The 57,671-nt window shown below is 37.7% G+C and carries 44 protein-coding genes, 4 tRNA genes, 1 pseudogene and 1 riboswitch (2 of these 50 only partly in view); of the genes and pseudogenes, 14 read left to right on the top strand and 35 right to left on the bottom strand.

All coding sequences use genetic code 11. The annotated features are described in order from the left end of the window. A protein-coding gene (locus ALLST_RS0107050; protein ID WP_019893434.1) for a hypothetical protein crosses the window boundary here: on the top strand, nucleotides 1-426 show its 3' end. 885 nt of this gene lie to the left of the window's left edge; the window shows 426 of its 1,311 coding nt (coding positions 886-1,311); its start codon lies off the left edge, out of view; the stop codon is at nucleotides 424-426. A gap of 115 nt (nucleotides 427-541) precedes the next feature. Here ALLST_RS0107050 and ALLST_RS0107055 read toward each other — a convergent pair whose 3' ends face one another. Beyond that, on the bottom strand, nucleotides 542-1,531 hold the full coding sequence (locus ALLST_RS0107055; RefSeq protein ID WP_019893435.1) for a hypothetical protein: 990 nt from the start codon (nucleotides 1,529-1,531) through the stop codon (nucleotides 542-544). Nucleotides 1,532-2,080: 549 nt separating this feature from the next. Here ALLST_RS0107055 and ALLST_RS0107060 point away from each other — a divergent pair. Then, nucleotides 2,081-2,737 carry a chromate transporter gene (locus ALLST_RS0107060; RefSeq protein ID WP_019893436.1) on the top strand — a complete coding sequence of 219 codons (657 nt, stop codon included), beginning with the start codon at nucleotides 2,081-2,083 and terminating at the stop codon, nucleotides 2,735-2,737. Continuing rightward, entirely contained in the window at nucleotides 2,734-3,294 is a 561-nt protein-coding gene (locus ALLST_RS0107065) for a chromate transporter (RefSeq protein WP_019893437.1), read from the top strand. Before ALLST_RS0107060 ends, ALLST_RS0107065 begins: the two co-directional genes overlap by 4 nt. Before the next feature lie 154 nt (nucleotides 3,295-3,448). Here the strand turns inward: ALLST_RS0107065 and ALLST_RS10430 are convergent, their stop codons facing one another. Together ALLST_RS10430 and ALLST_RS10435 are read right to left on the bottom strand one after the other, a co-directional pair. Beyond that, on the bottom strand, nucleotides 3,449-4,282 hold the full coding sequence (locus ALLST_RS10430; RefSeq protein ID WP_019893438.1) for a class C sortase: 834 nt from the start codon (nucleotides 4,280-4,282) through the stop codon (nucleotides 3,449-3,451). Next, nucleotides 4,275-5,021, bottom strand: a pseudogene (locus ALLST_RS10435) (class C sortase); the annotation flags it as partial. The pseudogene ALLST_RS10435 and the gene ALLST_RS10430, both read right to left, overlap by 8 nt. Before the next feature lie 93 nt (nucleotides 5,022-5,114). Here ALLST_RS10435 and tnpB point away from each other — a divergent pair. Together tnpB and tnpC are read left to right on the top strand one after the other, a co-directional pair. Beyond that, on the top strand, nucleotides 5,115-5,495 hold the full coding sequence (tnpB, locus tag ALLST_RS10440) for an IS66 family insertion sequence element accessory protein TnpB (RefSeq protein WP_019891920.1): 381 nt from the start codon (nucleotides 5,115-5,117) through the stop codon (nucleotides 5,493-5,495). 132 nt (nucleotides 5,496-5,627) lie between these two features. Continuing rightward, on the top strand, nucleotides 5,628-7,409 hold the full coding sequence (gene tnpC, locus ALLST_RS0107085) for an IS66 family transposase (RefSeq protein WP_019891921.1): 1,782 nt from the start codon (nucleotides 5,628-5,630) through the stop codon (nucleotides 7,407-7,409). Between the two features lie 199 nt (nucleotides 7,410-7,608). On the opposite strand, the gene ALLST_RS0107095 is transcribed toward tnpC, so the two are convergent. The 6 genes from ALLST_RS0107095 to ALLST_RS0107125 all read right to left on the bottom strand — a co-directional run bounded on the left by ALLST_RS0107095 (nucleotide 7,609) and on the right by ALLST_RS0107125 (nucleotide 16,459). Further along, entirely contained in the window at nucleotides 7,609-9,222 is a 1,614-nt protein-coding gene (locus ALLST_RS0107095) for an isopeptide-forming domain-containing fimbrial protein (RefSeq protein ID WP_019893441.1), read from the bottom strand. A gap of 78 nt (nucleotides 9,223-9,300) precedes the next feature. Further along, nucleotides 9,301-14,220, bottom strand: coding sequence for a SpaA isopeptide-forming pilin-related protein (locus tag ALLST_RS0107100; RefSeq protein ID WP_019893442.1), 4,920 nt, complete (start codon nucleotides 14,218-14,220; stop codon nucleotides 9,301-9,303). A 659-nt stretch (nucleotides 14,221-14,879) separates the two neighbouring features. Continuing rightward, complete coding sequence (locus ALLST_RS0107110; protein ID WP_019893444.1) at nucleotides 14,880-16,049, bottom strand: FprA family A-type flavoprotein; 1,170 nt, start codon at nucleotides 16,047-16,049, stop codon at nucleotides 14,880-14,882. Nucleotides 16,050-16,213: 164 nt separating this feature from the next. After that, nucleotides 16,214-16,287, bottom strand: a tRNA-Gly gene (locus ALLST_RS0107115). Nucleotides 16,288-16,290: 3 nt separating this feature from the next. Beyond that, nucleotides 16,291-16,374, bottom strand: a tRNA-Tyr gene (locus tag ALLST_RS0107120). A 9-nt stretch (nucleotides 16,375-16,383) separates the two neighbouring features. Next, a tRNA-Val gene (locus tag ALLST_RS0107125) sits at nucleotides 16,384-16,459 on the bottom strand. 405 nt (nucleotides 16,460-16,864) lie between these two features. Between ALLST_RS0107125 and ALLST_RS0107130 the strand changes: the two genes are divergently transcribed. Both ALLST_RS0107130 and ALLST_RS0107135 read left to right on the top strand, forming a co-directional pair. Next, nucleotides 16,865-18,211: a peptidoglycan bridge formation glycyltransferase FemA/FemB family protein gene (locus tag ALLST_RS0107130; protein ID WP_019893445.1), complete on the top strand. Its 1,347-nt coding sequence runs from the start codon at nucleotides 16,865-16,867 to the stop codon at nucleotides 18,209-18,211. A 122-nt stretch (nucleotides 18,212-18,333) separates the two neighbouring features. Beyond that, nucleotides 18,334-19,827 (top strand): tetratricopeptide repeat protein, encoded by a 1,494-nt coding sequence (locus ALLST_RS0107135; protein ID WP_019893446.1) that lies wholly within the window; start codon nucleotides 18,334-18,336, stop codon nucleotides 19,825-19,827. Nucleotides 19,828-20,312: 485 nt separating this feature from the next. On the opposite strand, the gene ALLST_RS0107140 is transcribed toward ALLST_RS0107135, so the two are convergent. Next, nucleotides 20,313-21,611, bottom strand: coding sequence for an L-cysteine desulfidase family protein (locus tag ALLST_RS0107140; protein WP_019893447.1), 1,299 nt, complete (start codon nucleotides 21,609-21,611; stop codon nucleotides 20,313-20,315). Nucleotides 21,612-22,041: 430 nt separating this feature from the next. Between ALLST_RS0107140 and ALLST_RS0107145 the strand changes: the two genes are divergently transcribed. Further along, the gene (locus ALLST_RS0107145; protein ID WP_019893448.1) at nucleotides 22,042-22,410 is read left to right on the top strand and encodes a pyridoxamine 5'-phosphate oxidase family protein; all 369 of its coding nucleotides are present in this window, start codon (nucleotides 22,042-22,044) and stop codon (nucleotides 22,408-22,410) included. A gap of 204 nt (nucleotides 22,411-22,614) precedes the next feature. On the opposite strand, the gene ALLST_RS0107150 is transcribed toward ALLST_RS0107145, so the two are convergent. From ALLST_RS0107150 to ALLST_RS0107165, 4 genes are all read right to left on the bottom strand, one after another. Next, complete coding sequence (locus tag ALLST_RS0107150; RefSeq protein ID WP_019893449.1) at nucleotides 22,615-23,373, bottom strand: type II toxin-antitoxin system RelB family anti-toxin; 759 nt, start codon at nucleotides 23,371-23,373, stop codon at nucleotides 22,615-22,617. 206 nt (nucleotides 23,374-23,579) lie between these two features. Continuing rightward, a complete protein-coding gene (locus ALLST_RS0107155; protein WP_019893450.1) occupies nucleotides 23,580-23,819 on the bottom strand; it encodes a hypothetical protein in 240 nt (79 codons plus the stop codon). A gap of 284 nt (nucleotides 23,820-24,103) precedes the next feature. Next, nucleotides 24,104-26,053: a lysine--tRNA ligase gene (lysS, locus tag ALLST_RS0107160; protein WP_019893451.1), complete on the bottom strand. Its 1,950-nt coding sequence runs from the start codon at nucleotides 26,051-26,053 to the stop codon at nucleotides 24,104-24,106. A 172-nt stretch (nucleotides 26,054-26,225) separates the two neighbouring features. Next, nucleotides 26,226-26,828 carry an L-threonylcarbamoyladenylate synthase gene (locus tag ALLST_RS0107165; protein WP_019893452.1) on the bottom strand — a complete coding sequence of 201 codons (603 nt, stop codon included), beginning with the start codon at nucleotides 26,826-26,828 and terminating at the stop codon, nucleotides 26,226-26,228. Between the two features lie 172 nt (nucleotides 26,829-27,000). Here ALLST_RS0107165 and mnmE point away from each other — a divergent pair, with 172 nt between their 5' ends. Beyond that, entirely contained in the window at nucleotides 27,001-28,347 is a 1,347-nt protein-coding gene (gene mnmE / locus ALLST_RS0107170; RefSeq protein WP_019893453.1) for a tRNA uridine-5-carboxymethylaminomethyl(34) synthesis GTPase MnmE, read from the top strand. A gap of 170 nt (nucleotides 28,348-28,517) precedes the next feature. Here mnmE and ALLST_RS11350 read toward each other — a convergent pair whose 3' ends face one another. Together ALLST_RS11350 and ALLST_RS0107185 are read right to left on the bottom strand one after the other, a co-directional pair. Continuing rightward, the gene (locus ALLST_RS11350; protein ID WP_083922027.1) at nucleotides 28,518-30,050 is read right to left on the bottom strand and encodes a transglutaminase domain-containing protein; all 1,533 of its coding nucleotides are present in this window, start codon (nucleotides 30,048-30,050) and stop codon (nucleotides 28,518-28,520) included. A 277-nt stretch (nucleotides 30,051-30,327) separates the two neighbouring features. After that, nucleotides 30,328-32,412 carry a sodium-translocating pyrophosphatase gene (locus tag ALLST_RS0107185; RefSeq protein ID WP_019893456.1) on the bottom strand — a complete coding sequence of 695 codons (2,085 nt, stop codon included), beginning with the start codon at nucleotides 32,410-32,412 and terminating at the stop codon, nucleotides 30,328-30,330. 335 nt (nucleotides 32,413-32,747) lie between these two features. On the opposite strand from ALLST_RS0107185, the gene ALLST_RS0107195 reads away from it, so the two are divergent. Further along, nucleotides 32,748-32,823 (top strand) — tRNA-Glu (locus ALLST_RS0107195). A gap of 119 nt (nucleotides 32,824-32,942) precedes the next feature. Here the strand turns inward: ALLST_RS0107195 and ALLST_RS10450 are convergent. Continuing rightward, nucleotides 32,943-33,725, bottom strand: coding sequence for a tyrosine-protein phosphatase (locus tag ALLST_RS10450; RefSeq protein WP_019893458.1), 783 nt, complete (start codon nucleotides 33,723-33,725; stop codon nucleotides 32,943-32,945). Between the two features lie 5 nt (nucleotides 33,726-33,730). Beyond that, nucleotides 33,731-34,501, bottom strand: coding sequence for a cytidylate kinase-like family protein (locus ALLST_RS0107205; RefSeq protein WP_019893459.1), 771 nt, complete (start codon nucleotides 34,499-34,501; stop codon nucleotides 33,731-33,733). A 259-nt stretch (nucleotides 34,502-34,760) separates the two neighbouring features. On the opposite strand from ALLST_RS0107205, the gene ALLST_RS0107210 reads away from it, so the two are divergent. Further along, entirely contained in the window at nucleotides 34,761-36,077 is a 1,317-nt protein-coding gene (locus tag ALLST_RS0107210; RefSeq protein ID WP_019893460.1) for a class II D-tagatose-bisphosphate aldolase, non-catalytic subunit, read from the top strand. Nucleotides 36,078-36,227: 150 nt separating this feature from the next. Further along, nucleotides 36,228-37,139, top strand: a complete 912-nt coding sequence (locus ALLST_RS10455) for a phosphatase PAP2 family protein (RefSeq protein WP_019893461.1) — start codon at nucleotides 36,228-36,230, stop codon at nucleotides 37,137-37,139. A 109-nt stretch (nucleotides 37,140-37,248) separates the two neighbouring features. Here the strand turns inward: ALLST_RS10455 and ALLST_RS0107220 are convergent, their stop codons facing one another. Both ALLST_RS0107220 and eno read right to left on the bottom strand, forming a co-directional pair. After that, entirely contained in the window at nucleotides 37,249-37,941 is a 693-nt protein-coding gene (locus tag ALLST_RS0107220) for a hypothetical protein (protein ID WP_019893462.1), read from the bottom strand. Between the two features lie 390 nt (nucleotides 37,942-38,331). Then, nucleotides 38,332-39,675, bottom strand: a complete 1,344-nt coding sequence (gene eno / locus ALLST_RS0107225; protein ID WP_019893463.1) for a phosphopyruvate hydratase — start codon at nucleotides 39,673-39,675, stop codon at nucleotides 38,332-38,334. A 480-nt stretch (nucleotides 39,676-40,155) separates the two neighbouring features. On the opposite strand from eno, the gene ALLST_RS0107230 reads away from it, so the two are divergent. Beyond that, nucleotides 40,156-40,908 carry a GntR family transcriptional regulator gene (locus ALLST_RS0107230; RefSeq protein ID WP_019893464.1) on the top strand — a complete coding sequence of 251 codons (753 nt, stop codon included), beginning with the start codon at nucleotides 40,156-40,158 and terminating at the stop codon, nucleotides 40,906-40,908. A gap of 65 nt (nucleotides 40,909-40,973) precedes the next feature. Here ALLST_RS0107230 and ALLST_RS0107235 read toward each other — a convergent pair whose 3' ends face one another. From ALLST_RS0107235 to ALLST_RS0107275, 8 genes are all read right to left on the bottom strand, one after another. Further along, a complete protein-coding gene (locus tag ALLST_RS0107235) occupies nucleotides 40,974-41,798 on the bottom strand; it encodes a PTS system mannose/fructose/sorbose family transporter subunit IID (RefSeq protein WP_019893465.1) in 825 nt (274 codons plus the stop codon). A 4-nt stretch (nucleotides 41,799-41,802) separates the two neighbouring features. Next, on the bottom strand, nucleotides 41,803-42,552 hold the full coding sequence (locus tag ALLST_RS0107240; RefSeq protein WP_245553767.1) for a PTS mannose/fructose/sorbose/N-acetylgalactosamine transporter subunit IIC: 750 nt from the start codon (nucleotides 42,550-42,552) through the stop codon (nucleotides 41,803-41,805). Between the two features lie 30 nt (nucleotides 42,553-42,582). After that, nucleotides 42,583-43,047, bottom strand: a complete 465-nt coding sequence (locus ALLST_RS0107245; protein ID WP_019893467.1) for a PTS sugar transporter subunit IIB — start codon at nucleotides 43,045-43,047, stop codon at nucleotides 42,583-42,585. Between the two features lie 13 nt (nucleotides 43,048-43,060). Next, the gene (locus ALLST_RS0107250; RefSeq protein ID WP_019893468.1) at nucleotides 43,061-43,468 is read right to left on the bottom strand and encodes a PTS sugar transporter subunit IIA; all 408 of its coding nucleotides are present in this window, start codon (nucleotides 43,466-43,468) and stop codon (nucleotides 43,061-43,063) included. Nucleotides 43,469-43,483: 15 nt separating this feature from the next. Next, entirely contained in the window at nucleotides 43,484-44,146 is a 663-nt protein-coding gene (locus tag ALLST_RS0107255) for an HAD family hydrolase (protein WP_019893469.1), read from the bottom strand. A gap of 15 nt (nucleotides 44,147-44,161) precedes the next feature. Then, nucleotides 44,162-45,139: an SIS domain-containing protein gene (locus tag ALLST_RS0107260; protein ID WP_019893470.1), complete on the bottom strand. Its 978-nt coding sequence runs from the start codon at nucleotides 45,137-45,139 to the stop codon at nucleotides 44,162-44,164. A gap of 1,420 nt (nucleotides 45,140-46,559) precedes the next feature. Beyond that, nucleotides 46,560-48,743, bottom strand: coding sequence for a peptidase U32 family protein (locus ALLST_RS10460; protein WP_169336058.1), 2,184 nt, complete (start codon nucleotides 48,741-48,743; stop codon nucleotides 46,560-46,562). A 110-nt stretch (nucleotides 48,744-48,853) separates the two neighbouring features. Beyond that, nucleotides 48,854-49,246 carry a metal-dependent transcriptional regulator gene (locus ALLST_RS0107275; protein ID WP_019893473.1) on the bottom strand — a complete coding sequence of 131 codons (393 nt, stop codon included), beginning with the start codon at nucleotides 49,244-49,246 and terminating at the stop codon, nucleotides 48,854-48,856. Between the two features lie 285 nt (nucleotides 49,247-49,531). Here ALLST_RS0107275 and ALLST_RS0107280 point away from each other — a divergent pair, with 285 nt between their 5' ends. After that, nucleotides 49,532-50,038: an NUDIX hydrolase gene (locus tag ALLST_RS0107280; RefSeq protein ID WP_019893474.1), complete on the top strand. Its 507-nt coding sequence runs from the start codon at nucleotides 49,532-49,534 to the stop codon at nucleotides 50,036-50,038. A 97-nt stretch (nucleotides 50,039-50,135) separates the two neighbouring features. Here the strand turns inward: ALLST_RS0107280 and metK are convergent, their stop codons facing one another. From metK to metG, 7 genes are all read right to left on the bottom strand, one after another. Next, complete coding sequence (gene metK / locus ALLST_RS0107285; protein WP_019893475.1) at nucleotides 50,136-51,251, bottom strand: methionine adenosyltransferase; 1,116 nt, start codon at nucleotides 51,249-51,251, stop codon at nucleotides 50,136-50,138. Nucleotides 51,252-51,321: 70 nt separating this feature from the next. Next, a riboswitch (SAM riboswitch) is annotated at nucleotides 51,322-51,419 on the bottom strand. A 197-nt stretch (nucleotides 51,420-51,616) separates the two neighbouring features. Continuing rightward, a complete protein-coding gene (locus ALLST_RS0107290) occupies nucleotides 51,617-52,000 on the bottom strand; it encodes an InlB B-repeat-containing protein (RefSeq protein WP_019893476.1) in 384 nt (127 codons plus the stop codon). A 173-nt stretch (nucleotides 52,001-52,173) separates the two neighbouring features. Then, on the bottom strand, nucleotides 52,174-53,253 hold the full coding sequence (locus ALLST_RS0107295) for a galactose/methyl galactoside ABC transporter permease MglC (RefSeq protein ID WP_019893477.1): 1,080 nt from the start codon (nucleotides 53,251-53,253) through the stop codon (nucleotides 52,174-52,176). 13 nt (nucleotides 53,254-53,266) lie between these two features. Beyond that, on the bottom strand, nucleotides 53,267-54,847 hold the full coding sequence (locus ALLST_RS0107300) for a sugar ABC transporter ATP-binding protein (RefSeq protein WP_019893478.1): 1,581 nt from the start codon (nucleotides 54,845-54,847) through the stop codon (nucleotides 53,267-53,269). Between the two features lie 134 nt (nucleotides 54,848-54,981). Then, entirely contained in the window at nucleotides 54,982-56,088 is a 1,107-nt protein-coding gene (locus ALLST_RS0107305; protein WP_019893479.1) for a galactose ABC transporter substrate-binding protein, read from the bottom strand. Between the two features lie 539 nt (nucleotides 56,089-56,627). After that, nucleotides 56,628-56,999, bottom strand: a complete 372-nt coding sequence (locus ALLST_RS0107315; RefSeq protein WP_019893481.1) for a hypothetical protein — start codon at nucleotides 56,997-56,999, stop codon at nucleotides 56,628-56,630. After that, nucleotides 56,999-57,671: the 3' end of a methionine--tRNA ligase gene (gene metG, locus ALLST_RS0107320; protein ID WP_019893482.1), read on the bottom strand. The gene runs 1,292 nt beyond the window's last position; only the last 673 of its 1,965 coding nucleotides appear in the window; its start codon lies off the right edge, out of view — the gene reads right to left on this strand; its stop codon occupies nucleotides 56,999-57,001. The genes ALLST_RS0107315 and metG overlap by 1 nt, the downstream gene beginning before the upstream one ends.

Genomic DNA, 57,671 nt, shown 5'->3' on the forward strand with positions numbered 1-57,671 from the left:
TATGGCATTGGTTGCTTTGCCGCTAATGGCGCCGCCCCAACTGTCATTGCTGATGTCTTCTCATTTTGTTTAGACGACCCAACACTCACACCCTATCGTGTTGCGCAATGGGCAAATGAGGCGGGATATGCATTAAATCCCGTTGTTTCTGCTGACAACAACATCGTTTTAGCTGCTTCTGGACAGTTTGGCGTAAACCTCAATCCGTTATTGAACTATTCAACGCTCATTACTGATCAAATTGCTTATGGTTATCCGGTCATTTTAATAACCGGAACAATTGAAGCGCCTTATTTCTATGCCGTTTATGGTTTAGATGAAGCAGGTAACTGGCTTGCTTATGATCCACTTTCTGCAAGTTCACCAGTTGTTCTCAATCCCGAACAAACTGAACAAACTTTAATTAAAGCTTACGCTTTATGGTAATTTCACTCATTCCAGAAAAACCGGACTATCTTGAATCAATCCGGTTTTTCTTTTTGCTTTTTTTCCAAAAGAAAAAGTCCACTTAGCCTCAATGGCCAAATGGACTTGAATTCATTTATTCGGGTAATTCTTGTTGTGGGGTATCTGTTGTTGGTGGAGTTGGCGTTGAATTGTCGGGATCTGTAACGATTGGTGGGGTTGTTTGTGAGGATGTTCCTGTTGTTAAGAAATATACTTTATTTCCACAATCGTCTTGGCCTTCTAAATAGAAGAAGTAGTTATAAGGGCTTTGGCTATTCCATTGTGTTCCAGCTGTATATAAATCACTGAAAGAATAGTAAACCGATGTTCCGACAGGGGCATTAGAAATTGGACAAGCATTAGGTTGTTGCGCTCCTGGATTTTGATTCACATTGTCATTAATCACAGGTTCATCATTTGTGCTGCTATCTGTTTGTGAATCTGGATCAGATGGCACTTCGTTATCAAATTGATCACTTGCGCTAATCTGTTGGTTTTTCCCAACGACTTTAATCGTGATTTCTAATGAGTTCGTATTTCCAGATGCATCTGTTGCCACAACAGTCACTGGATATTTCCCTTCTGTTGTTAAATCGTAATCGCCATTGATACTAATCGTAACATTATCTTTATCACGAGTACGATAAACATTAGAGAAGTTATAGTCTTCATTGCCCACTGGCACTGTCACAACTGCTGCTGGAGAAATAAATTCTGGCATCGTTGTATCTTTGATGACTAAGCGAACTGGATAAGATTGATCTTTGTATTTTAATGTCACTTCATAAGTTCCTAAGCTTAAAAAGTCTTTTCCTTTAGAAGTAACGGATTGATTCATTTGATTGTATGTATATTGGAAGTCATCTGTTTTTAAATCCGATTCAACTGTAATATCAGCCACATCAATATCGTTCGAATTATCGGCTAAAAATTCTGCTGGATCTAAAATAACAGGATCTCCAAGTTCCACAGTCTTCGTGCTCAATACATTTAATTTTGATGAGTTAGATGAGCCGCATCCAACTAACGTCGCTCCAAATAATACACTGGAAAGCATTACGGCAAGCATTTTGTTTTGTTTCACAAACAAACTCCTTTCGTTTGCTCAAAATTCTTTTTTGATCGAGTGCTTTGCAACTTGTCTATTTAACCCGATATAAATAGACAAACTTGAAAACTTTATTGCCCTCAATTCACGCAAAATCTGAATACAAGCAAGTATTTTACTCTTTTGTCACTCCAAATCCAATTCTATAAAAAGGATCTGTCATGTTCTATCCACTTTTTTGCTTAAAAGCGGATGGTTCATCCAAGAATCGTCAGATTCTTTTTCTTTTTAAAGTGGTTTCCACGTTTTTTCTCGAGCTCATTTCCACTTAGACTACCCAAAAGTTTTATTGAGTTATTAAGATAAATCTATATCCAAAGATTGATTTCATTCTCTCTTACTATTGTAACGATTTATATCCATTTGCCCACGAAAGAAAACGAAATCTTTTCTGAACATTTGTTATATAACAAGATTCAGTCCGATTCAAACTCATTCTAAAAACAATCTTGGATCTAAAAAAGTTTACAATATGTTACGTATTCAAAATTCAATAATGGATAAAAAAGATAAGGAATTGAACAGATGAATATTTATTTAGATTTGTTTGCGACTTTCTTTCGCATCGGTTTATTCACCTTTGGCGGTGGACTTGCGATGCTACCGATGCTAGAAAAAGAAGTCGTCCAAAAAAAGGGTTGGGCGACCTATGATGAACTTGTTGACTACTTTGCGATTGGTCAATGTACGCCTGGAATCATCGCCGTCAACACAGCTACATTTGTTGGCTACACGAAAAAGAAATGGAAAGGGGCTGCCATTGCAACTTTAGGCGTTGTTTCTCCATCGCTTGTCATCATTATTTTCATTGCCTCATTAATGACCTCATTTGCAAGTCTAGAAATTGTCCAACACGCATTAGCCGGCATTCGCATTGGGGTTTGTGTTTTAATCGGTCAAGCCGTTTGGAAAATGATGAAAACCGGCGTCAAAGACGTATATGGTCTTGTCATCTTTTTGGTGATCTTATTGGCTTCTTATTTCAATTGGCTTCCTGTTGTTTTATGTGTTGTTTTCGCCATGATTTGTGCTTTGATCTATTGCCAAATCGTCAAAAAGAAAACAGGCGTTTCTCCGGCATTAAAATTTGCGAATTCCGGTGTTCCACAAAAAAGCAAGCAAGAAGATCATCCTACAGAAAAGCAAGAACAAAAATCGCAAAAAGAAGGTGACGCATCATGATGCTTTGGTTAACATTATTTTTCGAGTTTTTTAAAACGGGTCTATTCTCTATTGGTGGTGGTTTAGCAACCATTCCGTTTCTCTATGAAATGATGGAACACTACCATTGGTTTACCGAAAGCGATTTGTTAAATATGATCGCCATCTCTGAATCCACACCTGGACCCGTTGGCGTCAATATGGCCACTTATGTTGGCTACCATGTCACTGGCAATAATATCTTTGGGGCCGTGTGGGCAACTTTTGCGCTCGTTTTACCGAGTGTGATTGTCATTTGTGCGATTGCGAAAGTGCTCCAAGCGTATCGTAAAAATCCTTATGTCCAAGATATGTTCTACGGTTTGCGCCCTGCTACAGCTGCATTGATTCTCTCTGCTGCAATTGGCGTTTTCATCAGTGTCATCATGCCGGACAAGCAACTAGTCTTCAATGCGCAACTTGGACTAACCCTTGTGATCATGGCTGGTATTTGGCTTTTTACAAAAATCTTTAAAAACATTCATCCCATTGCCATCATTTGCCTCAGTGCAGCGATTGGCATTCTCTTCTCTCTTTAAATTGAAACTCACTCTAAATTCAACAAGTCATTCGCGGTGAAAATAAATATTTATTTTCACTTCGATTCAAATAAAATGCGAGGCCTTCTCCTTTGTTCAAGGTTGCCTCGCTTTTTATTTATGTTGACCTTCATTCAAGGTTATGATTTAAACGTTATGTTCCTTTGTGCGTATATTGGTAGATCCTATTGGCTAGCGCCAAAAAAAGTACGATCAAAAAGAAGATTACGCCTACGTTTTGAAGTGTTTGTTCGATGTCTAATTGGCTTTGACTTGAAACATGTTCTACGCCTTGGTAAGGCACTTCTATTTTTTCATTTCCTTTTCTTTGCGCATAGACGACATAGCGTTGATAACTTTCCGGATAAGGATGACAAGTCATTAAAGTAATCATATCTTGTCCCTCTAAAATCTTGATTGCTTCAATATCATCGGGCTCAATCGCAATCGCTTTGACTACTTCATACTCCAATTGTTGCCAAGGATTATGAATGACAATCACATCCCCTGCTTCCAACAACTCGATATCACGAAACATTGGACTTGCATACGTTTGGCGATGGGCGGCGATGACGCAATTGGTATTTTTACCGCCAATAGGCATACTCGTTTGTCCTAAAACGACAGCGCCTTTATTCATATTGTCCACTGTTGCTCCAATATAAAGAGGCAATTCCATCTTCATTTTTTCAATGGTGATATAGCCAATCATATCTTCATCGGTATTTAATTCACTAAAATCAAAATCGTGATGTTCAAAACTCCAGGCATCCTTGAGTCCACTTTGTTGGTTCAAAGCAATTTGTTCGTTATAGGCCTGCATTTGATCGTAAAGTTCACTATATTGTTTTTCTTCTTCTTTAAATTCAACCACTGTCTTCGTGATTTGATGTGTGCCATAAAGCTGTTTGACATTGGGATAGATCAACAGAAAAAATCCCGAAATTAATAAAGTGAAAAAGATCAATCCTCTCCAACGCTTATTCATGATCGTTCCTCTTTTTGCGCCAAATCCAAACGGCCACGACAAGCAATAATACGATTAAACCAATGCCAATCGAAACCACATATTCTTTTAGCCATTTCGGTAATGAGGATGCTTGTTGTTCTTCCTGAATGGGTTGCTCATATGCAATTCGATGACCACGAACGAGTAGGCGATGCGTATTGACGCCATAAGGTGTGCACGTCAATAGTGTGATCCAATCTTGATTGGGATCTAATTGTAAAAACGATAATTCTTCAGGCAAAATCGTTTCAATCGAATCCACTTGATAACAATGGACTTCATTTAACAAATGGATATTAAACGTATCGCCGATTTCAAGTTCATCTAAGCGTGAAAAAAGTAGTGAACTTGGTAAACCACGATGGGCACTTAATACCGAATGGCGATTCAATCCCCCAATCGGTAAAGATGTAAATTCTAGATGACCGACACCTTTTTTTAAGACTTCTTCACTCGTGCCATGATAAATCGGCAAATGAACATCAATTTTTTCAATTTCAAGATACCCCATGACGCCATCGCCTTGTGGATTCAAAACATAATCGTAATTTTCCGGGATCATATACCCGCTTCCCGCAACAAATGGATCGTGCAAAACTTCTCCTGCTAATTGGTCATTGTAAAGATTCGCTTCATTCCATAGCGAGTCTAGTTGTTCTTGATCAGCCGTAGACAACTTAGCTAGATACGTTTGAATCGTCTCGTTTTGGTGAAGTGTATTGAAATAGTGTAAGCGTCAAATGAATGACGGGTATTAAGATGAATAGCCTTTTGAGATAATTCGATCAGTTATCTCAGGGGGCTTTTTATTATGAATGATTTCGGCTATTTAGATCTTGGAATAGATTTCTCCAAAGTCAAAAACATTATTCTAGTGAATAAACCAGCCGATCTTCGTAAAGGGATTGATGGTTATGCTTCTATCATTCAGGGAATTTATCACCTAGATCCAACGGATGGTTCTTTGTATCTTTTTACTAACCGAACCAAAGATAAAATGAAAGGAATCCTCCATGATGGCAATGGTTACTGGTTGGTCTATAAACGTCTAGCTAGATCTCATTTAAAATGGCCTTTTACTGAAATAAATCAATATCAAACAATCAGCTCATCACAGTTACAAGCTCTACTATCCGGAATGACAATTGTGCCAGACCCTCAATTTTTACCTCAAAAACCAAAATACATTTAACCCAGCAGGCCACTCTGCTGGGTTTTTGACAAGAACTATATACATATGAAAAAACACATATTTAACATACTTAAATTTAATATAATATCTTATTAAGTTTCATATTATGCATAAATAAGATATAATACAGTTATGGTAAGAATAGATCCTGAAATTAAACAAAAAATCCGAACTAACATAGCGACTCAGATTCGTGAACAAACAAAAGACATGGACAAAAACGATGTCGTGAATTTACTTATTGATACAGTCTGCGAATCTCAAGGCAGAAAAGAGCTCAATAATTATCTCCAAAACGCTCTTTTTGCCGCAAAAACTGAAAACATTCAACTCAGACTCTTTGACTTAGATACCTTAGAACCAACTGATTTGGAAAAAGACACAATCGAATTCTTGAACGAAAAACGTGAAGCCTGTGAGATTACTGAAGAACAGTATCGCGAAGTTTTAGCTAAAGTCCAAAATCATCGAAAAAAGTTGGACAACCAATTAAACGATCTGAAAAAGCTAGATGCCGTTAAGAAAAACAAACCAAGAAAAGACTGCAGAAACCACGAACCCGATATCATCGATGTTATTCAACTCGATGAAAACACTCTCTGCCCATTCTGTGGCAGAAAGATGTCCCATTTAGATTATTCGGAAAAAACCGTTATTGAATACCAACCAGCTCAATACCTAATCAGAAAAATCAAACTGGAAAAAAAGGTTTGTCCGGCAGGATGTACAGATGAAAACGGAAAATCGATGATCATCAAAGCTCAACCGAAAGAACCAGATCTCATTGACAAGAGCATTGCCACAACTTCTCTTGTTGCCGGACTCGCTTATGAAAAATTCATGATGGGCACACCGTTATACCGCCTTGAAAAGGACGCCTCTGCTTTGGGAGTAGATCTGTCTAGACAGACAATGAGTAATATTTTACAGACGTGCTATGAACAATATCTAATCCCCATCTGCGAACAGATCAATCAGGATCTAGTGAAGCAAAATGTCATCCATATGGATGAAACACCGCTACAGTGTCTTGCCTTAAAAGACCGATCGACTTCCTATATGATCTGTGGAGTTAGTGGAGAATATGCACAACAACAAATGGTTCTTTACCAGTTCAATGAAAGTCGAAAAAAAGAATTTATCATAAGTATGCTTGGGACAGATTTTACCGGCGCACTCATGACAGATGGACTGCAAGGCTACAGATCCTATCCAGGATGCACAAAACTATCTTGTTTGGCACATGCAAGACGGTACTTTTATGATGCCGTTAACTGTAGGGATGATTATGCCCAATTGAAAAAGATTTTGAATGCGTATAAAAATTCCGATGATATTCCGGAAAAAGCTCAAGCCTTCCTTCAAGAACATGAGTCTTTAAATCGTTTAGTTGCCATTTTAAAACAAATCGCAGAACTGTATCAAATCGAGAATGACTTTTCTGATTGTTCAACTGAACAGAGAACACAGGCCAGAAAAAAGCTAAGCAATCCTCGTTTTGAAAAGTTAGTGCAAGAAGTTGAAATTGTAGCAGAAGGATTCGAAGAGAAAACGAAAGCTCATAAAGCTGCAACATACTTCTTGGAGCGTAAAGAAGAATTAGCGAGATACATAGAAAATGGCATTTATCCGATCGATAATAATTTAGCTGAAAGAAAAATAAAGAGTTTCGTGATCGCAAGAAAGAATTTCTTGTTCTCGAATAGTGTCAGCGGAGCAGAATCGGCTGCTGGGTATATGACACTGCTAGAATCAGCTAAAATGAATGGATTAAACCCATTCATGTACCTAGAACACGTTTTGAATACATTGAAGTATTACAAAGAAGAGCAAATTCCACAGAAAGTAGTGGAAGAGTTAGTTCCATACTCTAAAAATCTTCCTGAAAACTTATATCTTCAGTCAAATAATTAAGGCGCTGTATTCTGTTTAGCTACAAACAGAATACAGCGCCTTTTATTCTAATAACACACGTCATTCATTTGACGCTTACGAAATAGTTAGACACGGCAGGATAAAGGAAAATCCCAGCGCCAATCATGAAGATCATGATTGGCACTAGGATGTTCAAACGTTTCGGTTGTTTTGTTTGTTTTTCCTGTTTATGCATACATTATTTATGTTCTTTTGTTCTCGTTGCGACAAGATAGATTACCGCAAAAGCCATTAAAAGAATTCCGCCAACGGTAAACACCAACGTTCCCATACCACCGGTATTTGGTAATTCAAAATTCGCTTTATTCGAGTTCACCACTTTAAAGCGCAATGTATTTCCTGAAATCTTGGGTTCATTTCCATCAGTCGTTGGAACAATGCTCGATTCAACCTTACCTTCATTTAAAGTCCCATCAGGTTGTGTGTCGGTTAAGGTTACTTTGATTGTCGGATCTTTAGGAAGAACCATTCCATTTGCTGGTTTAATTTCCGTCAACGTATAGCTTCCAGTATCTAATCCTTTTAATACAAGCTCACCTTTGCTATTCACTTCTAATGTTTTCGTTGTATTTTGATCATTTGCGCTAGCAAGGGTATAAATTCCTTCACCATTTTTCACAAAGTTTAGTTCTGCTTGATTGTCTTTTAATGTAAACTGCGCTCCAGCCAGTTGAGTCTTTTGATCTTCAGCAACTTTTGTAACGTCTAATGCATACGTAAAAACAACTTCAGTATCTGTTAGTTCTCCATTTGCACCCTCTACATAAGGATCTTTGGCAAAGGTGTATTTAGCGGTATTTTTTAATGCGTCTACTTCTGGGGCATTACCATTCACAGTTGCAGTATAAGCGACATAAATTGTAGAAACATTCGCTTGAACCAAAGTGTCATAAGTTAAATTGATCGTTACTGTTTGTCCTTCAACTTTTTTATCCACACCTTGTGTTACTTCATTTTGTAAAGCTTCATCTGAATAAACTTTTATATCTGTTGCTGCAGGTAAAGTTAAGCCCACTCCAGCAATATCTTGAATGATTAATGTCTTATTGGTTGCATCTTGGGGATAAGTTGGAATAGCGGCTTTTAATACATAATTGACTGTATCGCCAATCCCCACTGTTTTCATATCGACTAACGCTTGATCTTTAGCATTGATGAATTTATCAAATGTCAAGGTCGAGCCTTTTAAATTTACGGTATAAGTGCCATCTTGTCCTGGTGTTAAAATGCCATCATTAGCTTTTACTTCCAGTTTCCAAGCTTTCGTTTGATCATCAAAGGTTGGGGCAACAACAATCGTGGTTGGCAAATATACATTTGATGATTGGTTTGCTTTTCCAACAATCAAATATTCCCCCATTCCTAATTGACTAGAGGCAGTTGTCGTTTTTGTGACTCCCGTAATCGTTCCCGTTTCAAGTGCTGCAGCGAGTTGTTGGAAAAAGCCTTGAAATGCTTCGGGATTGCCTTTTTGGACACTAAAGGATTCGCTAACCACATTGTTGCCTTCAACATATCCTTTATAGCTGTCCTTTCCTTGAATCCATGTTGCGACATTGGCATCCCATGTATATAGCGGATTTTGGGGTTGATCACTTGTAAAATCATAATTCACATCGATGATTTTATAGATATCAACCGTATCGCCCGGTTCAACTTGCACATTGACCGTAACTTTCTCCTCTTGGCCAATGGCATGTACACTCGTGAAACTCAATGACAACGCACAGAACATCGCCATCAATATCGCAAATAGTTGATTAAATTTAATTTTATTGAATATGGTCTCCATTTTATTAATATCCTCTTTTCGTTCCGCGTTTTAAACACGTTGTTCTTACATCAAAAATTGATATTTTCGTTGGATTGTCTATTTTGTAACTCTCCTTTTCTGACTGATGATCCACAAAACAACCGCAAAAAACATTAAGGCTGTTCCCCAAATCATAAAGGACGTATTACCTTGATCTCCCGTTAGTGGCAATTCATGCGGCTTATAGTTATAGAGATAGTTTTTCCCCTCTTTAAATTCGACTGCTGGCGGATTGCCGATACTTTGTCCAAACGCAAATTGTTGATCTTGATTTTCTTGGATCGTCCATTGTCCTTGCGCAAGGATATAGCCTGGCGCTGTTTTCAATTCGACTAAGCGGTATTTTTTCCCTTCCACTAAATTCGATAACGTCACTTTTCCTTGTGCATCAGAACTGAAAGTCCCTACTTTCTTCCAACAAGGCTGCGGATCGATCAAATCTCCTGTTTTGAGATCAACTTTCAACAATTGATCATGATGCGTGTCATTATGGTTTGGATCTTGACAATCGAATTCATATAGGCCAAATAAAACATCTTGTAAAGGATTGCCCTCTTTATTGACTTTGATGAATTCAAAATGGGTATAGGTATTGATAAAAGTAATCTCACTGTTTTTAAATTTGTGATCTTCTGTTTTCTCAACCATTCCAGAAATCGTATTCGCATTCATTTGCGATTGGGTATCGCTTTTGACTTTTGTCGTAAATTGACCCGATGTCGTTTCTGCAATCGTATATTGAATGCCTAATGGCAAGTTAATGATCGCCACTTTTTGTAAGACGTTTTGACCTTGCTCATTCCATCCCGCTTGTAACTCAACACTCGCTTTTCCTTCAGAATCAAATTGGATCGATTTTCCTGTTTCAACTACTGGATTTTGACCCTCAGTTTTAGTGGTGATTGTGATTGGATAAGTTCCCGAAACTGGTGTTTGATTGGGGCCATAGGACAGTTGCACATCAAATGTATAGGGCTGAACTTTTGCCGTATGTTGAACATCTTCAACGATTTTTTCAATCGACAATGGATTGGTTTGCTCGTTTTCCACAATGACCGTCACCGTATTCGAGAATAAATTTGTGATTTCTTTATTACCCAAATTTTCTATAGACGAGTGATCAGGCGCTTCTATGCCATGATTTTCTAGGCATTGATAAATGTTGAGCTTAGACCATCCAGTATCGGTTTGAATTTGGATTTCTCGATTGGGATTGTCTTCAGTTTCAATTGCCCCATATTGCAAGACGCGATCATCGGCATTGTATTCTAAATGCATTTCTTTCGGCGATCCGCCAAGCTTTGCATGGGTAAAGTCTAATTGTTCAGAATCTGTGATCTCCATATTCGCTCGAATGGAACTGAGTGTTTTATTGATTTCATCCTCTGTCGCAAATTGGGACATCGATTTTAAAACGCCACCGACACCTCTTGCGACAACAATTCCGTCTTGTTCTTTCCCCGCATTCGCATATACGCCTTGTGAATTCACAATAATTTTCGTTGCATGAGGATTGCGAATATAGCCATCTGGTGCCCGATCTTCGATCAAATAGTATGTTCCTTCTTTTAGAATTGTATTTTTGGATCCAGATGGAAAACTGCCGACATTTTCGATCACACCATCCTGTTGAATCGTGATCGTATCATAGGCGATGGCAGGATCTATCGGTTGAATCACTCCGTTTTCTTCTTTCACTTGATCTTGTGTATATAAGGAGAACTGCGCATCCACTAATAGATTTCCATTTTCATCTGTCTTTTGGACATATAGTGTATTTTTTATATTGGGGACAAGGATATGAGTCGCAAAAAAACGACCAAAGTTTTGTCCATTGCTCTGAGCTAAAGCTGCATCTGAATCCAAACGCCATGTGTTTGTGTGATCGACGCCATCAATCGTTGGTGATGAGGAATAATAATAACCTAACGCATATTCTGTTTTATCTTTTTGATCATTCGGTAACATGGAATAATAAGTTTGAACATCACCTGGTAAATCATCAATTTCAACCGCCATTACACCATTGGCTGATAATGAGAAAATTTGTGATTGATACCCTTGATCGATTTGTTTTTTAAATGCCAAAACAACATCTTCTAATACATTTCCTGGTGTTTGAATCATATGCCAACCGTGCTCTCGATCCCCATAGATTGGAACCCATGCACTTGGATCATCATAGGATTTATCTTGATGCACCCGCTTTTGTAAAACCGCAAAAACAATTCCATTTTTTTGTTCTTCTAGCGTTACCGGTTTTCCTTTTTGATCTGCCGTATAAATATAAGCTGTCGTTGGGATTTCCGTTCTCACTTTTGGTGAAGCATAAACACCTGTTGACCATGGATCTTCGTTAACTAAAGTGACTCCCTTAGTTTCACTATTCTCCACCAGTTTTAATGGCACATTGACTTGGCCACGATAACCATCCGGGATTTTCGTTTCGCGAAGGGTCAATTCTCTAAAACCATCTTCATATAGCTCTTTTAAAGATAAAATTTTATTTTCATGACCCACTCTTGCATCCATCAAAATAAATGTTCCATCATGATTCGTTGTTCCTTTGGCCAGTAATGTATCTTTCTGTTCTTGTCCTTTACCAGACCAGAGTTCAAATTCTGCACCTGGAACAGCTTGGCCGATTTGGTCTTGTTTGATAATGCTACTTTCAGGAACTTCTAACAAATTGTATTTCAATTGCATATTCGAAGCCCCTTTACCTCTTTCTAAATAAAAGAAATCTAGAGTGTGATAAGAATTATTTTCAAATGTATATTGGCCATTTCCTGCTTCGACCCACTTTATTGTTTTATTCGCTCGGCCATAACAATCTTTCAGTGTAGTTTTGACTTCTTCTTCGCGACTTCCATCAGCTTGTTTAGAAAAGACAACAACATTGCCTGTCGCAAAGTCAATTTCTAATGAAATTGCATCATGAATTCCACCCACATCGCCAACTAATACGCCATCAATAAACACCCAAACATCGTCATCCCCAGAAAATTCATATGTCACTGGCGTAGTCTGATTAGAATCGGTATATCCTCCATTTTCATGGATAAAGCGCGTCGACATGTGCACACCAAAATGATAAGTTATATTCTCATCTGTAGTGGTATTTTCTAATTTGCCATCTTTTTCCTCAAAAATAGATTTGGTTTCACCATTTTTCGTCTTGTAGATTGCTGGATTAAATGGGAAAAATTGCCCTTGTCCATTTGCGGAAACTCCTGAAAATTTGACATTTCTAGGCGTATCATAAACTTTAAAGCGATTGCCATATCCATTTTCTGTTTTTTCTAATGTTGCATAGTTTTGTTTACTGTTGTAATAGAAATATCCTTGTTGATCGACTTGTAATAATCCTTGCGCGCCGCGAACACCCGGATAAGTTCCATCAAATAATGGAGCTAAGGAAGTTTCTTGTGTAATTCCTGTTGTCGTCAAACCTTCAAGATTTGGATTTCCATTTGCCAATAAATGCGGATAGCCATCATCCAAAGTCGGTTGAACAAGATTTTGCATTGCTCGTTTTTGATTCAGAGGACGATCCCCTTTTTCCCCTAGGATTCCGGTCCATTTATTGGCGTCGATCGAACCTCCCCCACCATTAAATTCAAATTGTCCGACTTTCAAATTATCTGGATAGTTGAACAAATCAATCGTTGTTCCTCTTGGCGAAACGGTTGTTTTCAATTCATGTGCTTGTAATTGTTCTTCCGTAATCGTTGCTTGCTCAAATTGCACGAGAACTTCAATTGGTTTTGTCAAATCATATCCTTCTGACAAAGAATCTGTTGGGATATTTAAAACAATTTTATATTCCCCTTCATATTGACTTTGACCAAATGCAGATAAATCCCACCATAAAGGATCAATCGCAATCTTATGTTCTTGACCATTGAAGACGATCGCTAGCTGGATGGGCAGTTCATTCAATAGCTGATCTTGACTGAGTGGTGCTTCTTGCGTTGCCTTTGTTTGATATTTCCATACACCTTTTTCATCTTGAACAAGATTGGATCCATCAAAATAGATTCCATCTTCTTTAAGAACTTTATCCTCTAAATTTTCATCTTTCGTAATCTGCACAACTACTGCAATTTCCGATTGATCTTCATATCCCTCTGGTAAAGATCCTGTTGGGATATTTAAAGCGATTCGATATTCCCCTTCAAATTGACTTGAACCAAATGCGGATAAATCCCACCACGAAGGATCAATCGCAATATTATGTTCTTGACCATTTAAGACGATCGTGACTTGGACGGGCAATTCATCCAATAATTGTTCTTTGAATAAAGGTTCTTCTTCACTTGCCAAAAATGGATAGCGCCACGTTCCAATCCCCTCTTGGATAAGATGAGTCCCTTCTAAATAAATTCCATCTTCTTTTGTGATCGGATCGATTGGATCTCCTTGTGGATCTTCTTGTCTCATTTGGACAAACACTTCGACTTTTGATTCTTGTGCATATCCTTCTGGCAAATATTCTGTTGGAATATTTAAAACAATTTTATATTCGCCTTCATATTGACTTGGCCCAAATAAAGAAAGATCCCACCAAGAAGGATCTAGATCTATCACTTGTTCTTGACCATTCAAAACAATCGTGACTTGTACAGGCAGTTCATCTAATAATTGTTCTTGAATTAATGGTGCTTCTTGGCTGGCACTAGCTTGATATCGCCATATTCCAAACTCATCTTTGACAATTGGCGAGGGCTCTAAAAAAGATGGCGGATCAAAATAGATTCCATCTTCTCTTTGTTCTTGATCGTTTTGTCGTTCTTTGTTGAAAGTACGAATCGATTGCAGCCAATTGGAGTGTTCTGTTTTTGAATGGTTGTCCTCTGTCAAAACATATTGCTCACGTTCTTTGGCCATAAGTGGACTTGTATCCATGGATAATGAAGAAATTCCCATAATGGCTGAGATTAAAATCGCAAATGTTTTTTTTGATTTTCCTTTCATAAAATCCCTTTCTTATACCAATATCTGAGCCTCAATTTGATTCATTTATTCAACCAGTAAGATTCATCTATTTATCAAATGAGGATTCGTTTTATTTTTTCAAAAGTGCCACTAGATTTTTTGTTAACCCAGTGCTGTAAACACACGTGATCTTATTTATTATTTTGTCTTTTTTTCGTGTATCGCGTTTTTTCTGGAATTTTCGCGTATTCAATGTAACCCCTATCAAAAAATTTTGTCAATCCATCGATTTTGTTTAATAAAAAATTAATTCTTTATTGTTTTCTTATCCAAAACCGAAACAATATTATGCATCGGGCAATTATGGTCTATGTTCACAACGTTTTTTGCTTTATATATCCAAAATCCCTCACTTTTCCCTTTTTGTAAGATCGTTTGAGTGTTGGCATTAAACAATAAATAATTCAAATTGCAGTCGATTTTCATTTTTGTTTTTGCCATATTGTCCAAGAAGTTTGTTGATTTGGGATAATGATCTTTTTCAAACTTAGCCTTTTATAGGAACATTCTTTCCATCACGAGCACTAAAATCGTGTCGATCGATTTAAAAATAAGTAAACAAAAAGCGAGTTGCATCAATCTTTCATCGATTGACTTGCAACTCGCTTTTAAGTCTTTCTCTATCGTTTGATAAATCGTTATTCTGCCGCAATTAAATTGTCTGCTAATTGTTCTAATGCTGGAAGATCAGAATCTTTAAGTAAAGCTTTAATTGTTACAACAGGTTCTACATATTGAAGATTTGCGCAAGGTTCTAAAATCTTTTTCATTGCGTTTGCGGCAGTTGGTGCCCAAGATCCATTTTGGATCATCGCAATTGTACGTTTTTGGAACGCTTTGTGCGTTAAAAGTGTCAATAATCTTTCCATTGGTGGGAATACACCAGCGTCATAGGAGCTAGCTAACAATAATACTTTTGGATAAACAAAGCATTGTGCAACTGCTTCATGAATATCGCAACGTGTAATATCCATTAATTTTACGGTTTGTCCTTTTGCTTCTAAAATTTCAACCATTTTATGCGCTACAACATTTGTATGTCCGTGAATGGATGCAACTAAAACAAGAATGCCGTCTTTTTCTGGACGATAAGAGCTCCAAGTGTCATATAAGCTAATGTAATGACCTAAGTTGTCTTTTAATAAAGGACCATGTGTTGCTGCGATCGTCTGAATATCTAAGTTAGCGGCTTTTTTCAATAAAGTTTGAACTGGGTTGCCGTATTTTCCAACAATATTTAAGAAATAACGACGAGCTTCTTCTTCCCATGGTTCATCGGCATCACGTGTACCGAATTTTCCGAAAGCATCTGCAGAATAGAGCACTTTATCTTTATCGTCATAAGTCACGATAACTTCTGGCCAGTGTACCATTGGTGCTTGAACGAAGTGTAATAAGCGATCTCCTAAATCTAATGTGTCGCCTTCTTTAACTGTTAAGCGTTTTTCTGGTGCAATTGTGCTAACCGCAAAATTTTCCATCATCTGCCAAGCTTTAGCGCTGCATACAACAGTCGCTTCTGGGTGAGCATTTAAAATAACATCAATACTTCCAGAATGATCTGGTTCAAGGTGTTGAATTAATAAGTAGTTTAAAGGTTGGCCATTTAAAACTTCTTCAACATTTTCTAACCATTCTTGCGCTTTGCGTTTATCAACAGTGTCGACTAATAAGTTAACACCTGTTTCACTTTGAATGAGATAAGAATTATAAGCAATTCCGTGTGGGACTTTGTATTGAGATTCGAATAGATCGATATCGTAATCATCGCATCCAACGGAGTATGCTGTATTTGAAACTTTTTCCATTTGAGTTCCCTTCCTTGCCCTTTATTTATGAGCAATCCTATTTTAATCGATCATGATGTAAAAAACTATCTAGAGACATCACTTCTTACACTCAAAATACAGAAAAATCGATTTCATCTAAACATAATAAAAAGGACCTGTTTCCAGGTCCTTGCTTTGGTAAATGGAGCAGGTGATGAGAATCGAACTCACGTAGTCAGCTTGGAAGGCTGAAGTTCTACCATTGAACTACACCTGCAAGTGGTGGAGAGAGGCAGATTCGAACTGCCGAACCCTAAGGAACTGAGTTACAGTCAGCCGCGTTTAGCCACTTCGCTATCTCTCCATAACACGATGGTGGAGGCTAACGGGCTCGAACCGCTGACCCTCTGCTTGTAAGGCAGATGCTCTCCCAACTGAGCTAAGCCTCCATCGCTTGATTGCTTGATTAGTATAACCAATTCGTTTCAGCTTGTCAAACACTTTTTTAAAGTTTTTTTTCGACCGCTTTTTGAAGTTGGTTAGACTTGAAGGTTCTTTGTGAAGCACTCGAACCTCGCTCGGTTATAATGCACTATTTCTAACTCAAATGCAAGTACTTCTAATAATTTTTTTATCTTTTTTTCAATTTTTTGATTTTTGGAATTTCCCACTGTTTTCCATTGCCTATCTCAATGTGGGGACTGTAATCAGTATTTGTCTAAATGTAGGGCAAATATGGCAATTATTTACCTATTATTATAGAATAAGAACTCGTATAAAGACGATACTTCAAAAATTGAATTCAAATATACAAATCTTTGTTCAATACAAAACACAAGAAGAAACGAGGTTTTATGATGGATATTCGTTCTTTAAGCATCGAACAATATGATGCGTTTTTAAAACAAACTCAAATGGCTTATAACTTTATGCAGTCTACTGAATTTGTTCGCTACACCTCCAAACAAGATCACGTCAAAATTTTTGGTGGTTTTCAAAACGACGAACTTTTGATTGCGACTTATGTTATTTTACGTCCAGCTTTACGCTTGTTTAAATACGGAACAAGCCCAAGAGAATGGATTGTGAAAACGCCAAATTTATTTTGCGATGAATCATTCATCCAAGAATTTGCTCAAGGCGTTGCTAAGCAGCTCAAAAAAGAACATGCGATCGTTTGGATGGTCGAAAGTAATACGGAATATCAACAACACGATCAAAACGGAAACGCGGTTGAAGGATCATTCTGTAATGAAGACTATCGTCAAATGTTAAAACGCTGTGGATTTGGTTTATCGCCATTATGGATTGGCTATGACGAAGCTAGACAATCCCGTTGGGTTTCTTGGATTGATCTCCAAAAAAATCTTCCCCAATTCTCTCAAGGCTTTGCCCTTCCTTTACAAAACGGTCTTGAAGAATATAGTTGGGAAGATTTACTGAAAGAAATGGCCGGTAATACCCGCCGTTCTTTCCAGAAAACAGATTTACCTTATATCGTCACTATTCGAAAAAATGGCAATGACGATGTGAACCTTGATGAATTTGAAGCATTATTAGAATGCAGTGCCGAAAAACATAACTTCGGTTCTGGGGCTAAAGATCATCGCCTGAACATTTTGAAATCGTTTGGTGATCATGGTTATTTATCCACTGCTTATTTAGATGTCGAAGAATATGATCGATTCCTGCAACAAAAAGAAATCGAATTCTCCACACAAGAAGCCGAAGCTTTAGCAGTTTGCGAAAAAATGCCAAACTCGAAGAAAAAGCGTAATCGCCTGTTAGAAATCCAGGAACAAAAAACACATAACGAAAAAGAAATCGTTGCTTTACAACAATTAAAACAAGAAGATTCACGCAAAATGATTCCTCTTGCTTCCGGAATTTATCTCGAAACGCCATCCGAGATGGTTTATCTCTTTGGTGGCAGTGATCCTCGTCTTGCTCGTTATATGGGGCCTTATGCAAATCAAAAAGAAATGATTCGTTTAGCTCTCGATCATAAGCTACAACGTTATAACTTTTGGGGCATTAGTGGGCATTTCAAACCTGAAGAAGATGGTTATGGCGTCTTCTTCTTTAAGAAAAATCTTGGTGCAACAGTCGGTGAATATTGTGGCGAATTTTATTGGATCATCAACTCCCCAATCGCTAAATTCTTCTTAAAACGTGTACGCCCTGATTTAAACCAAGCATAGATCTATCCTATTTTGTGGTTAAAAGCTTTCCTTTTTGAAAGAGGAAAGCTTTTTATTTGTCTTGTGTTTTGTTTTATCTTCTGCCAATTTGAAATTTATGCAAATTCCTTTATTCTTTAGGAATGAAAACGATTCAACAACAAATCCACAGTGCGATCGACACCCTTCATTTTAAATTGGCGATCACCCTGTTAAACACCATTCCCCAAGATCAAAAAGATGCTGAAGATTGGATGAACGAAGGCAATTGTTATGCCGCTTGTTATGAGTGGACAAAGGCAAAAGAAGACTATTTTCAAGCCCTAGCGACAAATCCTTCTCCAGCGCAAAAGAAAAAAATTCACCTGCGTCTCGTTTCTCTTTTTACCCATACTGGTGATTTCAAACAAGCCAACAAATGGTATCAAGAAGTCCTTTCAAACGATGATCCTAACCAATTCGATGCAAACCAACTCTACTCCGGTGCCATCCTTGACTATGAGAGTGGTAATCTGCAAGGGGCGCTTGCGCTTGTCGATCAACTTGCCCATTCTCCAGCCATTTTTTCTAATCGAATCCGCTGCGAGGCGTGGACTCTTTGTGGTGATCTCTATAGCGCATTAGGCGAATTTCAACCCGCTGTTGACGCCTATTACAAGTCATTGGAATTCATCAAAGATTATCCTGTAAACTGGCAAAATTTGAGAAAAGCTCTCGTTTTGAATAATCTTGCGGATATTTATGAACAGTTTGAACTCTATGATCAAGCCGAACAAATTTATCAACAAGCATGGGAGGCCATGATGCTTGTTGATGATCTTGATATTTTTGATTTAGATGGTTATCGATTAGAAATTCTCGTTTCAATGGCCAATTTCTATACGTTAATCGATGAAACTCAACAAGCCAAAAACTGTTTAGATCAAGCAAATATTTATGTTCGACAAATCGAAATGCCACGTGCTTTATATTGGCAAAGTCGCATCCACTATATCGATGGCTTAGCCGAGCTTTATACAGAAAACCCAAAATACAATCCCTTTGAAAAAATCTTTGCCGCATGGCAAGAACAAAGCGAATATTTAACCTATTGTCCGGCTGCTTCAAAAGAATATTTAGCAAGGGCCGCTTATTATGCTGCTTATTGTTATGACGAAAATCTAGCGTCTAACATCACGCAAGAAGAACTTTACTTACAAGCTCTTTTTGAATTTAAACGTTGTTCCTTCAAAGATCCGAAGTTTTTCCTATTCTGTATTGCTTCGATTGAAAATGAGCTAGGCAACATTGAACATGTGCAAAACACAAACAAAGCCGAACAATTCTATGGACAAGCCATCACTGATTTTGAACACTATTTAAAACGCTGGCCTGAAGATCAACTCGCTTATATTTCTTTAACTACCGCTTACTTAAATTATTTGGGTGTGGCATCTTTAGAACAATTATCTTTGCAAGGTGGGCACTTGCTTGATCGTTTCATGGAAATTCTCGCTCATTTATATGACGATGAACAAATGCAAGACCAAGCCATTCTCGCTGCTCAAAGAGTTCTCGATATCGAATCTCTCTACCCTACCTTTATCAACAAGCTAGAACAAATCCATCACTTGTATTGCGAGCAACCTTTTCAATAGGTTGCTTTTTTCTGACATACTAAACCTACAAAAAATGGCAGAACCCTAGGCAAATCACCCTAAGTTGCTGCTAAAGACATTCATCAATAGGTTAAAACATTTCGATTTTTATCTTTTACTTAAAGTTCTTTCGACAAGAATGCCACATACATTAAGGAACTTTTGATACTAACCATCAACTTTTTCAACCACTCCGACTTCTTCAAGCCGGAGCGGTTCATAATCTTTGCAAAACAAAACACAAATGTAATCTTGATTTTCATTTTGCCAAGCAGAAAAAAAAGATGCCTAGTGTGTTTTTTAAACTAGACATCTTCAAATAGCTTGATGAATATCATCTCAATTTGTTTTTTATTTCCTACCACAAGCGCTCGTGCATTCTATGCGTTTCGTTTCTTATAAAAGGCAGGTCATTTAAAGCCGTCGATTTAGCTCCTGATGAGGTGACTTTTTCTAAAGACGACTCTTGTTCAATTTGCTTTTGATTAACACTCCATCATAATATTGACGATTTCTTTATCCGTTTCGCGCATTCCTTCACGACCTAATCGAGATACGTTACGAATTGTGTTTTCTACACCTTTTTTAACAATCCCATCGCCACCGCGGAATTCTTGGCCATTCAAATACATGTGATATCCCAAAATTCCCGCTTCCACACTAGAGGCAATTTTTGCGGCACAACTTGGTTTAGCTCCATCACAAATAATTCCCGATACACTTGCGAGTGCGTTGACGAGTGTGTGGGCAATTCCTTCATTATCCGCATCGTGTAAATAAGCAATTCCACATCCTGCTGCGCAACCAGCACTGACTGCACCACAATAAGCGGAAAGACGACCAATGCCACTCTTTTCATGAATTGCGATTAAGTTCGATAACGTTAAAGCACGATAAAGTTTTTCTTGGGAACAATTCAATTCTTTAGCGTATTCAATTACAGGAATCGATACGGTCATTCCTTGGTTTCCTGATCCAGAGTTAATGATCACTGGTTTTTCACAACCACTCATTCGCGCATCCGAACCCGCTGCTGCTTTTGCAATCGCCCGATTACGAACGTCATTGCCATAATATTTCAGCATCGTTGATCCAACGTTTGCGCCCCATTCATGGCTTAATCCTTCTTGAGAAATTTCTGTATTATATTTGATCTGACGATCGAGAACGTCTTTGACATCTTGAATATCACAAGTATTTGCGAACTCATAAATATCATCGACAGTTAATAAACTTCGATCGGTTAAACCTTCTTCTGTATGATCATGAACAGCTGGCTGATTGATCGTTTCCGTATGATCAAGGAGTACTTCTCCATTTTTTTCAATGTATACGATATTTGTATGATATTGGGCAATGCGCACCACTGCTGATTCAGCACCATATCCCAGGCGAATAACAATATCAAAAATCATTCCTTGATCAATTGGTTCAACACAAATCTCCATACGGTTTAGAAATTCAGTGATGTCTTGTTTTTGTTTTGCACTAACTTGTGAAATAACTTCTAATGCTTTATCCGCTTGACCGGCCACAATTCCGGCTGCCGCTGCCGATTGAATTCCCTTCATTCCACCTGTGTTAGGGACAATTACACTCTTTACGTTTTTAATGATGTTGTAGCTGACGCCGATTTTCACTGAATCAGGTTCTTTTCCGAGTACCTCACGGGCTTTTGCGGCTGCATAAGCAATGGCGATTGGCTCCGTACATCCCATTGCGGGAATGAGTTCTTCTTTTAAAATTTGACAATATGCCTGATAAAGTTTGCTCGTCTTATCCATGTCACTATTCCTTCCTTTTCTCTTTCCTTTTTCAGTATGGATCTATGCTTATTTTATTCTAAAGCAATTCGATCTTTATGGTCTTGTCGTTTTTTTTGTTCGATGTTCAAAGACGGATCTTGCCTATAATCCAATTTATTTCCATCATCTTTGATTTTTCACCAAAACTGTATTTATACCATAAACATATGATACCGTTGTCATAATACGATGTACATCTATCTCGTAAAACTTCTCTTTTCCACTCAAAAGAGAAACATTTATTAGGATGAAAATAACAAAGAATCTGATTAGACAAATCGTGTTTCAAGATCTATTTCCCTATTTCTATTTGTTTTTATTGATCGTTGGCCACTTTTTAGTTTTGTCATTGTAGAATAGTTTTTGTTTTTAAAGATTTGAATCCACTCAAATTAAAGGAGTTGAAATCATGAGTAAGGCATATGACTTTTTAAAAGAATGCGGATCTTTTTTCGTCTTAACAATCAATGACGATTTTCCCGCAGGAAGACCTTTTGGGGCGATCATGGAACATGAGGGCAAATTATATATCGCCACAAACCCAAATAATAAAGTGCATCAACAATTAAGAGACCACGGAAACATGCAAATTCTTGCCAAAAAAGAAGGAACACGCCAATGGTTAAGAATTACAGGTCATGCTCGTGAATGTACTGACTTAGACATGAAACAAAGAATGATGGATGCCTGTCCTGTTCTTGTTAAACATTATCAATCTGCCGATGATCCTAAATTATTACTTTTCGCAATTGAAGTATTAGAAACTGAATTCCACTAATCAAATTCAGAACATTTACTTACTGCAATCTTGCTTTGCAACAGCATTGTGATCATTTCCCTTTTTGTTCACACTCTCTATCCTTGAAAACGAGTGGCACAAAAAGGGATTTTTTTAATCATGAAATTCAATATGACCAATCCCCAATCAAACAGCAAAAAGGCTTTGCGTCAGTTTTTTCAAAGCCTTTTTTGATTGAAATGATTATTCGTATTTCTTTCCAACGATATAAGTGATGACGAGTAATGCCGCTAAAAGAATTAAAATTGTAGGATATTTAATGTTCTCCCACATTTCAAATCCGCCAATTAAAAAACTCACATAACAAATCGCCGGATATACAATTGCTGTTGTTAATGTAAATACTCGAAACACGATTAGTACATATCCCCAATTTGCATTATTAAAAGACAATCCCGGCATATGAATTCTAAAAATTCCTTGGGATACAAAATCAATTTTGTTTGTATCGTAAAATTTCGGTAATAAATCTTTTGCGAAAATACAAAGCCAGCCGGCAAACAACAACATCAATACAGATAGACATAAACTATCTCCCATTTTTTCTATCGAAATTTGCGAAACTGTTAATAATATCGTTTCAGCAATCACAACACCAAGGGAGATCAAAAAGGCAAATATCCAATTCTTTTTTCGTTGGCGAAGTGTATCTTGTAACGACAAATCTAATGAGTTTACAACGAGCGTTTCAACCACATCACTTTGTAATGGCTGGTTTTCTTTGAATCTTTCTCCTTGTAAAAGTTCCGTTACACTAATGCCCAATACCTCGGCAAGAGGAATCAGTAAAGTCACATTAGGCATACTATTTCCCCTCTCCCATTTACTTACCGTTTTATCAGACACGAACAATTTATCTGCTAAGTCCTTTTGGGTCATCTGCTTTTCCTTTCGCACTTCTGCCAAAAATCGTCCGAATTTTTCATTGTTGATTGAATCCATGTGTGCCACCTCCTAGTTTTGTTTTATCGATTTATCACGAAGTAAACAATCTACTAACGGTAGAGTTACTCTATTTTTCGCTATCTCTCCATTTTCAAACAATCCCCATCCCGTAAAACGTCAAAAAATGGGCAGTTTTCCTCTTTGGGACTGCCCGTTGATTTATATATGATGTATTTTTACTCAATTCATCTATGCATAACCTTTTAAAAATCTGACAGGTCAATAGCTGGAGAAATATCACCTTTCTTGAAGTTACTCACTGCACGATCCATATCTGATAGAGTTTTAGCCGAAATTCCTTCTGGCACAACGAGTTGTCGAAGTTCCAAAATAATACAACCATTTTCGTATTCTTTTACATTATAGTATTGATAAGCAGCACCTCTAAGCGTAATTCTTTTTTTATTATCCAAATGGGCAACATAATCTTTCATTGCTTCCATAACCAACACCTCCTACTCAAGTGTTTATGTGGGATTTCCCACTCTTTTAGATTAAAAAATGCTTTTCTATCTCTTATGTCAATCCTAACTTCTTATGTATTCCAAAATTCTCTTATTTCGTATGCCGCTTATTTATCGATAATTACACCTGGCACTTTACCTTTTCAGCCATATAACCTTCATATCGCCTTTTTACAAATGAAAAAAGCACCTCTCAGATTAACTCTAAGAAGTGCTCTTATTATCATGAATATTCATCCTTGAACTGATGAATCTATTTTGATCTAGTACAGTTTTGCGCCTGCTGGGATTTTGTCATCAACCATTAAAAGGTTTAAACCTTCGCGTCCATTTTCTTCATGAACAGCGGAGATCAACATACCTTCAGATTCGATACCCATCATTTTTCTTGGTGGTAAGTTCACAATCGCAATGCAAGTTTTACCGACTAATTGTTCTGGTTCGTAGTATTCGTGAATTCCACTTAAGATGACACGGTCTTTACGTTCACCATCATCTAATGTGAACTTGAGTAACTTGCTAGATTTTGGTACAGCTTCACAAGCTAAAATTTTCACCGCACGGTAATCGGATTTTGTGAATGTTTCAAAATCGATCATTTCTTCAAAGATTGGTTCGATTTTTACATTTGAGAAATCGATATTTGCTGGTGCTGCTTCAACAGTTTCTGCTGGTGCTGCAACTTCTTTTTTAGGTTCAGCTTTCTTTTTCGTACCATCTAAAGTTTTCATTGTTGGGAACAATAAAACTTCACGGATGGAGCTTTGATCTGTCATGAACATCACGAAACGGTCGATTCCTAATCCGACACCACCCGTTGGTGGAAGACCATATTCAAGTGCTTCAACGTAATCGATATCCATATCGTTTGCTTCGTCGTCACCTAATTCACGAAGTGCTAACTGATTTTCGAAACGTTCTTTTTGGTCGATTGGATCGTTCAATTCGGAGAATGCGTTGGCATATTCTTTTCCTTTAATGAACAATTCATAACGGTCTGTATAACGTGCGTCATCTTTGTTTTTCTTCGCTAATGGTGAAATTTCTACTGGGTAATGGTAAACGAAAGTTGGTTGTTCTAATGTATCTTCTACATATTTTTCGAAGAACAGATCGAGGATGTGACCCACAGAGTTGTGTTTCTTTTCTACTTCGATTTCATGTTCTAAAGCAAGTTTCTTCGCTTCTTCGTAGTCTGTAATTGCATCGAAATCGATACCTGTTTGTTCTTTTACCGCATCAGCCATTTTTACACGACGGAAAGGTTTAGATAAATCGATTTCTGTTCCTTGGTAAGTGATTTGTAGCGTGTTGTGTACTTCACTTGCAACATAACGGAATAATCCTTCGATTAAATCCATCATGCCTTCTAGATCAGAATAAGCTACATAAGCTTCTACTGTTGTAAATTCTGGGTTATGTGTTTGGTCCATTCCTTCGTTACGGAATAAACGGCCAATTTCATAAACCCCTTCAAGTCCACCAACAATTAAGCGTTTTAAGTTCAACTCAGTCGCAATACGTAAATACATATCGATATTTAATGTATTGTGGTGCGTAATGAATGGTTGTGCAGCTGCTCCCCCAAGAATTGTATTCAATACTGGTGTTTCAACTTCAATTAAACCTTGTTGATCTAAATAACGTTGAATGGCGCGGATAATACGTGGACGTGTGATCGCAATACGACGAGATTCATCGTTCATGATCAAGTCAACATAACGACGACGGAAACGTTCTTCCACGTCTGTTAAACCATGGAATTTTTCTGGTAATGGACGTAACGCTTTCGTTAAGTGAGTGTATTTTAAAGCACGAATTGCGATATCTCCGTGATCTGTTTTCATCAAAGTTCCTTCGATCCCTACGATATCTCCAATATCATTTTTCTTGAATAATTCGTAAACTTCTTCCCCAACTGTATCTTTACGTACGTAAATCTGAATTCTGCCTTCTAAATCTTGGATGTGCATGAATCCCGCTTTTCCCATACGACGTTTGGTCATAATGCGTCCTGCTACCTTAACAGGAACTTGCATCTCTTCTAGTTCTTCTTTAGTTTTGTCACCATAAACAGGTAAAATATCCCCTGTCTTATGTGTTCGATGGTAAGCTTGTCCAAATGGATCAATTCCCATCTCGATCAAGTCTTGCATTTTCTGACGTCTAACGCGTTCTTGTTCAGTCAATTTTGGCTGTTTATTGTTCGACATGACATTCCTTTCTTGGCGCCAAGCGCATGTATTCAAAAAAATCTTTCCTTTATGTATAGACGTATGAATGGAAAGATTTATTTTTCAAGTGTCTATCTGTATAAGAATATTGAGTTTTATTCACGGTGTCAAACAATCGTAAACATGTCGTTTCTCGTTGTTTGAAAAGCGCTTATTTTTCTAAAGCCGCTTCGATTTGCGCAAGCGTAATTGGACCTTCCCGCAAGATTTTTGGTTTGTCTTGCGTACAATCAACAATGGTCGATGCTTGTAGTTCATGGCAAGTGCCATCGAGAATTCCATCTAATTCTTTTAACATGGCCATCGCTTCTTGTTTCGTTAAAGCTGCTGGTTCACCGGACACATTTGCAGAAGAGACCATTAAAGGTCGATCGAGACAATCCATCACTTTTAATAGCGTTGGTGCATTCGGAATGCGAATTGCGGCTGTGGATTTTCCATTAAAAAAATCACGATTCGCAAAGTCTGTTAGTTCTACGATTAATGTTAAAGGTCCCGGTAAAAACGCATCCGCAATTTTTTGCGCCATTGGGCTGAGTTTGACATAAGGCGCATACGTTTCTAAACGTGAAGCCATCATGGGAATCGGCTTTGTTTCGGGGCGATGCTTAATCATTTTCAAACGATTGAGCGCATCGAGATCTCCATAAATTGATCCGACTCCATAAACCGTATCGGTTGGAAAAGCAATGACTGCTCCTTGTTGGAAGTCTTCAGCCATTTCTTTGATTTGACTTTCTTGATATTCTTTCATTGTTAAACCTGATTTCTATTCCAAAGATAAATTTGATTTTCGTACAATGATATTATAAAGGAAATTTCAGATCTATTTGTCTACAGACAAGATCAAAATTTGAATTGTATCTCTATGTATTTTACAAAGTAGCCAAAAACACTTTGTTTCACGATAAGAAAGGAGCGATTTTGTGTTTCATGATACGATTGCGGCAATCGCCACTCCACTTGCTGCTGGAGCGATCTCGATCATTCGCTTATCTGGTGAAGATGCGATTTCGATTGCCAATTCTATTTTTTCAAAAGATTTATCGCAAGCTAAAAACTACACCCTCAATTACGGCTTTATCCTCGAGGAAGATCAACCCATCGATGAAGTTTTAGTCAGCGTCTTTAGAGCCCCTCATTCCTATACGATGGAAGACTGCGTTGAAATTAACTGTCATGGTGGACCACTTGTAACCCGTAAAGTCTTAGAACTTGTTTTAAGTCATGGAGCAAGACTAGCCAATCCAGGTGAATTTACCCAACGGGCCTTTTTAAATGGACGCATCGATCTTTCGCAAGCAGAAGCGGTCGAAGATATGATTGAAGCCTCCAGTGATACTGCCCGTATTCAAGCGATTCATTCCATTCGAGGCGAAATCAAAAACTTATTAGAACCGCTAATTGATGACTTAATGGATTTAATTGCGAATATCGAAGTCAATATTGACTACCCTGAGTATGAAGATGCCGTTCAACTTACTGCCTCTTTACTTTTACCGCATGCCGATTCCCTTTTAGAAAGAATGCGCGATTTACTCAAACGCTCGAAACAAGGGGTCATGATCCAAGATGGCATTTCCACCGTTATTGCGGGAAAACCAAATGTCGGGAAAAGTTCCTTGCTCAACGCTTTGCTCGATGAAGACAAAGCGATTGTCACGGAAATTGCGGGAACAACGCGCGATTTAGTTGAAGGACGCATTCATGTTGGACCATTTTTATTAAACTTAATTGATACAGCCGGAATTCGGGATGGAGCGGATCGGATCGAACAAATCGGGATTGAAAAAAGTCGCCAATCCATTGATAAAGCCGATCTTGTCTTATTAGTTCTCGATCGTTCTCGTCCTTTAGATCCACAAGACGAAGAATTATTAAGCTTAACGGAGAATAAAAAACGAATTATTCTTTTGAATAAAGACGATTTACCTGCCCAAATTGATTTAAGTGATCCACGCTTTGCCCAAGCGATTTCCATTAGCGCATTAAATAAAGAAGTCGATGCTCTATCCAATCATTTAGCCAACTTATTTGAAACCCCATCTTTTCAATGGACACCACGCTTATCCAATGAACGACAAATCGGTTTACTTGAACTTGCCCTTCAAGATTTAAAAAATGCCAAACAAGCGATGCTCGATGGCGTCGAAACTGACTTGATTGAAATTGATTTAGTTGCAAGCCATGACCATTTAAAAGAAATTTTAGGAGAAGTTCATCGCGAAGATTTATTAGATACTCTTTTCTCCAATTTCTGCTTAGGAAAATAACAAATTTATCCATCAACAATCGATTCTTCTTGATTTCAAGAAGGATCGATTGTTTCTATCTTTTTAAATGAACAAAAACCCTTTTAAGCCAATCTCGTTTTGTGATTTCGAGTCTGGTTAAAAGGGTTTTTGTTTTATTGTTTATTCAAATCATTTGTTTGCAAGTTAGATTAACGAACATAAACGAATGTTGAATTGTTTTTATCTTGTTTGTAGCAGTAGTTTTTAGGGAAGTTTTTACCATTCGCATTCATGAATGGATCGAAGATATATTCTTTGCCATCGATTGTAATTTCAACCCAACAATGTTCTGTTTGGCCAGATACTGTTTTAAGGGCCCCTTTAACTAACTTTGGCGCATATCCTAAATCAGTCGCTAATTGGGCAAATGTTCCGGCAATGACATAACAATCCCCTTTACGATTCGCAAAACCTTCCATTGCTAAATAATCGTTCACGGAAATATCTGTTGGTGGAGTTGGCCATTTTGGAGCTTGTTTTGTATCGGCAACGTTTTTAACAACCCAATCATAAACGCCTTCAAGACTCCGTCCCGCTTCATCATAGACTTTCATGTCGTTGAGTAATAACGCTTCAGCTGTTGTTAAATTGACTTTGTCCCCATTTCCATCAAATTGCATGCCATCCACTTCATGATTTTTCATGACTGTACCTTGTGGGCTTAAATAAACAATTCGTGGTCCACTTCCTGTTTGACGGCTTGTTAAAACTTGGTAGCCCGTTAAAGCTTCCCCTGTTTCACTGGAAAGATAATGTTTTTCACCATTGATTACTTGAGGATTTTTTAAGACTGTGCCATTTTCATCGAAGTAATAATACTTCCCTTCGATCTGTGCTTCACCTGTTGTGACATATCCTGTTGTTGGATCGAAATAGTATAGATCCCCATAAATTTCGTTCCATCCAATGAGCTGACTCATTGCATCATTGTCATAGAACTTCGTTCCATTTGCATCTTGTACTGCTGAGTAGTTTGCTAAAGAATAGAAGCCAATTCCTTCATCTTTCCAACCATAAGAAACAAGGGTTCTTCTTTCATTTGCAGTTGGAGAATAGTTATGGTTTGCGGAATATTGGTTTGGATTGTATTGACGATAAATTGGATGCGCATTGACATCATCTGTTTCCATAGACTTCCAGTTTGCACCTTCATATTTCCAACCAAATTTCACTAATGCATCACGTTCTTCAATAGAAGTGGTGTAGTGATGATCTCCTTCGTTTGGATTGTAAAGACGATAGACTTCAAGACCAACATTCACTGGGGCATACCAACCGACACCTTCATATTTCCAACCTAATTTTTCACAAGCATCACGTTCAACCGCATCACTTGTATATAAGTGTTCACCATTATGATGGTTATACAAACGGTATACAGGTGTGGATTCATATCGTTTTAAAATCGATTCCACTTCTTGTTTTTGGGTTTTATATGCTTGCTCATTTGGATATTGTTCAATTAATTTATCCAATTCAGCTAAGTTAGATTTCAGTTCATAGACTGTGCTTTTTTTAGGGACAAGCGGTTTTCCTGGTCCATTTTTATTTGCGTCATTGACTGTTTCAACTTCTTCAACCGTTTCGAAATCTTGGGCAAAGACTGCTTGTGAAACCACCGATAAACTCATCGATGCCGCCATCATTGCACTTAAAAGACGTTTAGAATTTTTATGCATCATGATCCTTAATCTTTAAATTCAATAATGATTTAAAGATTTTCCTTTCTGTTTTTGATTCGACTCGTTGCCACTTTATACAAAATACTCCTTCAAGAAGGATGGGGTTGTGAGTCAAATTTATCCTTTGTTGATTTGATTTTACCATTCTATTTCATTTATTTTGACCTCTTTTGCGTATTGATGCTAGATCCTTGAAAAAGCCAAAGAAAAAACAGGTCTTGATCAAAGACAAAACTTGGATCAAGACCTTTTGGAATTTAAATTGATTTTTATTTTCTTAATGGAATAAGAAGTTTAACCATGGCGTCATTTGCGCGAGAACTGGAGCCATAATTAAAGCAATAACGGACATCAATTTAATCAAGATATCCATAGCTGGACCCGCTGTATCTTTAAATGGGTCTCCGACTGTATCACCAGTGACAGCTGCTTTATGTGCTTCAGAACCTTTACCACCATGTTCGCCTGATTCGATATATTTTTTGGCATTATCCCATGCCCCACCAGCATTGGCCATAAATACCGCAAGCATGATCGCGGAAACAAGTCCACCTAATAACATGCCACCAAGACCTTCTGTACCTAAGAACAATCCTACTAAAATTGGGGAGAGTAAAGCAATCAGTCCGGGAACGATCATTTCGTGTAATGCCGCACGAGTAGAGATATCAACACATTCGATATAATTTGGTTTCGATGTACCCGCTAAAATACCAGGATCATTTTTAAACTGAGCACGTACGTTTTCAATCATTTTGTTTGCCGCACGACCAACAGAACGAATTGTTAATGCGGTGAAATAGAATGGCAACATTGCACCAAATAACAAGGCAACTAATACACCAGGTTCTAATAACGAAACGGTTTCTAACCCTGCAGCTTGCGCAAAAGCAACGATCATGGCAAGGGCAGTAAAAGCCGCAGAACCAATGCAGAAGCCTTTTCCAATTGCAGCTGTTGTATTTCCTACTGAGTCTAAGTGATCTGTAATTTTACGAACACCTGGGTCTAAATCGGACATTTCGGCAATACCACCAGCGTTGTCGGAAATTGGACCATAAGCGTCGACAGAAACGGTAATACCGCAAGTGGACAACATTCCGACAGCACCTAAACCGATACCATACATCCCTGTAAATAAGTAAGCTAATGTAATTCCTAAAACTAAAACAATAACCGTTAAAGCCGTCGATTCCATGCCCACGGAGAATCCGGAAATGATATTCGTCGCATGACCTGTTTCGGATTCGGAAGCAATTTCACGAACTTTTCGATAATCTTCAGACGTATAAATTTCTGCGATTTTTCCTAAAAGCATACCCACAATTAATCCTGTTGCCACTGAGAAGAATGGGCCTGTTGTTCCAAACAACCATAACGAAGCGGCCATAGCGGACAACAATTCAATAATTGTGGCAACATAAGTTGCAATATTTAATGCGCGTTGTGGGTTTTCCCATTTTCGCATGCGAACAAAACCTTGTGCTAAAACAGCGGCAATAATTCCGGCACCCGCAATGACGAATGGGAATAAAGTCGCTTGCATACCAAAGCTTTCCCCATTGATCACAACCGTTAATCCTAAAGCGATGCAAGAGACTAAAGATCCGACATAAGATTCATTTAAGTCAGACCCCATTCCGGCAATATCCCCGACGTTATCCCCAACGTTATCGGCAATCACCGCTGGGTTTCTTGGGTCGTCTTCCGGAATCCCTGCTTCTACTTTACCAACTAAATCGGCACCGACATCGGCTGCTTTCGTATAAATTCCACCACCGACACGAGCAAACAATGCGATCATGGAGCAGCCTAAAGAATAACCGGCTACAACAGGTACTGCTTCTTCAACAGAACCGTAAATATATGAAAATAATAAGAATAATCCCGTTAAACCAAATAATCCAAATCCCACAACACAAATTCCTAAAACGGAACCACCGTTAAAGGCAACATGTAATGCGGAAGGCATACCATTAGCACGAGCTGCTTCCGCTGTACGAACATTGGCTTTTGTTGCAGCTTTCATGCCTATAAAACCAGCTAAGCCAGAAAACAGTGCGCCGACTAAAAAGCAGACAGCACCACTCCAACCTACGCCATCAATTCCTTTTAAAGAAGGGACAAAGCCTAAGGCTGTTAGTAATATGGCAACGACAATCGCAAAAATGATGATAATTTTGTATTCGCGAGCTAAAAAGGCCATTGCACCTTCATGAATGAACTGGGAAATCTCAGTCATTCTCTCATTCCCTGAGCTTTCTTTTTTTACGGAGCCATAAAGTGTTGCTGCATAACAGAGTGCAAAAGCAGCAATAATCATGATGATAAATAAAACGGTCTCCATATTGAAAACAAACATAATTTTATTCCTTTCTCTTTCAATTTTCCTTTCAATGTCTCTTTCAAGATAACACTTATCACGCTGAATTTTGTTTATTTTTTAACAAGTCATCTCGAATGTAAGCGGTTTATCTTGTTTTTGTGCGTTTTATGACGCTAATTGAGCAAATTATGGAAAACCCTTACTTTTTCGTGATAAATGAATATTTCTTCTTGCTTTTTGTCTGTTTTACAAAAATTAAATCCCTTATTTTTCTCTTTAATTTCCTTATGATTTACCTGATTATGACCGACAAAACATGGTGCAAGAAATAGATGTTTTAAACGGGTTGTGCTATATTTTTCATTAGACATGGCGCGTTCGGCAAGCGGTTAAGCCACAGCCCTCTCAAGGCTGTATACACGGGTTCAAATCCCGTACGCGCTACCAGTTGCATATTTCGTCTTCATCGAAAAGATGAAGACTTTTTTTCGAAACAAAAAGAGCAGATCCTCGCCCGTCTAATTCATGACAGCGCTAGGATCTGCTCTTTTCATTACTTTTCGATTTTATTTTAGAAATTTATCTTGAATTTGTTTTTTCATGTTGGCATCAATGCCTAAAACTCGTTCAAGATAGTGATCGACATTTTGCCAATGGTCTTCAATTACCTTCATCGCCGTTTGATAATACTGTGGGCAAACGCATAAAAATGGATTCACACTTCCTTCTTGCTCGAAATGATCGACATGAAGTGCACTTTGAACAGCTTTACTATCCACATTTTCTTGTTTTTCAAGATATAAATTCGTCTGCATGTAATCATCAAAGATCATAGCTGGATCAACTCCAAGTAAAGACTCAATCAAAATTGCCCCTAAACCGGTTCTATCTTTTCCTTGTGTGCAATGGAACAACACTGCCCCTTTGCTTTCGAGTAGAATCTTGAAAAATACTTTCCATTGTTCGATAGAATGCGGATTGGTCAATGTTTCGGAATACACCATAGCCATTGCATCAATTGGATTTTTTGCGACAACTTCTTGAATTTCTTTCGCGTTTTGAATAGACGATAATTTTGATTCGTCAAACATGGGTAATTCGTGATACGTGCTGCCAGCAATGATTTGATCTGGCATCTCTTGTTTTTCCCAACTTGTTCTAAAATCGATCACGTCGCTTACCGGAATGGCTTGTAACGTTTCTAAATCTTCTTTTGTTGCTTTGCCTAAATGGCCACAACGAAGTAGACTTCCTTCTTTAATCACTCGGCCATCTTTTGTGGGAATTCCTTTTAAATCACGTAAATTGTGAATAGATTTTAAATCGAGAAAAACACTAACTTCTTTCATAATCTTTACTCTTTCTTTTCTTCTTGCATTGCCTCGTGCTGAAGTTGTTCGAATTGGTGACGAATCTTTTCTTCACTTTCTAACACATTTTCTTCCAACGTTGCCAAGGCATGGTGATTTTCTTTTGGTTTATTTAAATGATAAGAGACTTGCGGTAAAAAGCGTAATTCTAAATATTCCAAAATGAATATAGCCGACTTTGCTAATCCCAATTTGTCAGAAGCGATACATAAATCGTAATTCGTTGAATAGCCCCATTTATTTTCGCTATAGCTGTCGTGATAATTTTGGCGTTTCCAGTTATGTCGTTTCATCTTGGTCATTGCTTGTTCTACAGTTAATGACTCGTCTTCTTGCATCACGCGTTCTAATTTAAATGCATCATCTGCCGTGACAAACACTGAAACAACACAATCAAAATCGCGAAGCACTTCTTCAGCACAATGGCCAATAATAATAAAAGACTCCCCTGCACTTGCTAAGCGATGGATCATGCCAAACTCTTTAGCTGCCAAATCCGCTTCCATGAGGTTATCCTCCTCATGCTTTTCCCCATTGATTTTCGATCTTTTTTTACCAACACTCCATGATGTCCCATTGTCTTCATAATATAAATCTTGCACATCATCATGGTGGCTAACGCCCAGCTTTTGAAGAATATTTTTTTCAAACACTGGAATTTGTAACTGCACACCAAGTAGATCCGCAATTCGTCTTGCCCCACTGCCAAATTCGCGGTCCATCACAATAATCAATTGCTGTTCTTTATTGCTCATACTTTATCTCTCCAAGCCAAATGATCCTATCTATAGATTAACATGTCATAAAAAGACAATGAACAAAGAGCTTTTTGTACATCATCTCTAGTCGAAACCTAGCCTTGATTTTTCATTAAATGTTATTTTTCCTTTTTTTAGTCTTTCTAGTTTTCAAATCCCCTTAATTTGTCTGTTTTGCTTATTTTTAAACATTTAATTGCCGATTTTTACAAATACATTTTATATAGTTATCTTAAAATAATCTTAGGAGGTCATTATGCCTGAAAACTCATTAAAACATATTGTTGAATACCAAAAAGCAGGGAATCCAGTTGGAATTTACTCTGCATGCTCCTCTAACTCTTTCGTTATTGAAGCCGTACTTGAAGAAGCTCGTGATCATAATGAAGTATGCTTGATCGAATCCACTGCAAACCAAGTTGACCAAAACGGTGGATATTCTGGAATGACACCAGCTGATTTTAAAGCATTCGTTCTTGCTAAAGCAAAAGAAATCGGTTGTGATCCAGCTAAAATTTATTTAGGTGGAGACCACTTAGGTCCATTGACTGTTGCTCATCTTCCAGAAGCTGAAGCAATGGCTTATGCCCGCACATTAGTTCATGACTATGTTAAAGCTGGTTTCACAAAAATCCACATCGACACTAGTATGAAAGTTGCTGATGATGATCCAAACGAACGTTTAAGTGATGAAACAATCGCTAGACGTGGTGCTGAACTCGCTCGTGTTTGTGAAGATGCTTATCAAGAATTATTAAAAGAAGATCCAAATGCTGTTCGTCCAGTTTACATCGTTGGTTCTGAAGTCCCTATTCCAGGTGGAGCGACTGGAGACAATTCCGGTATGCAAGTTACACGTGTTGAAGACTTCAAAAACACAGTTGCTACTTTCGAAAAAGCATTTAAAGACCAAGGATTAGAAGAAACTTGGAAAGATGTTATCGCTGTTGTTGTTCAACCAGGTGTTGAAGAAAAAGATGCTGGATGCACTGAATATGATCGTGCTAAAGCAGCTGAATTAATGGCAAGCATTAAAGAATTCCCAAATATCGTCTTCGAAGGTCACTCCACTGACTATCAAACAAAATACAAATTACGCGAACTCGTTGAAGACGGTGTAGGCGTATTAAAAGTTGGTCCAGGATTAACTTATGGTGCTCGTGAAGCTCTTTTCTCTTTAGCATATATCGAAGAAAATATGTTCCACGGACGTGAAGATGAAACAAGCCACTTCATCGACGTTTTAGAAAAAGCAATGTTAGAAACACCAAAGAACTGGGCTAAACACTACCATGGTAACGAAAACGAATTATGGTTCAAACGTAAATTCTCATTCTCCGATCGTTCTCGTTACTACATGCCAAATCCAGAAGTAAAAGCTGCAATGGATAAAATGTTTGAAAACTTGCGCAAAGAAGGTATCAACCTTGCTGCATTATCTCAATTCATGCCAATGCAATATACAAAAGTACGTGAAGGTGTTCTTCAAAACGATCCAGCTGAATTAGTTAAAGATCGCGTGAAAAACACAATCGATGAATACCGCTTTGCGACTCATCAAAACGAACTTTAATCCTTATATATACACTCCTTTCTAATTTGACCCCGATCCCCCCTTTGCAGATCGGGGTCATTTCTTATTCCCGATACGAAATCTATATTTATTTCTTAGCGAATTTTCGCAAAATGAGAGCTTTTATGATTTTTTTGGTAACATAGACTCATGGAAAAATATTATGAAAAACGAATCCCCAATGGGTGGTTATTCTCTTTGCTCTTGTTAGCTTTAGCTGGTCTAGCTGCAGGAGTATTCCTCGACTTGCGTTTAGCATCTTGGATTTTTGATCCACAAGCGAATTGGGCTCAAATCTTTGCTGCTGTTTCTCCGGTTCCGGCTTTTTGGGGACTTGGTGCTGCTGGCTTTTTGACAATCGATATTTTCCGCAATGGCAAATATTGGATTTTAGGATGGCTCATTGGCTTTGTCTTCCTTGCCATCGGCCCCATCTACATGGCTGACTCGTTCATGGATGAGTTACGTTTTGGTTGGATTCTTGCTTGGATTTCTGGTTTATTGATCAGCACACTTCCTGCCTTACTTTATGCTTTCTTGATGCGTAAAGCGACAGTCGAAGACAAAATTAAATGTATTGTGATTTTACTGATCGTTTGTGTCGGCTCGATCCTTATCGTTCAAGTCACAAAACGAATTTGGTCTAGACCGCGCTACATTTTGATTCAACAGTATACGGATGTGCCATTTAGTCCTTGGTATAAACCCGCTCGTTCAATTGCTGAACAATTCCCAAATGTAATGAGTGCGAATTCAGATATGTTCCGCTCCTTCCCTTCTGGACATTCTCAATCCGTTGCTTGCCTATTTTTATGGGCTTTAATTCCAATCTTCACCAATAAAGGAAGCGTTCATCTTTCGATGATCATTGCTTCAATTTTATCCATCGCCACCATGGCCAGCCGTATGGTTTTAGGCGCTCACTTTTTAAGTGATGTTTGTGCTGGCTTTGCGATTACTTATCTTTTATTTGCGATTTGTTGTTGGGCATTCAAACTCACCCGCAAAAATCCAGATGAAGATGAGTATTATGATGATGAATATGAAGAAGATTTAGAATAAAACAAATCGATGAATACTAAAAAATCCTGGTCAAGAGCAATTACTCATAGCCAGGATTTTTCTTTTCTTATTGAATATTTTTATCTGTTTGAATCGTTCGCTTTTTATATTACCAAGCGACCGCAATATCGAGTTGTTGATGATTACTTAAAGCAAATGTTCCAGTATCACAAACAATCCCCATCCCCAGTGAAGTCATAATGAGTGATCCGCGAGGACGAGTTGGTAAGTGAGCGGCAACCATGACATAATCACCTAACATTTTCACACCATCTTCTCGTACCCAATATGGATCTTTATTGCCCATAGAGCGCATAATTTTAACTACTCCGCCCATTGGCAAGTTATAATATGTTTCTTTTCCTGATGGTCCATAATTGACGCCATTGACGCGGTTAAGCACTGAACCATCATATTCATAGCCAAGATCTGGAGTTTGTAAAACATTACTCAACTGATCTTTTATTTCTTCATTTCCTTCTTCTTCAAGAATTTCTTCGATCGTTGCAATTTCTCGAATAAAATCATCTTCTGATAATTGAACCCCTTTAACTTTTGCTAAAGCTGTATCATATCTTTCTTGTTGTTTTGCGCTTTTGTCTAAAACAGCAAGTACATCTGGTTTCATTTCATCAACGATATCCACACAAGCTTCTTCGATAAAAACTTGCTCATTTACTACTTCTATTTGAGCAGCTTGAACAGCCGGACAGTAAGATTCTGAATTGCCCATTGCGAAAATTGGTACGCTATTTAGCCCGATGCATCCAGCAAATGCGATTGCCATTATTCGTTTTTTCATTCTTTGTCATCCTTTCAGCTATTAAGCATTTCTGAACTTAATAATGAGGTTTCCTGAAATACTATATATAAAGCGTTTTTTGGAAATACCTGCATTAGAATAGCAAGATTCTAGAATATGCTCAAGTTTTCGGGCGTTTTCCAATCTTTTTCCATAGATAAAGCGTATTTACATATGAAAATGAAAGAAGTAAGCGCAAAATGCATGCGTTTCCATAAATGAAAATATTTCTAAAAAGTTTATTTTTTCATTAGATTTTTGAACAAAATGTGCTTTTAAGATATTTTTTTATCCCGATTAGACAATACATTTTGACCCTTTTCCTCAAAAAAAAAGATCGAAGATTTCTCTTCGATCTTTTAATTATTTGTAAAGAATTAGTGAATTAGACTACTGTTTTTCCATGTCTGCTTCTACAGCATCCATATCGAGCTGATAGAAAGCTTTTGCACCTGGGTATTGAGCAACAGAAACTGTTCCACGTTTGTTCAATTCGTCTTCGATACGAATTAAACGGTTGTATTTAGCGATACGGTCAGTTCTGGATAAAGAACCAGTTTTGATTTGTCCAGCGTTTGTACCAACAGCAATATCAGCGATAGTGGAATCTTCAGTTTCTCCGGAACGGTGGGAAACTACAGTTGTGTAGTTATGTTTCTGAGCTAATTCGATAGCATCGAATGTTTCAGTTAATGTACCGATTTGGTTAACTTTGATTAAGATTGCGTTAGCAATACCTTTTTCGATACCTTCTGCAAGGATTTTTGGGTTTGTAACGAATAAGTCGTCACCAACTAATTGGATACGTTTACCAAGAGCGTCTGTAAGTTTTTTCCAGCCGTCCCAGTCACGTTCACCAAGACCATCTTCGATAGAAATGATTGGATATTTTTCAACCCAGTTTTTGTACATTTCGATCATTTCTTCAGAAGTTTTGTTTCCGCCGCCAGATTTTTTGAGTTCGTATAAACCAGTTTCGTGGTTGTGGAATTCAGAAGCAGCAACGTCCATAGCGATCATGATGTCTTTACCTGGAACGTAACCAGCTTTTTTAGTAGCTTCAACAAGTAATTCTAATGGTTCTTCGTTTCCGTCTTTGCAGGAAGGAGCGAATCCACCTTCGTCACCAACGTTAGTGTTGTAACCTTTAGCTTTTAATACAGCTTTTAAGTTGTGGAATACTTCAGCAGACATACGTACAGCTTCTTTCACAGAAGTAGCACCTACTGGCATGATCATGTATTCCTGGAAGTCTACTGTGGAGTCAGCGTGGCTTCCACCGTTGATAACGTTGCACATTGGAACTGGCATAACGTGAGCGTTAGCACCACCAACATAGTTATAGAAAGGAATTCCATAGTAGTCAGCAGCAGCCCAAGCAGCAGCCATAGATACTGCTAAAGTAGCGTTTGCACCGAGGTTAGATTTGAAATCTGTACCATCAAGTTCAAGCATAGTTTTATCGATCAGAATTTGATCAGTTACATCCATACCGATAATAGCTGGAGCGATGATGTTATTTACATTGTCAACAGCTTTAGTTGTTCCTTTACCGAGGTAACGAGTTTTGTCTCCGTCACGAAGTTCAAGAGCTTCTCTTTCACCAGTAGAAGCACCACTTGGTACCATAGCGCGTCCAAAAGCACCAGATTCAGTTGTGATTTCGCATTCTACAGTTGGATTTCCACGAGAGTCAAGGACTTCACGTGCGTAAACATCTGTAATAATAGGCATGTCTATATCCTCCTTTGCCTTCTTTACTGAAAAATTATAACACATCAACAAGGTCTTTCGTTACTGTCATTCACGCAATTATATATTTTCAGCTAATTGTAAAAGGTAACTTACCTTACGAGATTTTATACCGTTTTTTAAGGGATGTTTGCTTCTTTTTGACTATAAGTGATTTCAAGCTAGATTCGTTTTCAAAACATCTCAAAGAACAGTCATCATTTTAATTTTTCTTTTTCTATAAATTCAATTTAAAAAACAATTTTTGATGGTATTTAATTTTCTCTCGGAAACTTGATACCAAAAACTTAAATCCAACAACACAAACGAACCGTTTTATTGAGTAAAAAGCAGATTTAACCCGAAAACACCATTATAATTTCTGACAAATCAATTCATTTTTTCAACTTTTATTATCCACAAATAAATGATTATATAATATGTTAAAATCTATAGTGCCAAAGATTATAACGGAGGAAACAGATGAATTTAGATAGTAGTAAGCCTTTATATTTACAAATAGAGGCTGATATAAAAAACAACATTCTATCCAAAAAATATAAACCAGGCGAAAAACTGCCTACAGAAAATGTACTGAGTGAGCAATATGAAGTAAGTAAAATTACAATACGAAAAGCTATACAAAAGTTATCTGATGAAGGTTTTGTTAAAAAAGTTCAAGGAAAAGGCACTTTTGTTACTTACCAAAAAGATAAACTACTTTTAAATAAAACTTCAGGATTCAAAGAAGTTTTATCAACGAAAGGGCATTCAGCAAAAAATGAAGTAATTCAAGCATCTTTTCTGAATGCAGATGAAAATATTTCTGATAAATTGTCGATTCCAATGGATACAAAAACAGTCTATTTAGAAAGACTTGTATGGGAAGATAATGAACCCATGGCACTTGATAAGATTTATTTTGAAAATGATAAATTTCCCGATTTTATCACAAAACTAGATGACAATCGTTCTTTCTATCAAATTTTAGAGGAATCATATGCGATCAAACCTAAAAACTCTGTCTTAGAAATCAACGGGATTAGTGCAAACAGTCATCAAGCAGATATATTGAAATGTAATATCGGAGATCCTTTATTTTATATCAATAAAATCAGCTATGACGAAAATAATAAACCGATCCACTACTCTATAACAACAATTCGTTGCGATCGAATCACTTATGTAGTCTTTAATAATGATACAACGACCACGAATGAAAAAATCAAATCCTAAAAACTTAAAAAGTCCACAACTAGAACATTGAATTTCTAATTGTGGACTTTTATCTAGAATGATTTTTACAAAATTCCAATAGCGCTTGTAATTAATCCAGTAACGATGATTCCGATCAACAGAACATTCGTATTTACTTTCTTTTGAATCAGTGTATAAATACCTAGAGTAAAAACTAGCGGTAATAATTTAGGGAAGATGGTATCCAACATTTCTTGTAAAACAAGTTGTGTACCCCCTGTTTGGAACTGTAATGGTGTAGTGATATTAACCATGCTTGCTACCATTCCACCAATAACTGCCAATCCCACAATAGAGGCAAAATGCATGACACGATCCATCAAGCCTTCTTGATAGAGTTTTGCTAAATACTTATTCCCTGAATTGTATCCTAAGAATGTCGCATAATACGCTGCAAGCAACGAAGGAATGGCAAATAAACCTACTGCTAAAATTGGCCCCAAAATACTTCCTTGTTGCGCGAAAGATAAACCAATACCGAACGTAATGATTCTCAATGTACCTTGGAAGAAACTATCCCCGATACCAGCAAACGGTCCCATAAGACTGGTTTTGATCATGGAAATAGATTCAGTTTGGAACTCACCCTCTTCAGAATTTGCATTTTGTTCTTCCATAGAAGCAGCCAATCCCATAATGAATGGAGTCATTTGAGGGGTACAGTTAAAGAATTCCATATGGCGCTGATAGGCTTCTTTTTTTCTTTTCTCATCGTTTTTATACAATTTATCGAGAACAGGAGCCATTCCGTACATAAAGCCCATATGCATTTGACGTTCATAGTTCCAGGAACACATGATCGTCAACGAATGTAAAAATACTCGACGCAAATCTTTTTTTGTTATTTGGTTATTTTTGTTTTCTTCCATAAGATTACGCCTCCTTTTTAGCATAGATCACTCGATCTAAGATAAATGCCAAAATACCTGAATACAACGTAATGGCGATCAGATCAAGTCCTGAATAAGCTACTAGCAGGAACCCTAAAAGAAAATATGGGAACATTTTCTTGGATAGCATTGAGCTCAATAGCATAGCAAACCCTAAAGCAGACAATAAATTTCCAGCTACAGTTAAGCCGTTTGTAATCACTTCTGGAATTTGTTCTACTAGACTTGCAACCAAATCAGCACCCAAATAAATCGTTAAGAAAATTGGGATAAAATAAACTAAAGCATTAAAGATAAATGACCACCACAAGTGAATATGGATAGCCTTTTTGTATTTTCCGTCTTCAATCGCGCGATCGGCGATGTGAGAAAATTGAGCAATAACCATTCTCATGATGATACTTAAGAATTCACCCGCAACCGCTACAGGAATCGCAATTGTAAGTGCTTCTTCAGTTGATGCACCAGATAAAATTGCAAATGCTGTTGCGATAATACTGCCAAATTGCATGTTAGGTGGACCCGCTGCCCCAATAGAAACAAATCCCATTGAAATCAATTCTAGCGAGGCGCCTAGTGTAATCCCTTTTGTTAGATCGCCTAACACTAACCCTGCTAAGGAACTGAGGATCAGAGGTCGACCAATATTCTGACGTCCGATTAATCTCGAATCGATTACGCCGATAACGCCAACTAATCCTAGTAATATAGCCTCAATTAGCATACTACTCATCCTTTCTTTTTAATCATTTATATCGTTTTATTATTTGCTGAAATCAACATTCTCTACTGGTGATGTTGGAACCATTTGAACATATATTTTTTTGCCTTCTGCAATGAGTTCTTGTGTTGCTTTTAATTCTTTTTCGTTTAAGAAAACTGCTTTTCCATATTGTTTTGAATCTGATTTTTTCGCCACGCCACCAAAATTAATTTCCGTTACATCTGGTAATTCTTTTGTTAGTCTTAGCGCTTCTTCAGGTCCTTTAACCAAAATCATAATGTTTTTGCTATTTTCTTCTTCAACTAATCGTTTCAATTGTGAAAATGGAATAATGCTTAATTCACAATCAACAGGTTTAGCGATATTCAAAGCCATAACGCTAATTGGATCGTTAGGAACTTTATCATCCGCAACGATGATATAGTCTACAGATAGCTGCTTAGTCCAAGAAAAAATCACTTGGCCATGCAATAAGCGGTGATCAACACGCACAAGTTTAATCATAATTTTCCTCCGTCTATAATAATTTGTTATAGAATACCAAACTATTTTTGGCATTATTGATTATACTGTCAATATTTAATTCATCCCACGAAGTCCCACTTTTCTTTGCAATCATTAATTCCAAGACAAATGGTAAATTTACTCCTGCCACCAATTTTCTTGATTCTGACATAAATGGAGCTGCCATGTTCGCTGGTGTACCTCCAGGTAAGTCGACTAGGATAACCATATTTCTGCTTTTATGTTTATCTTCAATGATTACATTAAGTTTCTCAGAGAATGTATCAAGAGGTTCTCCTTCTTCAAAAGAAACAGTTTCTAGGTCAGCTTCATCAATATCTAAAATCAGTTTTAGCGCACTAAAATATCCTTTTGATAACTCAGCATGTGTAACCATCAAAATATCAAAGTCATCTCTCATAAACATTCACCTATTTTACTCTTTCATCATTTGTTCAATAAACGGTATAGCATCATTCAAACTTGGAAGAACTTGCTTGGCCATTTTGATTTGTTCTTGATCAGGATCTATTAAATCCGGGATCAAAATGCAAGGAATATCCGCACGATAAGCTGCCGTTATTCCCACCTTTGAATCTTCAAAAACTAAAGCATCTTTATTGTTTGTTCCTGTCTTCTTCAAGACCTCTAGATAGATGTCGGGAGATGGTTTCTTGTTACAGATATCATCTCCACAACATATACAATCAAAATTGGAATATAAACCAACTCGCTTTAACCTCTCCTCTGTCAACAAACGAGAAGTTGAAGTTGCTACAGCCATACGGATCTTATTTTTCTTCAAAAACGAGAGAATTTCGTAAACGCCAGGCTTAACTCTGAGTTCTTTTCTAAGTCTTTCCAATCCAATTTCACGGGCTGTTTCAAGAAACTCTTCAGGTGTACAGTGCCCCTGTAGTTCTTGATGTAAAATTTGTCCAACTGATTCACCGCTATATCCAACCACTTTCTTAAAAAGTGATTTGCCGGCTATATCTGGTGAATATTCTTTTGCAACATCTATCCATACTTCTTGCCACACCCTTTCGGTGTCAAGTAGCAAACCATCTACATCAAAAATCACCAGACTCAGTGACATATTTCCCTCCTGCGATTAATAGCTCATTTGCCACATATAGCGGCGAACATCTAATGAATGACCTCTTTCGAATGCGATAGCTTCAACAAACAGACGAATTACAACACCGGAAAGAATTGCTGCGATGTATTGTTTTGCTTCAGGAGCAACACCATCTAACTGTAAATCGTTTTGATCTAAAACTAATAATTTATCAGTAAATTTAGTCGCAAAATCTTCAACACGCTGATCTAAGTGACGAGTATTTCCCATGCTCTTAACTAACATGAAAGGTACATCGTAATCTGTGATTTCGAATGGTCCGTGGAAATATTCCCCTGAATGGATGCATCCAGAATTAATCCATTGCATTTCCATAAACCAGCACATTGCTGTTGAATAAACTTCACCATAGTTGATACCGCTACCGATCGTATAAATGATAGGATCACGTTTTTGCGCTTTTGCCCAGTTTTTAGCGTCTTGCGCATATTGTTCCTTCGCAGCGTTGCTCAATTCTGTTAATTTTTCTAATTCTTTAAGACAAACATCCCATTTAGGATTTGGTGCTAATACATTTAGTAAGCTAAACAATAACCCATATAAGATTCCTTTGTTTTTATCAGAATCGCTAACATCTTTTCCCCAATCATAATGAACTGGATATTCAGCTGCTTCCCACAGTGGAGAACCTTCTAAGTTAGATAAACAAATTGTGACTGCTCCTTTTTCACGAGCTAATTTTGTTGCTTCAACAGTTTCAGGTGTATTTCCTGAATGTGAGCAAGAAATTACTACTGAATTTTCATTTAAGTTTTTTGGTGTATCATACACAAATTCATTAGCTGTATAAACATGAGATGGAATTGTGCTTTCTTTATCAAACAAATACTGCCCTGCCATAAGCACTGCTTGAGAACCACCACAAGCTACAAAATATACTTCATTAACCTCCTTTCTATTCGCAACTGCTTCAACCGCTTTTTTAATTTGATTTTCGTGTAAGTCTCTCATAAACCCTCCAAATTGATTATATATCATTATCTGTCCTTACATGATCATTATATATGATATGTTCTTTTTATTGCAAGCGTTTTCTATTCTTTTTTTTATCTTTTTTCGTTCGCAACAAAATGATTAGGATCTACCTTCACTGCATAGTTAAATCAAGCATTTTTTCTTTATTTAAAGCAATATTGGTCTTTTTGTAGGATCAACGGATTTGCTCCACCGCTTTCTCACCCCCAACCTCACGGACACGTTCACTGTTTTTCAGTCGCTATATTTCACCAAACTATAGCTCTATTTAGACCTTCCAACAGCTACTCCTTCCGATCAACGATTAATGATTTAGTATTTTAATCAGTCATTTTCATTTTTCAACATTTTATGTAAATAATTTCATTCGTTTTCTGTAAATAATTGTAATCACCCCTGATTCTTCGATATCATTCATTATTCCTACATAAAACAAAGCGTTTTCACACAAATCCAGTTGTACATTCTCTTCTCCTTGCAGTATTCCCTAAACTTTTGAGCATTCTATTTTTTCTAATTCGTCTACTGATAATCGAGTAAGGTCCATTTAAATCCCTCTCACATCACTCAGCATGCCAATCGGCACTGAGCAATTCGTATACATGTATCATGGAAAACCTCTGAAATAGTTGAAAAGATATCCTCCATGGATTGAAGACCTTCTCTGTTCAGATGTGTATTTTTTCCACGTCTGTAACTTTCTTTCACATGATTCCTAAACCGTCCTTCCTTACTTATCTTCAATGACCTCTAGGTTTGTCTCGTCTCACGGATTTGTCGGATTTACCGTGTAGGAATGCATTCAAGATTTTTACAGTAAAAGTAATACATTCAGCTCTTCGCTCCATTCCCATTACAGGAGTTTCTTCACTACCACAACCTTTGTTGACGTTCTGCCATTCGTCGTTACTGCGTAAAGGATCTTGCCGGGTAAGGTCATATATCTTTCATTCCATCTACCCGCCACATTTACCCCAGACGGTATCCGCAACTATTACGATTTGCGCTGCTTTGCACGCTCATCCCCAGTCTGTGGCCTGATGTGATTCGTGTTCCTCGGGCCGGAACTTCGCCGCCAGCTTCTTTCAGAGTCCCCGTTACCGGTGAACCCCTTGCCTTAAGCGAATGGTTTGCGGTTGCGATGATACGCTAACATAGTAGACTTGCACCACAAGATGTATGTCATGCCCGACAAACAGAAAAAAGCACTTCTCAGATTAACTCTAAGAAGTGCTCTTGTTATCATGCATATTTATCATCGATACGATGAATTCATTTTATTTTTTGTACAGTTTTGATTCGGCTGGAATCTTGTCATTAACCATTAAAAGGTTTAACCTTCATGTCCATTTTCTTCGTGAACTGTAAAGATCAATGTACCTTCAGAATTCAACACTCATCCTTTTTCTTGGACTTTTTGTAAAAAGCGTTGGCGAATTGCTTGGCTTTGAGATTTGTTTTCAACGCTTAAAACGATGCGGAATGCATGAATACCTTGTTGTTGCAATTGGTCGATTTGATCTATGCAATCGATTGCGTCTTCATCAAAGATCTGCATATTGCAATCCACATTGCCATACAAGTATGCAAGCTTTCCATCTTTGCCTTTTAAACTATATTGATGTTGACGACATAAAGCGCAATGTTTACGTTGCCCATCTTTTAATGCCGTATTGACTGGACAATGCTTCATCACCATCAATCGTGGCTTTTCATAGACTGTATAAATCACTGGGGCATTAAATCCATAACGTGATTTAAATGCCGCTAAAAGATCCGCTCTTCCCGATTTAGACAATTCCCCTGAAAGTACGGCGCCCTGATATCCGAGCTCTAAAAGTGCTGCTAAGGCATAGGAGTTTGTGATATTCATATTTTCAACGATTTGACCTTCACCTAAGTGATCGCAATACAATCCTTGATCGTGGATTAAAGACGCTTTATGCGTAGAATTTTCAAGAGGAAATTCACTGACTTGTAACAATCCATCGGTAATTGCTTGTTCTTGTTTGGTGATTTCAACAAAACTTGCTGGTTGCGCACATGGATTTAATGTGAAGTCATAATCGAACTCTTGTATATCTTGTTTTTGAGATCGTTTTTGATCCAATTGTTCCAAAGCAAGGCGACGCAGTTCGTTGACCATTTTATTTGGAATAAACGGATTGTCGCCAAGTTGAATTTCAATATGACGAACACTTGCCCAAGAGTTTCCAGTTTTCGATAAGGCGTGTTCAATTTGTTCTGGTGAGGTTGGTGCTGTTTTGGCTTGTTGCAGTTCCCCTTGTTCGACTTCTACTGTATGCATGCCATCCGTTGCGACAAGGCGTAAAGGTTGGCCAATTTGAGTTGCTTCAAAATAGAAGTCGACATTTGCTTGCGGTTTATTCTTTTTAATCGCATTTTCGACTTCTTTTGTCATTTCAAAGCTCGATGTCCGTCGAACAATCGCACCTTTGTTGACGCGTTGATTGATTTTAATATCGACAATTTGTCCCGCTTTCGCTTTATTGATGAGTTTTCCTTTTGCATCATAAATAAAGTTTGCGACACCACCGGCTTCATATTGTCCAGAAACAAAGCGTAAGCCATCATTTTGACAAAGATCAGCACTCAATTTTACCCGGACCCGGTCATTTTTTTGGAATAACACTTCACCAATCTCTACACCTTGGTGATTAGACGTTTTGGGGTTCATTAAGCTTAACCCCGTTTGTTCAAATGTATGTCCGAGTGTATAGCCTCGGTTAAAGGCCGTTTTGAGTTGATTTAATTGTTCTGCAGTCAGCGGATGCCCGGCAATTGCCATTTTTGCGGCATGAACACTTTGATAGACATATTCTGGAGATTTCATTCGTCCTTCAATTTTAAACGAATATACTCCTGCTTGATGCATGCGTTCGATTTTGTTGATTAAAGACAAGTCGCGTGGTGAAAGTAAATAACGCCCTTGAGTTGCAACAGGTTTACCATCTTCTAAAAGCGTATATTCCATACGACAAGGTTGAGCACAAGCCCCTTTATTTCCCGAACGATCATAGCGCACTTGGGAAAAACGACATTGTCCCGAATATGAAATGCATAAGGCTCCATGGACAAATGCTTCGAGTTCCATCCCCGTTTTGGCACATGCTTCAATTTGTTCAATCGTTGCTTCTCTGGCCAAAACGACACGCTTAATTCCTAATTTTCTTAATTGTTCAATTTGATAAGGCGTAGTCACCGACAGTTGGGTAGAGGCATGTAATTCCAGTTGAGGAAGACGATGATGCAATAAATGGATCAAACCTAAATCTTGAACGATGAGTGCATCTACACCCATTTCATGAAGTGCTTTAGCAAAGGAATAAGCTTGTTCCATTTGATCTTCTTCAATCAACGTATTCATCGTGATATAGATCTTTTTGGACACTTGATGAGCTTGTTCGATAACCTCTTTGGCTTGTTCTAATGTAAAGTTTTGGGCAAAGGCACGAGCGCCAAATAAAGGAAGGCCAAAATAAACGGCATCAGCTCCTGCCGCAAAAGCTGCTTTCAATGATTCCATATTTCCCGCTGGCGCTAATATTTCAACATTCATTGTCATGTTCCTTTCTGCTCTTTCAAGCTCATATATTGATCAATTTTTTGAACTTTCTTGTTTTGATCTGATTCAATTGGATCATTCAGTTCAGAAAAAAACAAGCAGTATTAATCTGCCTGTTCACTTTTTTCTTTATAGTATTTTTCAATCGCATCAAATGTTTCTTGGCTAATAACATGTTCGATTCGACAAGCATCATTTTCTGCGGTTGTTTGGTCTACACCGATCGACATTAACATCTCCGTAAAGAAAACATGTCGTGCATATGTTCTTTCTGCGACCTCTTTGCCTTTTGGGGTTAACACCAAAAATTTCTTTTGTGTCACTTCCAATAAGCCTTCATCTGATAATAGCTTAACAGCATGAGACACTGAAGGTTTAGAAAAACCAAGATGACTCGCAACATCTACGCTACGCACATTTGGCAGCTTCGATGAAAGAACAAGTACAGATTCTAAATAGTCTTCTACGGACTCGGTGAGTTTAGAGTCTTTTTTCATTGGTTGCATGCTTCCAGTTTAGTTAACACTAACTTTTTAGTCAATCTAGATGCTACTTCTCAAGTTGTTTTACATCAAATTCACTTAAAACTCGCAAAAAGAAGAGTCCTGTCTTCTGTCATTCTGATTATATCTGTTACTTTATTTTTCTTATTCCTCATCAAATTTGCGATGCATAAAATGAATATGGATCATTTCGATCTCTTTTTTGTTTGAATCGTTTCCTTTTCCATTTTCAAATCTATCGATCTTAGCTAAACTTTTGTCTAGAAACAGGTGAACAATATGTTAGTGACTACACTCGGTTATTTATCCAAAGACAATCAAATTTTGATGTTACATCGCACAAGTAAACAAAATGATATCAATCACGATAAATGGATTGGAATTGGTGGCAAGTTAGAAGATGGCGAAAGCGTATTAGGTTGCATCCAACGGGAATGCAAAGAAGAAACGGGGCTGACATGGACCAATCCAACGCTTAAAGCTGTGATCACATTTAACTTTCGCAAACATCCTGAAGATCCGCTCTTTAGCGAATTGATGTTTTTGTATTGTGGTGGCCAATGGCATGGTGAAATGAAAGATTGTGATGAAGGCGAATTAGTTTGGATTGATCAAGATCAAATTTCTTCCTTAAACCTTTGGCAAGGAGATCGCATCTTTATGTACTACATGAATCAAGATCTGCCTTTGTTTTATATGGAACTCAATTACTTAGGTGATACTTTAATTTCCGCAACGTTCAATGAACAACCCGTTGATTTGCATGATTCACGATGGTCGAATTAAACGTTAGACCACCTTAAATTTTTAGCTTTTTATTCAAAAAGAAAACCGGAATTTGATTGGATAGAGATCCGTCAAATTCCGGTTATTTTTCTATTGCTTATTGAACTGGTTTTAATTCAATGATTTTTTCCCATGGTAATTCTGGGTCACCAAAATGGCCATAGTTTGTAGTACGTGCGTAAATTGGACGTCTTAAATCTAATTCATCTAAGATGTTTCCGACTTCGAAATTGAAGTTGTGTTTTACGACTTCTAAGATTTCTTCATCGCTGATTTTTCCTGTTCCAAATGTATCTACGCAAATGGAGATTGGTTGAGCACGACCAATCGCATAAGAAACTTCAACTTCTGCTTTATCGCAATAATGATTCGCAACTAAGTTTTTAGCTACCCAGCGAGAATAATATGCGGCAGAGCGGTCTACTTTCGTTGGGTCTTTGGAAGAGAAGCATCCGCCACCAATGCGGCCCATTCCTCCATAAGTATCGCAAACGATTTTACGACCTGTTGTTCCAGAGTCCCCGAAAGATCCACCGACTACGAAAGATCCACTTGGGTTAATGAAGTATTTTGTATTTTCATCTAATAATTCAGCTGGAATGACTGGATCGATGACTTCTTCTTTGATCAATTTTTTCAATTCTTCTTGCGTAATGTCTTTGGAATGTTGAGAAGATACAACGATTGTGTCGATACGAACTGGTTTATCATCTTTATATTCAACGGAAACTTGTGTTTTTCCATCTGGTTTTAAAAGATTTGGATGTTCTCTTCTCACTTTTGTTAACTGACGGCTTAATGTGTGTGCATAGAAGATTGGTGCTGGTAAATATTCAGGTGTTTCATTGGATGCATATCCAAACATAATTCCTTGGTCTCCAGCAGTAACAATGCGTTTTCCGTTTTCGTCACGGTTTACAGCATTGTGGATTTCTGGAGACTGTTGGTTTACGACAACAGTCACGTGATATTCTTCAGGATATCCGATTTTCTTTAATACGTCTTTTGCGATCTGTGCATAATCGATTTCTGCTTTCGTATTTGCTTCTCCATAAACCAAAATAAAATCATCTTTGATTGTCGCTTCAACAGCCATATTGGAATATGGATCTTGACTAATAGCGGCATCAACAATTGTGTCTGCAATTTGGTCACAGATTTTATCTGGATGACCTTCTGTTACAGATTCACTAGTAAAAATGTAGTTTTTCATCTTTTCTCCTTGTGTCTGGACGATAATAAAAAAAGCATACCGAAGTATGCTGGAATCTCATTCAAGCGACTTCGTATCGTCCGCGGCTGGACCACCTTTCTAAACTGAATGTTTTAGAGGTTGGTGCAGGGTCATTGAGCCGAGTCTCTCGCCTGCTCTTGATATCTATTCGTGATTATAAATCAAAAGTCCTGAAATACAATACACAAAACACAACTTTTATGCAACCCTTCTTGAATTGATATAGGATTGATTTTTGTTAGAAAAAATCATTCTTTTTTCATTTAAATGAACAAGAACGATCTATTTCCATTGTTTCCAAAAGTTTTCAAAAACACTTAGTATATCGCAAATCTTTATCTTCTTTATTCTTCTTGCCAACCGGCATAATACACACAAGAGTCTTCAATATAAACAGGCAGGTTAACTGGTACTTTAGCTTCTTCATCCATATACCATCCCGTAAAAAAGTAGCCTTCGCGAGTTGGCGCTTGGGGTAAAACGAGTTCTTCTTGATATTGATAAACTTGCGATTGAACATCACTTCCCCCACGTGAATTATAGCTTACTGTATATCCGCCATTTCTTGATCCCAAAAACATCAGTGCAGCAATTAAGGCAATTCCAAGTACGATCACAATAGATAGTGATCGCACTGAAATATTGAGACCTTTATACAGACCGCCATCGTTTTTTGGCTGATCGGTTTGTTCATTTTGCGGGTTTGGTTTGTTTTCAAAATCCGTCATACATCTTACTTCCTTTTTTAATATTCATTTTACTCCAAAATAGAAATCCTTTTCGTTAATTGCTTTTGGTTTTTCCTTAAAAAAACAACAGTCTGCTCTACAGTAAAGAGCAGACCGTTGCTAGAAAGGGTAAATACCTTAGAGATAGGTAAAAGTGAAATTGAAGAATATTTTTATTTCTTCGTGAGATATTTTCTCATGTCGATTGCGCAGGCAACGAGGATGATAATACCTTTAATTACGTAAATGTAGTTTTGGTCAACAGCCATGTAGCTCAAACCAGTGAAGATGATTTGAAGCAACAATACACCAATGACGATACCGGAAATACGTCCAGTACCACCGACGAAGGATACACCGCCGATTACGCAAGCAGCGATCGCATCACATTCATAGTTGAAACCTGTGTTGGCGTTAACGGATGCAATACGTGCACCATCGATAAAACCAGTTAAAGAGTACATGATTGCAGCAAGAACGAATACCATGATGATTGTACGAGATACGTTTACACCAGATACTGTAGCAGCTTCTTCGTTAGAACCTACTGCGAACATGTTTTTACCGAATGTTGTTTTGTTCCAAATCACCCACATTAATACGACTAATACGATCGCATAAAGAACATAGAATGGAACGATTGCACCGCCAATTGTGAACATTGTTCCATTGATGATATTTCTGTATGTTGGGTCGAATCCAGAAAGAGTCTGACCGTTGTTTGTACCTAATTTTAAGTAAATCAAGATAATACCGTAAGTAATCAGCTGAGTTGCTAATGTTACGATAAATGGGTGAAGCTTAAATTTTGCAACAGAGAAACCGTTGATAAAACCGATTAATGCACAGACAGCCATCGCAGCCAATAATGGAACGATAATAGGTAATGGTTCCAAACCTGGGAAAATACGGTTATCTGTAATGGACATAGATGCAATGATTACGGCAGCAAGACCAACCATACGTCCAGCCGAAATATCTGTACCAGTTAATACGATACATCCACCAATACCTAATGCGATTGGTAGTTTAGCAGCAGTTAAGTTAATAATGTTAACGAGAGAACGAACAGATACATATTTTGGTTCTTGAATTGCGATGACGATAACCGCAATCAGAATGATGATATACATCGCGTTGTTCAACAATAATGAAGAAATCGCACGGCGTTTATCCTTCTGGTTCATCTGTTTGTAATTATCGAGCCAGATCTGGATACGATTGCGTTTCTTCGCTTTTGTACTTTCTGACATTTTCTTTCTCCTCTTATACGTACTTGGCAGCCAGTGTCATAATTTCTTCCTGGCTTGTGTTATCAGCATCGACTTCTCCAGCAAGGCGTCCACCGGACATAACGAGAATTCGGTTACATACACCTAATAATTCAGGCATTTCGGAAGATACCATCATGATTGTCTTACCTTGTTTTGCAAGGTCGCTGATCAATTCATAAATTTCGTATTTCGCACCAACGTCGATACCACGGGTTGGCTCGTCTAGAAGTAAGATTTCTGGTTGCGTTAATAACCAACGGCCAAGAATAACTTTCTGTTGGTTTCCCCCTGATAATGTAGAGATCTTAGTTTGCTGATTTGGTGTTTTAATGCGCATTGCATTAATTGACCATTCTGTATCAGCTTTCATTTGCACATCGGAAAGAATACCCATTTTTGTGTAGTTTTTTAGATTCGCAATTGTTGTGTTGTTACGAATATCCAGGATTCCGAAGATTCCTGTTGCACGACGTTCTTCAGTAAGCAATGCGAAGCCATTTTTTACTGCTTGTCGTGGATTGTTGATCTTCACTTCTTTACCGTGCAATTTAATTGTTCCATCTTTACGTGTCGCATAACCAAAGATTGTTTCTAAAAGTTCAGTACGACCTGCACCATCCAGACCCGCAACACCGAGGATTTCTCCTTTGTGCGCATTGAATGTTACATCCCGTAAATGGGAATACAATCCGCTTAATCCTTCGACTTCAAGAGAAACTTCTTTTTCTACTTTGTTGTCTTTTGGTGGGAAGCGGTTTGTTAGTTCACGACCAACCATCAGTTTGATGATTTTATTCATATCCATGTCTTCAACAACTTCTGTTGCAACCCATTGACCATCACGCATGACTGTAATTTCATCGGAGATTCGTAAAATTTCGTCCATTTTGTGAGAGATATAGATAATTGCAACGTTGTTGTCACGCAACATGTTGATAATCTTGAATAAGTGTTCAACTTCTTCTTCAGTTAATGAGGAAGTTGGTTCGTCAAATACGATAACTTTAGAGTTGAAAGAAACCGCCTTAGCAATTTCAACCATCTGTCTTTCGGCAACAGGCATTGTTGACATGACTGTTTTTGGATTGACATCGATTTCTAATTTATCGAATACAGCTTTTGTCCCTTCATACATTTCTTTTTCAGAAACGATTCCGTGACGAGTTGGATAACGGCCAAGCCAAATGTTATCCATAACATTACGTTTTAATGCTTGGTTTAACTCCTGATGCACCATCGCCACACCATTTTCAAGCGCTTCTTTAGAGTTTTTAAAATTAATTTCTTTCCCGTCAAACAGGATAGTTCCATCATCTTTTGAATAAACCCCAAATAAACACTTCATCAGTGTAGATTTACCAGCACCGTTTTCGCCCATAAGAGCATGAACGGATCCAGCACGGACATTCAAGGAAACACCATCTAGCGCTTTTACGCCAGGGAAAGCTTTTGTGATGTTCTTCATTTCGAGAACAACAGGGTGAGCTTTTTTCCAGACTTCGTCATGAACAGTTGTGTTCTTTTGACCTACAGCAGCGCCTAGAGCATTACTTTTCGCCTGATTTGGTTCCATGTAAAATCCTTTCTTTTTTCTCATTTTTCAAAGGAAGAGACGCAACGATTTGGGTTGCGAATCGAATCATACTTATAAAAGTAGCCACGGATAAGCAAGTATCCGTGGCTACTTAATAATTTTAAATTATTAAACTAGGATGCTTTGTATTCAGAATAAGGAATGTTAATTCTCCATGTGCCGATTACGTTAGCTGCATCAAGGGAATCAAATTTATCTTTATCAGAAGTCATGTTTTGAACCATTGTGCAGATCGCTTTAGCCATACCTTCACCATCTTGTTTGATTGTTCCAGTCATTTTGCCTTCGTCGATTGCTTTTTTTGCATCGTCTAATGCGTCTACACCGAAGATTGGGATAACTTTGCTTCCTTCTTCACCAGTGTTATAACCAGCGTTCTGTAATGCAGACATAGCACCAAGAGCCATTCCGTCGTTGTTCGCAATTACGCATTCGATCATATCGCCGTTGTCTTCATTGTATTGAGACAGGGCATTTTGCATGATGTCTGTTCCTTGAGCGGAAGACCAAGCACCATCTTTATCTAATTCATATTTTGTTGGAGCATCAGCTTTGTAGTAAGCAAGAGGTTTGTGACCTTCAGCTTCAAGTTTAGCGTTAGCGTTTTCAACACCATATTGAGTACGAGCGTCTGCTTCCGCGTTACCTTCTTGACCTTTTAACATCATGTAGGAGATTTCTCCGTCACCGTTTAAGTCAACTGCTTCGAAGTTAGCGTTTAAGTAGTCACCAACCATGTCACCTTGCATTTTACCAGCCATTTCGTAGTCAGTTCCTACGAATGCTGCTTTGTCGTATGCAGTGATTACATCTTCGTCAACAGAACGGTTGAAGAAGATTACTGGGATACCAGCTGCTTCAGCCATTTCAATGATATTTTTAGCTGCGTCTTTTGAAGCTGTATCAACAACGTTTACAACGAGCATTTTAGAACCTTTAGAGATTGCTGTTTGAATTTGCTCAGTTTGAGTTGTTTGGTTGTTACCACCGTCGTAGTCGTTGAATACTACACCAGCTTCTTTTAAGTTAGCGTCTAATGCTGCACGAACTGTAGAAATGTAGTCATCACCGAATGTGTAGTAGAAGACAGAAACTTCACCTTCTCCGCCTTCAGCTCCACCTGCTGTAGAAGATGTAGAATCATTTCCACCGCCGCAAGCTGCTAATGAGAGTGCCATTGCACCGGCCATCATGCCTTTAAATAATTTGTTGAGTTCCATAGTACTGTATATTGTACCCTTTCTAAATACCTTAGCATCGATTCTTAACGAATAGTTTACTAAGCAGCGCCTCTTGCGCTTTGTTTACAAACGCATGATAGCACAGTAAAAAAGCGAAAACAACAGTTTCTGCAAGCGTTTTCTATAGAATTTCACTAAATTATTTTGACTAATCTACTTTTTTAACCAAAGTTTCACTTAATGTTTTACCTCATATCACCGTTGTTAAGACGCCATTTAGGAGTAAAAACGCTTTACTTACGGTAACGTTTACATTTTTGTTTTCCGTTTTGGACTTGACAGGATTAGCCCTCTTCTTTGAGATCTCATTGGGTTCTTGGGCAAGTAAAAAAGATGAAGAATTTTACTTATTATTTTTTTAACAACCCAAAACCATAACTTGAACATCACTTTTTTTATTTTTTCCGCCCAATCATCTTTCAATTTCATACTTTCTTTTTTTAGAGTGTTATTCGACTTTGACAAACATTTCCCATCTCGAAAAAAAAGACATCCAAAATTGGATGTCTTTTTCTTATTTATTGATGTTTGGATTTGGACTTTGTTTGCGAATCGTCAAAATTGAGTTGCTTATTTTCGTAATGTTTCACTAAATAAGATTCGAGTTTACTTTCCCATTCGTCTTGAGCATATTCGCCTTCTGGATCAGAATCAAAATCATCTGCTGTCGAATTTGAAACAGGTGTCTGATCTTGTCCTTTAAATTTTTGATTTTCACTTTGTTCCATCAACTTTTTTAAAACAAATAATCTTGCTAATCCATAAAGACCTAATACAATCCCAAAGATCATGAGCCAAGTTTCTTTCCAAGCCATTCCAAACCCTAAAAAGATCACCCCTAGCCCCGTTAATTGGAGTTGGGTGAGGATCACTCGTTGTTTGGGTGTCATTAACGAATTACAGTTCCTGGTTTTGTTTCATCATCCAAGAAGATTACTTTTGGTCCTGTTTTATTTTCGTCAACGCAAAGGATCATGCCTTGACTTTCTACGCCACGAAGAGTGGCTGGTAACAAGTTCGCTACAACAACGACCATTTTACCGACTAAATCTTCTGGTGCATATTTATGAGCAATTCCAGAAACGATTTGGCGAGGTTGTTCTTCACCAAGATCAATTGTTTCAATTAACAGACGTTTTGCATCTGGATGTACTTTTGCCTCTAATACTTTTCCCGCTTTTAAGCTGATCGCATCAAAAGTATCAATTGCGATTGGATCTTTTGGTTTTTCCTCTTTTTTCTTTTTCTTCTTGTCTGCTTTTTTTGTTTCTTTCTTTTCTTCTTTGACTTCTTCACCGGCAAATTCTTTTGGATCAATACGTTTAAATAAAGGTTCAACAGATTTTGCACATTCAATTCCTGTTTCTAGGTTGCCAAAGTTTTGAATAGAATCAAAAGAACGTTGTTGTGTATTGAGCGCATCGAGCATTTTAACTGCTGTTTCTGGCATGAAGCTTTCTAATAAAATCGCACTGATTCGCAAGCTTTCCATTAAGTTATATAAAACAGTTTGTAAACGATCGGCTTGTTCAGGGTCTTTTGCCAGTTTCCATGGTTCAGTT

It is taken from the genome of Allobaculum stercoricanis DSM 13633, from assembly GCF_000384195.1.
Classification (GTDB): Bacteria; Bacillota_I; Bacilli_A; order Erysipelotrichales; family Erysipelotrichaceae; genus Allobaculum; species Allobaculum stercoricanis.

Bases quoted from the DNA above. Each gene is read 5' to 3' on its own strand.
- ALLST_RS0107255 (WP_019893469.1), bottom strand. From the start codon at position 44,146: ATGTCACTGAGTCTGGTGATTTTTGATGTAGATGGTTTGCTACTTGAC.
- ALLST_RS11350 (WP_083922027.1), bottom strand. From the start codon at position 30,050: ATGATGCATAAAAATTCTAAACGTCTTTTAAGTGCAATGATGGCGGCA.
- ALLST_RS0107185 (WP_019893456.1), bottom strand. From the start codon at position 32,412: ATGTTTGTTTTCAATATGGAGACCGTTTTATTTATCATCATGATTATT.
- ALLST_RS0107315 (WP_019893481.1), bottom strand. From the start codon at position 56,999: ATGACACCCAAACAACGAGTGATCCTCACCCAACTCCAATTAACGGGG.
- ALLST_RS0107140 (WP_019893447.1), bottom strand. From the start codon at position 21,611: ATGGATAAGACGAGCAAACTTTATCAGGCATATTGTCAAATTTTAAAA.
- ALLST_RS0107295 (WP_019893477.1), bottom strand. From the start codon at position 53,253: ATGTCAGAAAGTACAAAAGCGAAGAAACGCAATCGTATCCAGATCTGG.
- ALLST_RS0107095 (WP_019893441.1), bottom strand. From the start codon at position 9,222: ATGGAGACCATATTCAATAAAATTAAATTTAATCAACTATTTGCGATA.
- ALLST_RS0107235 (WP_019893465.1), bottom strand. From the start codon at position 41,798: ATGGAAGAAAACAAAAATAACCAAATAACAAAAAAAGATTTGCGTCGA.
- ALLST_RS10430 (WP_019893438.1), bottom strand. From the start codon at position 4,282: ATGAATAAGCGTTGGAGAGGATTGATCTTTTTCACTTTATTAATTTCG.
- lysS (WP_019893451.1), bottom strand. From the start codon at position 26,053: ATGTCGAACAATAAACAGCCAAAATTGACTGAACAAGAACGCGTTAGA.
- ALLST_RS0107135 (WP_019893446.1), top strand. From the start codon at position 18,334: ATGAAAACGATTCAACAACAAATCCACAGTGCGATCGACACCCTTCAT.
- ALLST_RS0107210 (WP_019893460.1), top strand. From the start codon at position 34,761: ATGCCTGAAAACTCATTAAAACATATTGTTGAATACCAAAAAGCAGGG.
- ALLST_RS0107165 (WP_019893452.1), bottom strand. From the start codon at position 26,828: ATGAAAGAATATCAAGAAAGTCAAATCAAAGAAATGGCTGAAGACTTC.
- ALLST_RS0107230 (WP_019893464.1), top strand. From the start codon at position 40,156: ATGAATTTAGATAGTAGTAAGCCTTTATATTTACAAATAGAGGCTGAT.
- ALLST_RS0107155 (WP_019893450.1), bottom strand. From the start codon at position 23,819: ATGGAAGCAATGAAAGATTATGTTGCCCATTTGGATAATAAAAAAAGA.
- eno (WP_019893463.1), bottom strand. From the start codon at position 39,675: ATGCCTATTATTACAGATGTTTACGCACGTGAAGTCCTTGACTCTCGT.
- ALLST_RS10455 (WP_019893461.1), top strand. From the start codon at position 36,228: ATGGAAAAATATTATGAAAAACGAATCCCCAATGGGTGGTTATTCTCT.
- ALLST_RS10460 (WP_169336058.1), bottom strand. From the start codon at position 48,743: ATGAATGTTGAAATATTAGCGCCAGCGGGAAATATGGAATCATTGAAA.
- tnpB (WP_019891920.1), top strand. From the start codon at position 5,115: ATGAATGATTTCGGCTATTTAGATCTTGGAATAGATTTCTCCAAAGTC.
- ALLST_RS0107305 (WP_019893479.1), bottom strand. From the start codon at position 56,088: ATGGAACTCAACAAATTATTTAAAGGCATGATGGCCGGTGCAATGGCA.
- ALLST_RS0107250 (WP_019893468.1), bottom strand. From the start codon at position 43,468: ATGAGAGATGACTTTGATATTTTGATGGTTACACATGCTGAGTTATCA.
- ALLST_RS0107205 (WP_019893459.1), bottom strand. From the start codon at position 34,501: ATGAGCAATAAAGAACAGCAATTGATTATTGTGATGGACCGCGAATTT.
- tnpC (WP_019891921.1), top strand. From the start codon at position 5,628: ATGGTAAGAATAGATCCTGAAATTAAACAAAAAATCCGAACTAACATA.
- ALLST_RS0107100 (WP_019893442.1), bottom strand. From the start codon at position 14,220: ATGAAAGGAAAATCAAAAAAAACATTTGCGATTTTAATCTCAGCCATT.
- ALLST_RS0107220 (WP_019893462.1), bottom strand. From the start codon at position 37,941: ATGAAAAAACGAATAATGGCAATCGCATTTGCTGGATGCATCGGGCTA.
- ALLST_RS0107065 (WP_019893437.1), top strand. From the start codon at position 2,734: ATGATGCTTTGGTTAACATTATTTTTCGAGTTTTTTAAAACGGGTCTA.
- ALLST_RS0107300 (WP_019893478.1), bottom strand. From the start codon at position 54,847: ATGGAACCAAATCAGGCGAAAAGTAATGCTCTAGGCGCTGCTGTAGGT.
- ALLST_RS0107060 (WP_019893436.1), top strand. From the start codon at position 2,081: ATGAATATTTATTTAGATTTGTTTGCGACTTTCTTTCGCATCGGTTTA.
- ALLST_RS0107145 (WP_019893448.1), top strand. From the start codon at position 22,042: ATGAGTAAGGCATATGACTTTTTAAAAGAATGCGGATCTTTTTTCGTC.
- ALLST_RS0107245 (WP_019893467.1), bottom strand. From the start codon at position 43,047: ATGATTAAACTTGTGCGTGTTGATCACCGCTTATTGCATGGCCAAGTG.
- ALLST_RS0107130 (WP_019893445.1), top strand. From the start codon at position 16,865: ATGATGGATATTCGTTCTTTAAGCATCGAACAATATGATGCGTTTTTA.
- ALLST_RS0107260 (WP_019893470.1), bottom strand. From the start codon at position 45,139: ATGAGAGACTTACACGAAAATCAAATTAAAAAAGCGGTTGAAGCAGTT.
- ALLST_RS0107275 (WP_019893473.1), bottom strand. From the start codon at position 49,246: ATGAAAAAAGACTCTAAACTCACCGAGTCCGTAGAAGACTATTTAGAA.
- ALLST_RS0107280 (WP_019893474.1), top strand. From the start codon at position 49,532: ATGTTAGTGACTACACTCGGTTATTTATCCAAAGACAATCAAATTTTG.
- metK (WP_019893475.1), bottom strand. From the start codon at position 51,251: ATGAAAAACTACATTTTTACTAGTGAATCTGTAACAGAAGGTCATCCA.
- ALLST_RS0107110 (WP_019893444.1), bottom strand. From the start codon at position 16,049: ATGGAAAAAGTTTCAAATACAGCATACTCCGTTGGATGCGATGATTAC.
- ALLST_RS0107150 (WP_019893449.1), bottom strand. From the start codon at position 23,373: ATGGATTCAATCAACAATGAAAAATTCGGACGATTTTTGGCAGAAGTG.
- ALLST_RS0107240 (WP_245553767.1), bottom strand. From the start codon at position 42,552: ATGAGTAGTATGCTAATTGAGGCTATATTACTAGGATTAGTTGGCGTT.
- ALLST_RS10450 (WP_019893458.1), bottom strand. From the start codon at position 33,725: ATGAAAGAAGTTAGTGTTTTTCTCGATTTAAAATCTATTCACAATTTA.
- ALLST_RS0107290 (WP_019893476.1), bottom strand. From the start codon at position 52,000: ATGACGGATTTTGAAAACAAACCAAACCCGCAAAATGAACAAACCGAT.